We start from the raw sequence: 57,671 nt of genomic DNA, 5'->3' as shown, positions 1-57,671 counted from the left end.
AAAGGCTTCTTCCGCGACACGCATCCGAAAGTAACGACCGGAAGCTCGTTCTCGAGCATATCCGACTATATTAATGAATATTGCAATTTCGGCTGTGCATATTTCGTGCTGCAGAAGCAGACCGGCGCCAAGCGCGAAGGCGAGAGCGAAGGCGACATCTATCTCGATGAGATCGATATGTCAGAGCGGCTGTCGGGATCTGGCGATAATGCGGAGTCGGCTTATCGCCAAGCGGTGCCGGCAGCGGCCGCGCAGACGGCAGCAGGATCTGAGGGCGGGGAAGCACCAGCCCCAGTTAGACGAGAGCATGTGAGAGGACCGCGCGGGCCAAGAAACGATCACCGCCGCGACGGGAACCGCTCGTATACGAATCGGCGCGACCACGATCGGGACCAAGATCGCGGCGGCGAACAAGGCTCGGCTGCAGAGTCCGGCAGCCGCCCTGAACGAGCGAATGAGGGGCGCAAACCGTACTATAAGGACCGGGAGCGTCCGCGGGGCGACCGCCAGCAGAGCGGGGGACATAGCTCGGGCGGCGACCGCAGCGGCGGTGGAGATCGTCCCAGGCAGAAGCGGCAGCATTTCCCTTCCAAGGCGCCGGTCGCAGCCACATCCGAGGGACAGCAACCGCGCAGCCGAGACAACGCGGGAGCACCGAAGCCTAATTCGAACGCGAATAAGAACGAAGCGTAGTTATTATCGCGAAGCTTAGTTACATCAAAAAAAGCCATTCGGCCCCATAGTGGGTGCGGATGGCTTTTTTGATGTATGGGACTGGTGACACAAAGACAAAGCCGTCTACTCATCAATCGAGATGCTGCACCCGATAGAGGCGGGCATAGGCGCCGTCCGCTTGCATCAGCTCATCATGAGTGCCCTGCTCAATGATGGTGCCATGCTCGAGCACTACGATCCGGTCGGCGTGCGTAATAGTGGACAGTCTGTGCGCGACGACGAGCGTCGTTCGGTTGTGGGCGAGTTCCCGGAGTGACTCCTGAATCGCGTGTTCGGATTCCAGATCCAGCGCGGACGTCGCTTCGTCGAGGACGAGGACGGCTGGATTCTTGAGGAACACCCGGGCGATGGCGATCCGCTGCTTCTGCCCGCCGGACAGCTTCACGCCGCGCTCGCCGATCTCGGTATCATAGCCGGCGGGCAGCGCCTCGATGAACGCATGCGCGCTCGCCTTGACGGCGGCGGCCATCAGCTCATCGTCCGATGCGTTCGGGCGCCCAAGCCGGATATTATCGCGGACGGTGCCGCTGAAGAGGATATTATCCTGCAGCACCATGCCGATCTGGCCGCGGAGACTGTCCTGCGTGACGGTCCGGATATCGCGTCCGTCGATGGAGACAGCCCCTTCCTGGACGTCGTAGAAACGAGCGAGCAAGCTGACGATCGAGGATTTGCCGCCTCCGCTCATACCGACAAGCGCGACCGTGTGCCCAGTGGGGATGTGCAGATTAATGTCTCGCAGCACCCATTCCCCTTCGTCCAGATAACGAAACGATACGCCACGGAATTCAATCTCTCCCCTTACGCGGGAGAGGGTGGAGGCGCCTTGCTGATCCTTGACTTCGGGCGCTTCTTCCAGGAGCTCGACGACCCGCTCAAGGGAAGCGGACGCTTGCGTCAGCTCGGTCGAAGCGTTCACGAGTCTGCGCAGCGGCGAGTAGAGGCGGTCGAGATAGCCGTAGAAGGCGACGAAGCCGCCGAGCGACAGGTCGTTCATGGCAACTAGATAACCGCCGTATGCGAGCACGAGCAGCGGCGCAAGCTCTGTCAGCGTGTTCACGATCGATTGCGTCAGCGCGTTCCATCTCGTCAAGGCGAGCGCGCGATCCAGGAACGAACGGTTGCGGCGGCGGAATTGCTCCTCTTCGTAAGTTTCCAGCGTGAAGCTCTTCACGACCGGGATGCCGTTCACATGCTCGCTCAGGTAACCTTGCATCTCCGCCAGCGCTTGGCTTCGGGCACGCGAATATTCCCGCAGCCGGCGATAGAGCTTCTTGACTGCAATGCCATAGAAGGGGAGCACCGCGATCGCGACCAACGTGAGGGTTGCGTCCATGTGGAACATGATGGCAAGCGCGAGCACGAGCGTGAAGATGTCGAGCCAGACGTTCATCAGGCCGGTTTCGACCAGCGACTTCGTCTGTTCGGCATCGTTGATCATCCGGGAGATGATTTCGCCGGATTTGCGATTCTGGTAGAAGCGCAGCGACAGACGCTGCAGGTGTCCGTACAGCCGGGCGCGCAGGTCGAACAAGATGCGGCTGGTCGTCATTTGGGCGAAATATTGGCGGTAATATTCGATCGGATAACGGAGCACGACGAAGACGAAGAAGGCGACTCCGATCGCCTTCATCAAGCGGGAGGCCTTGTCCTCCGGTGCTAGACCCGATAACAGAATATCGTCGATCACGTACTTCAGAAAAAGCGGAAACGCGATCGGAATCGCGAACTTCACGGCCCCTATAAGCAGTGTCAGGCCGATCAGCCACTTATAGGGCTTCACGACCTGTAGATAGACGGTAAATGGAGATGCTGGGCGTTGTTTCATTATTTCACGTCGTAGCCGAGGAACGCTTCGCGGACCCGGGTCCAGAACGGGAATGGACGGTAGCGGGCGAAGCTGATCTTATGCGCGGCCACGCTGCATCGGATGGAGCGGATATCAGAGCTCGTCATATTAATATGGTCGAACGAGAGCTGAAGTCGCTGCTGTTTGCGCGAGATGATATCGCAATGGTGATGCTGGGGCAGAATGGCGGACGAGCCTAGCGTCCGGTACACCCGGTTGTTGATGGAGGCGATCTCCGCGATCTGGATGGCTTCCAGCGACGGGTGAATGATGGCGCCGCCCAAGCTTTTGTTGTAGGCCGTGCTGCCAGACGGCGTGGAGACGACAATGCCGTCGCCGCGAAACATCTCGAACAGCTCGTCGTTGATATCGATCTGCGCGACGAGCGTGCCGTCCACGCCCTTGATCGTGAATTCGTTCAGTACAAGGCGATTCAACATTCCGTCTGCCGTGTCGAGCTCGATCTGCGCAAGCGGATAGCGAATGATGCGAGGGGCGGACTCCGTCATCATGCGTACGAGCTCTTCCAGCTCGTCAGCTTTCCAATCGGCAAAAAAACCGAGATGGCCGGTATGTACGCCGACGAAGGCGACCTCCGAAATACGGTCGCTGTAGGAATGGAACGCCTGAAGCAGCGTGCCGTCGCCGCCGATGGAGATAACCATCTCCGGCGCTTCTTCGTTCAGGGTCATCCCGCTTGCGCCTGCCAGCTCATGAAAACGCGCCGCCAGCTGCTTCGACAGCTGATCGCCTCTGTCCACTACGACGTAATTCAAAACCAATAGCCCCTTCCGGTCGGATAATACCTCGATCATAGCGGAAAATGCCGGCAAACACAACGTTAGCCGGCTGGTCCGAGATACCCCCACAGCGCATAGACCAAGAGGACGGCCAGGCAGCCGTGCACGAATCTGGCGATCAGGAAGGGCTTGTAACGAAGGGCTGTACGGCTGAGCAGGCTCACGACCTGCGCATGGACCGACAGCCCTCCCCAGGAGAGGATGAAGGCCGCAATCGCCGTTTGATGAACGAGCCCGCTGCCGGAAGCCGCGCCTGCCGTTTTGGCACCCAGCGTGACCTCGAACAGGCCATTCACGACCGCTTCGGCCAGCGTCGCAGGCATACCGGCTGCATGCATGAACGTGCTGATCCCTGAAGCAATGGCATGCAGCAGGCCGACACTGGTAGCGAGCTCCATCACGACGGAGAAGAACACGACGAGTCCGCCGACGACGACCATCAGCTTCAGTGCGGATTGAACGGCATCCTGGAGCAGCGTACCGATCGGCCGCCCGTCGAGCAGGCGAGCGCGGTGCATGGCGGAGAAGGCCTGGGTCAGACGGGGGCGTCTTCGCGCATCGGAAGCGGTCTCGCGGATGGGAGTACCGGTCTCCTGGCGGTCGTGAAACCGCATCAGAAGACCGATGATCATCGCGCCTCCATAGTGCGCCGCGGCTAACACAGGCGCCAGTGCGGCATTGTGGAAGAAACCGACCGATACTGCGCCGATCAGGAAAATCGGGTCAGAAGTCGTCGTAATCGCGACGAGGCGTTCTCCTTCCGCACGAGAGATGAGCTGCTGATCCCACAGCTGCGAGGTAAGTCTCGCGCCGACCGGATAACCGGATGCGAACCCCATGGCGAATACGAACGCGCCGCTGCCCGGAATCCGAAAGAGCGGACGCATGAGCGGATCGAGCAGGGTGCCGAAGAAGTGGACGATGCCAAAGCCGATCAGCACCTCGGATATGACGAAGAACGGGAACAGCGCCGGGAACAGCACCTCCCACCAAATCGACAGACCCCGTATGGCGGCTTCCAGCGATGCGGAAGGGAAGGCGGCCAGCAAGAGCGTCAAGAGGATGGCGCACCAGGCGGGGATGACCTGAGGACGAAACAAAAATCGGACATGCTGCACGGAAAGTCCCTCCACATCGGGCCCTGGTATACAAGCAGGGGCTAGTCTCTTATCGTTATATGCGGGGAGCGGGACAATCCATGACAAATGTGAAGTCGGACAGGCATAAAATTCAAGAAAATTGGGTAAAATGAAAGTAGTAAACGCTTGCAAAAAGTGCTGTTATTTCACCATGTTTGTGGTAAAATATTGATACATCCAAACGTTGGGGTGATGAATGATGAGTTTTGTTGCAGGCATCCTCGTTTGCGCTTTCGTTTATGTCATCCGCGAGTCGCTGTTAGCGCCGGGCGAAGAGGACTATGAGAGCTAGCTGATTAAGACCGAAGTACCATATAGTCGCAGAATGCCCTTCGTCGGAGGGCATTTTTTTTGTGCGGTAAATTGTGCAAGCCCTCACAGGAAAGCTTTTTTATGTTATACTACAAAAGACCTAAGAAATGAGGTTGTATCTACCGATGAACAACTATAGAACTATTTACGAAGCCGTTGGCGGACACGAGGGAATAGGTCGGATTGTCGGGTTATTTTATCCTAAAGTCCAGCGGCATCCACTGCTGGGGCCTTTGTTTCCAGAAGATATTGTACCGGTTATGGAGAAACAGCAGATGTTTCTCAGCCAGTTTTTCGGCGGACCCACCCTATACTCCGATGCTTACGGGCATCCGATGATGCGGGCGCGCCATCTGCCGTTCCCGATTACGCCGGAACGGGCGGAAGCTTGGCTCTCGTGCATGCGCGAGGCGCTGGCGGAGACGGGAATGCCGGAGGAATTGCAGGAGATCGTGATCGAACGGCTGTCCGGGCCGGCTCATCACTTTGTGAACACTACGAACGAACAGGAGACGTGACCCTCATGGAACCGCTTTACCAGTCCGCGATTACATGCATATGCTGCCAAGCCGAATTTCAAACGTCGCGCGTACGTCCAAGCTTTAAGCGGGTCGTCTCACGGGATACGGACTTTTGTGCGTACTACAAGGACGGGATCAATCCGGACTTCTACGTCGTCCGGGTATGCCCTTCCTGCGGATTCGCCACGACTGAGAACGGGACGCAGCAGCTGACTGACGTAAAGCGGAGATATTACTACGAGCGGTTCGGCTCTTCTTGGGTGAATCGGGATTACGGCGGAGAGCGCACGTTGGAGCAGGCGCTCGATACGTACAAGCTGGCGCTTCTTTGCGCCCAGGTAGCCGGGACGAGCGAACGCGTCATGGCTGGTCTGCTTCACCATATTGCCTGGTTGTACCGCTATATGGGCAATAAGGCGCAAGAGGAGCGTTTCCTGCAGTTCGCGCTGCAATCGTATACCACGGTGTATGAGACAGAAGGCGGCTCCGTCAATGACGCGAAGCTGATGTTTCTAATCGGGGAATTGAATCGCCTCCTGGGCGATCGCAACGCGGCCGTGCGCTGGTTCGCCCGCGTCGTGAACGACAAGCGCATTGTGGACGCGACGATGATTCGTGCGAGCCGCGACCAGTGGCAGCTGCTGCGCGAAGAGATGAAGCAGGAAGGCCTGTATATAGAGGAAGAACGGCTGAACGCGTAAGGCGGAGGCCTAGATGACCGTGCGGTTCGTTGCGAGCCGCGCGGTTTTATTTTGATGACAGAGAGCCATCGTGCCTACCGCCAAGCCAAGGGTGGCGAGGCGATCTCATGAACAAAACTCCGGTGCCGAGAAGGACCGGAGTTTTGTCGTGTTAGGCTGTGAATTATTTGATATAAATGCTGCCAAACGGTAAAACCTCGCGCAGAATGCGCTTGATGACGCTATCTCCGCGGAGCTGGTCTTCCAGCTGCGAATCGCGGGATCCGGTCTGGATCAGCACAGGACCTCTTCCGGTTAGCTCCCACTGTATCTGCATATGCTGGCTGGCGAGCGGGTTCCCGTACACGGATAGCTTGATGTTGGCTTTCTCCGGATAGGCCACGAGCGAGCTCTTCTCCACGTAAAGCGGTCGGCTCTCGTCCAGCTGCAGCACGGTCAGATCACCGGCGACGAGGATACCGAGCGTTCCCGGACCGCTGAAGCGCATCCGTACCCACTCATGGGTAATCCACGCGGTTTTGAATTTCTGGATGCGGCTCTTCATGCCCATGCCTTCGGAGTAGAAGAGCACGTGCCGGAAATCGAACATCAGGTCGCTGTCCGAGGGAATGTCGATCGGCTCGAGGGTGCAGCCCGCGGGCAGGCCGAGCACGAATTGGGACGGGCCTTGCATGCGGGACCGGATCCATTTCTTCTTGCGGTACATCCCGGCCAAATCCATGAATTTATCCTCGCGCAGCATCGGCGCGCCTTGGAACGCGATTATCGATCGGGGATGCAGCACATGGACGGCATCTTCCTCCGTTAGCTCGACCTTGGCATGCCCGACGGGAGTAGGGGCGTTCACTATCATTCTGCGCCACCTCCGGCGGAACGGTTGCTGCGCCAAGCCCGGTAGCGCCATATGCGTACCGAAAGGATATATAGCAGCCCGGCACCGGCGAATATAAGGACGGAAGCAGCGATTTTGCGGTAGAAGCGCTTGCGCTCCGATTGATCCTTCTCCAGCTGCTCCATTCGCGTCAGCAGCGCCTGGTTCTGTTCCAGCAGCGCTTCATTCTGCTTGCGGTACGTCTCGTTCTCCTCGAGCAGCTTCAGCTGCTGCTGCGCGTATTCGTCCGCCTTGCGGCGGGCGTCGTCGAGCTCTTCTTGCGTCTTCGCGAATTGCTGCTGCAGCTCGTCAAGCTTCTCGGGCGCGTTGTAAATATCTTTGAACCGGTCGATGACGCTGCCGTCGGCCGAAGGAGCCGCGCTTGCGAGCAGCCCGGCCGCAAGCGCGACAGCCATCCCGATTCGCGCGTAACGTTTCATCGTCATCACCTCGGTTGTCTTGCGGAAAGTTGGTTTCATTTTACCCTTGGGCTACCGGTTTGAACAGCTGGGACGGGCATCCGGCAGCAATTGGCATGCCGTGCTCGTCCGCCGCGTGCGGCCGTTCACCCTTTGCGCAGCTTCGTATCGGTCAGCAAGTAATCGGCATCCGCGTCGACCACCGTCACCCGGCCGTGGCAGCAGGGGAACACGAGCAGCCGCTTCTTGCCGGATTGAATCTCTTTCAACTCGGCGGGCTTCAGCGGAAGCAGTACGTTGTCCGCGCCGCAGAACGGGCAAGAAGGGACGTAGACGTCCTTCATCTGAATATCGTAGGGCCATGCCCGTTCGAACGGGATCAAGGCTTGTCCTCTCCTTTGGCGTCTTCGCTCCCGGATGCTTCGGCTGCGCTCGACTTCGCGGCTAGTTCAGCCATTTTCTGCATCAGAATGTGTTTGGGCATATGCATCAGATGCTCGATTGGCACGTTAAGTTCCTTCGACAGCCGAATGGCGGTCTCCGGCGAAATTTGAAGTGGTCTGGACATGTCGGGTACAACTCCTTTGATGGGCGCCAGTCTGGTCCCGGATATCGGGAAATAGGTGAAAAGGTTGGCAAAGCGGCGCTCCGTTTCAGTATAATTCAGTTATACACCGCATCGCGGGAGCGCGCAATGGAAGCGGCCGCTCCGGCGACAAGGCGTGTGTACATACATAGGGTTCACCAAAACAAAAGCGTGCGCTTCCGTAGCGAGTTTCGCTGCGACGCAGAATCGAAGGAGTGACGCTCCTCAAAAAAAGCGTATGCTTCCGAAGCGATCTTTTTGTTACGCAACAATTACGAAGAAGTTACGCTACACAAAAAAAGTGTATGCTTCCGAAGCGAGTTTTGCTGCACAGCAAAATCGAAGGAGTAACGCTCCACAAAAACTTTTAGGAGGTTCGCAATCATGACCTTTCCCCAAGTTTGGGATTTGAACGTTATTTACGAGGGCGGTTCGCAATCGACTTCTTTCGCCCGCGAGCTCGATGGCATGGAGCAGGATATCCGCAACCTGGAACAGGAGCTGCAAGCGGCCAAAGGCGCTTCGCCGACCGCAGATCAATTGGCGGGGTGGACGGCTACGGTGCAGTCCGTGCTAGCACGGATCCATCAAGCCGATTCGTTCGTCGGCTGTCTATTGGCCGAACGTATGAAGGATACGGCAGCCGTCGCGCTGAACGATCGCGTCCGCACGATCGCGGCGCGGTTCAATACGGCGCTGACCAGCTTCGATGAGCAGTTGAGCGCGTCCGCCGACGCGGAGTGGGCGCGTTTCCTGGAGCTGGAAGCGATTGCGCCGGTCGCCTTCCGCTTACAAGAGAGACGCGACAGCGCGAAGGAGAAGCTAGCGCCTGCGCTGGAGGCGCTGGCCGGCGAGCTGGCCGTCGACGGATATCACGGCTGGGGCGAGTTTTACAACACGGTCGTCTCGCGCACGCAGTTCGACACCGTGGACAAGGACGGCCAAGCGAAGACGCTGTCCGTCGGCCAGATGGCGAATAAGCTGTCCGATGGCGACCGCGCTGTTCGCGACGAGGCGTTCGATCATTGGGAGCGCGTCTGGGGCGAGCAGTCCGAGCTGTGCGCCGAGGCGCTGAACCGGCTCGCGGGCTTCCGGTTGAAGCTGTACGAGAAGCGCGGCTGGGCATCGGTGCTGAAGGAGCCGCTGGCGATTAACCGGATGAGCGAGGCGACGTTGAACGCGATGTGGTCGGCCGTTAACGAAGGCAAGCCGGCGCTCGTGCAATATCTGAACCGCAAGGCGAAGCTGCTCGGCCTGGAGAAGCTCGACTGGCACGATGTCGACGCGCCGATCGGCTCGGCTTCGCGCACCGTCTCGTACGATGAGGGGGCGGGGCTTATCCTGGATTCCTTCCGCAACTTCAGCAGCGACCTCGCTGACTTCTCGGAGATGGCGTTCAAGGACGGCTGGATCGAGGCGGAGGACCGCGCCGGCAAGCGCCCGGGCGGCTTCTGCACGTCGTTCCCGCTCAGCGGACAAACCCGTATTTTCATGACGTATTCCGGCACGATGAACAATATCTCGACGCTCGCGCACGAGCTCGGCCATGCTTATCACCAGCACGTGCTGAACGATCTGCCGCCGTTCGCGCACGAATACGCGATGAACGTCGCGGAGACGGCCTCGACGTTCGCGGAGCTGATCCTCTCGGATGCGACGATGGCGATGGCCAAAGACGCCGACGAGAAGCTTGGCATGCTGGATGACAAGCTGCAGCGGTCGGTCGCCTTCTTCATGAACATCCATGCGCGGTTCCTGTTCGAGACGCGATTCTACGACAAGCGCCGCGACGGTATGGTAACTGTCGACGAGCTGAATGCCCTGATGGCGGAAGCGCAAAGCGAAGCATACAGCGGCGCGTTGGGCAAGCTCCATCCGCATTTCTGGGCTGCGAAGCTGCATTTCTATGCGACGGACGTGCCGTTCTATAACTTCCCGTATACGTTCGGTTACTTGTTCAGCTGCGGGTTGTACGCGATCGCGCAGAAGGAAGGCGCTTCGTTCGCGGACCGCTATGTCGCGCTGCTGCGCGATACGGGGCTGATGACGGTCGAGGAACTGGCGCAGAAGCATCTGGGCGTGCGACTTGACGAGCCGGAGTTCTGGCGCGGCGCGGTTGCGCTCACGACGGCCGACGTCGAAGCTTTCCTGGCGATGACCGGGGAATAGGGCTTCGTCCGCATCGTGTTCGCCCTCGAACTATTCGAACAAGCAGGGCGTTTCATGCCGGAAATTCGTTAACCCCATGAATGAAACGTGGGGATTATTGGAAAACTGGACAATGAGACTGCGGCGGCAGCATCTCCGTTTTGGGAGGGCGGCCGTTCGTATAGGAAACTCGAACTCTGCTTGATCGAAAGGGGACGACCGCATCATGGAACGCACGTTTGTCATGGTTAAGCCCGATGGCGTCAGAAGAGGATTGGTTGGGGACATCGTGTCCAGATTTGAGCAAAAGGGCTTCACGTTGAGAGGCATTAAGCTGATGCATATCGACCGTCCGCTTGCGGAGAGGCATTACGGCGAGCATCGGGAAAAGCCGTTTTTCGGCGAGCTTGTCGATTATTTGACGTCGGGCGAAGTGTGCGCGATGATCTGGGAGGGGCAGCACGCGGTTGCGAACGCCAGAAGTCTCATCGGCAAAACCAATCCGGTCGAGGCGGTGCCTGGCACGATCCGCGGCGATTTCGCGATGGACGTGGCGAGTAACGTCGTGCACGGCTCGGATTCGCCGGAGAGCGCGGAGCGCGAAATATCGCTGTTCTTCGGCGAGAGCGCGGCGGCCGTCTATGTATTCCCGAACCCGCCGATTACGCATTCCGCGAACGCGGCTTCGCATTAGCCGTTGAAACAAGAAAGCCGGGTTATCCGCACCGTCCACGCCGAACGCAAGGTTCAAGCGGGATCGGCTGGTAGTCCGGCTTTTTGCATGCCATCGTCCGTTGTTAGAGCCGCGTGATTGCAGCACGTTGTTGCATCGACCAAAGTCCGAGTACGGCAAAAAGCCGCCTCCGGAGCGGAAGACGGCTGACAAGCGGCAGAAGCCGCAGGCGGATTAGAACGATTCGTTGATGACAAGCTCGTTAAGCGGCAGACGGCCGGACGGACGAGCAGGTTTGGCCGCTTCGCCGATCGGAACGAGCATGACCGGGAAGTAACGGTCTGGAATGTTCAGTTCTTTCACAAGCGCTTCGGCGTTGAATCCGCCCATTGGCACGGTGTCGTAGCCTTTCGCCTTAGCGGCGAGCATCAGCTGCATGGAAGCCAGACCGGCATTCTTGTTCGCTTCGTCGCGAGCGACCTGCGCGGATGTATAAGCGCCGTCAATTTGGCCGACGAGCGTGTCGCGAACTTGCTGCGGCACTGCGCCAGCTGCAACCGCAGCGTCGTAAATTTGGTGGCCCGTCAGGTTAGCTTGCAGGTCGCCGAGGATAACGACGACGACGGAAGCATCGGACACTTGCTTCTGGCCGTATGCGATCGGGAGAAGACGGTCTTTGTTCGCTTGCTCCTTCACGACGAGGAAGCGCCATTGCTGCAGGTTCCAAGAGGATGGCGCGCTTGCGGCGAGCGTAAGGATCTCGTTCAGCGTTTCTTCCGGAATCACGACGTCGCGTTTGTATTCGCGCACGGAATGGCGTTCCAGGATGACTTGCTCGGCGGATAGCGCCGTGTTAGATTGGGACATGATTATCTCTCCTTTTATCTTCTGTAGGTTGTAAGCTAACGCTAGTATAATCAACTATATTATTTTTAGCAACTGATTTATTACGTAGCGCTTACATGACTAAATTGTAAATAAGGGTTGACCGGTTCGGCCGGAACATGGTAAAGTATGGACAAATTTAACAGTTTGGCTGGGGGCCGCTAAGGTCCCCGGTTATTACGGAAGCACCGTAAATTACGCGAACCGCGCGTAGTTTATGGTGCTTTTTTGCGTTTTGATTCATACATCAGACACGGAAAGGGATGGACGCGCATGCATAAGCAGCAGCTCGTCGTTGCCGCCAAGGAAGCGGATTATCTCGAGCGGCTGGCCGACTATATTCGGCATTCCGCATTCGGCGAGCGGTGGCAATTAACGGCGTTTACGAACCCGCAGGCGCTTCGCCAATATTTGAAATCCGGTTATCCGGTGGATCTGCTCATTACGCAGGCCGCATTCTCGGCGCAGATTGAAGAGTCGGGCGTCTCGTGCTGCAAGGGGCAATTCGTCACGCGTCATCCAGCGGGGGGCGAACGGGAGATCGCGCAGTATCAACCGCTGCCCGCGCTGCTCCAATCGTTCGAAGCGCTGTATGCATCGGGCGCGTCCGGAGGAAAGGGGGCGATACGTGGCGCGAAGGGGACTACGGTCGTTGCGGTGTGCAGCGGGGCAAGCGGCATCGGGAAGACGACGCTGGCGCTCCGGCTCGCTCAAGCTGTGGGGGCGCGCGGCGGGGGCGCGTTCTATTTGAATCTCGAACAATGGAATGCTTCCGGTTCGTGGCTCGGCCGCGAAGGGAGAGCGGATGCGCTGTCTCAGCTGCTCTATGCGCTGCAGTCGGAGCCGGAACACGCGGCCGGGCGATTGAACGAACTAAAGTGCAGGCATGCAGAATTGAAAGTCGACTACCTTCCGCCTTGCCCCAATCCGGATGAACGGGCATCGATGTCTGCCGAGATGGCGGAGCAGCTCATTCGAACGATACGGGAGAGCGGCTTCTACGACGTGCTCGTCATCGATACGGACGGGCGGTTCGATGCTGTCGCGACGCGCGCGCTGCAAGCGTCGGATACGATTCTGTGGATGACGGAGCCCAATGCTGCTTCCCGGATCAAGACCGAGCTAGTGCGGACGTATCTTCAATCTCAGTGGGGAGAACGGGCGGCCGAACTGACGCAGCGCACCAAATGGATTACGGTCCGTCCCGGCGGCATGAGCGAGGAGACCGGTCTGGAGTCGGGCGTTCGCATCGATCACGTCGTACCCGAGGCCAAGGAAGGTGGCGCGGGATCGGGTCAAAGCGCTTCGCCTGCTTATCGAGCCGCCGTTGAGCACATATTGGAACGCCAACTCATGCACGCAAGGGGGAGGTAACGTGGAGGATATCGTGCAGCGGTTGAAATCGGATATCCGCGGCGGTCTCGATATGGAGCATGCGATGAGCGATCACGACTTTCATCTGCTGATCGAGCAGCACGTGTTCAAATGGAGCCAGACCCACCCGCTGACGGCAGTACAGAAAGTACAGCTCGTTCGCAGGCTATACCACGCCTTTCGCGGGTTGGACATTCTACAGCCGCTGATGGACGATCCGGATATCACGGAAGTGATGATTAACGACTACGACGAGATTTTCGTCGAGCGGCGAGGACAGCTCGTGAAGCTTCCCCTGTCGTTCGAGAGCCGAGGGAAGCTCGAGGATTTGATCCAGCATATCGTGGCAGGCGTGAACCGGGTCGTGAATGAGTCATCGCCGATCGTGGATGCCCGGCTCAAAGATGGGTCCCGGGTTCATATCGTCCTGCCGCCGGCTGCCCTTAAGGGGCCTTGCGTGACGATCCGGAAGTTCCCCGAGCGTCCGCTGCGGATGGACTCGCTGATCGAACTCGGCGCTCTGACGCTGGAAGCTGCGGAGTTCCTGCAGCGGGTGGTGAAGGCGAAATACAATATTTTCATCAGCGGCGGTACCGGCTCGGGCAAAACGACGTTCCTGAATGCGCTGTCCGCTTTCATCCCGCCGGACGAGAGGATCATTACCGTGGAAGATGCCGCTGAGCTGCAGATTCGCACGATCCCTAACCTGGTGTCGCTGGAGACGCGCAACGCGAATACGGAAGGCAGAGGGGCGATCTCGATGCGTGAACTGATTCGCGCCTCGCTGCGGATGAGGCCAAACCGCATTATCGTCGGCGAGGTGCGGGGCGGGGAAGCGATCGATATGCTGCAGGCGATGAATACCGGGCATGACGGCTCGCTCAGTACGGGCCATGCGAACTCGGCCCGCGACATGCTGACCCGACTGGAGACGATGGCGCTGGGCGGAGCAGATCTGCCGGTGCCGGTCATTCGCCAGCAGATCGGATCGGCTATCGACATTGTCGTGCATCTGTCGCGGCTGCGCGACCGAAGCAGAAGAGTGACGGAGATTTGCGAGATCACCGGCGTAAACGACGGGGAAGTGCAGCTGTCGCCGCTGTTTCGATTCGAGGAGGAGGGCGAGCGGGAGGGGCGCGTGCTGGGGAGCCTTCGCCCGACGGGGACGACGCTTGCGCGAACGTGGAAGTTGCGAATGGCCGGGATCGAGGGGGAGATGCCTTGAGTGGGCTGATTCGGCGCAAGTCTGAGCTGGCGGCACGGCTGGCTTGGCCTGGACGGGAGGAAGAGGCGTCTGCCGGCGCCTTGCCGGATTACCGGAAGCTGGAGCTGACGAGAAGACAATTCTACGCTTCCGCATCGATCGGCGCGCTGATCGTTTTTGCGGCCGCTTACTTGTTCTATCATGCGGCGGTGTTGTCGATCGTCCTATCGGCGGCAGGCATTGTCGCGCCGCGGTTCTATCGGCGATCGCTCATGGAGAGGCGGCGGCTTAGGCTGACGCTTCAATTCAAGGAAGCGTTGTATTCGTTGACGGCATCGCTCGCGGCGGGCAGGTCGGTGGAGAATGCGTTCGCGGCCGCGCTGGACGACCTGAAGCTGCTTTATCCGAATCCCGATGCCGAGATCCGGGTCGAATTCGATATCATACGGACTCGGCTCGCTTATGGCGAACCGATGGAGGAAGCGCTGCTGGACTTCAAGCAGCGGGCGGATATCGAAGATATCTCGCAGTTCGTCGACGTGTTCGTCATTTGCAAGAGGACGGGCGGCGACTTGGTGGAGGTCATCCGCCGAACGTCGCAGACGATCGGGGAGAAGCTGGATGTGCAGCAGGAAATCGCGGTCATGGTCGCCCAGAAGAAATTCGAATCGCGCATCATGATGAGCATTCCGTTCGTATTCATGGCGTTTCTCAGTTTTGCGGCGCCGGACTATATGGAGCCGCTATACGGCGGCCTCGGTTATGTGCTGCTCACGGCCGCGCTCATGATGCTTGGCGGTTGTTACTGGCTAATGTCCAAACTGATGAATATTCAAGTTTAATTAGACGCTTCGGGAGGCGGGGCTTCATGAGAGCGGCCGCTAGGACCGGTCTTTCGAGAGCGGAAGAAGGAGGAGATAACGGGATGGTCATGATTTGGGCGTGCTTGCTCACCGCAGGGTGGGGAGTATTCGCCTTGATGGCAAGACGGCTTCCGGCATCGTCTCGCGAAGCGGTCCGGCGGCTGGACGGCGGCGAGGCACAGCGGCAGCTGCTGATGCTTCCCTTCCGATACGTGCTCGGTGTCACGGGGATGTACGATAAGCTTCAACTTCAGCTTGGCGAGCTGCACGGCAAACTACTGATCGTCAAAGGGAGCGCGTGGACCTTGGAGTCCACAAGGCTGCATGCCGCTTCGGCGGCCGGAGTCGGATATGCCGCAGCGTGCATCGGAGCATGGATTGGCGCGGCCGGGGACGAGCTAGCGATCTGTCTTCTGGGACTGCTGCTTGGGGTGCTGCTGCCAGTCATCAAATGGCGGGAACCCGCGAGGTTAGTGGGGCGGCGCAAACAAGACATGCTCATCGCCCTGCCGGACGTGCTAAGCAAATTGACGCTGCTGCTTGCCGCGGGCGAGACGATGCAGCGCGCACTTACCCGCTGCATCGTCCGGGAGCCTGGCAAGCCCGTCCATCCGCTGCACGATGAGCTGGCGAAAGCATGCGAGGCGGTGCGCAACGGGGAATCGTTCGCCGCCGCCATGGAAAGCTTCAGCAGACGATGCGCACTGCAGGAGGTGTCGTTGTTTACGACGACGCTGCTGTTGAACTACCGGCGTGGCGGCGACAAACTCGTGCTGTCTTTGAAGGAGCTGACGTACTCGCTCTGGGAGCGGCGCAAAGCTATTGCCCGGTCGCGAGGAGAGGAAGCCTCCTCCAAGCTGGTTTTTCCGCTGGTCGGTATTTTCGTGGTGTTAATGATTCTCGTTGCTTCGCCTGCCGTCCTGTTGATGGGCTGGTAGCGCGGCGATGCATTGAATTTAATAGAAGAAGGGGAGCGTGTCCGGATATGTGGTCGGTCATGAAGAAGAAGGCAGGCGCGTTTTGGCGCGAAGACGAAGGGTTAGGAACGCTGGAAATCATTCTTATTATCGCGGTGGTCATTATCATCGCGCTGTTGTTCAAGGATTGGATCCTTCAATTACTGGAGAATTTGATGGGCAAAGCCGATGATCAAGCGAACGAAATTTTCGCCGATTAGGCGTCTAGGGGCGATAATCCGGGGCGACGAGGGCAGTTACACGCTGGAAGCTTCCTTCGTCTTCCCGGCTCTATTCACGGTAATGACGGCGCTGTTGCTATTCGGTCTTTACGTTTATCAGCAGGTCGCGGTCTATTATGTTGCTTCCGTGTCGGCGGAGCGGGCCGCATTCGTCTGGGGCAACAGTCATCGCGATCCGGACATCGGCATTGCGCCGGCCGGGGCGTACGACGGCTTATACTGGCGCGTAGGCGACGACGCCGCGCTGCAATCGGTATTCAAGCTGGCGGGTGCGTCGGGCGCGAGCATTACGGTGCCAATCGGAGAAGAGGTCGATGAAGGAGATGAGGCGGAGCAATCGCTCGCGGGCCGCAAGCTGCTGCGGGTTACAGCGCGCGTGCCGGCTTTTCGTCAAGGGGCGCTTGCTTATACGAACCGGCTGTTGACGAAAGAAGTGGAAGCAGATTTGTCGCCGCCAATGAACATTCCCCTGCTTGGCCGGCTCGGCCATCAAGTCTCGCTGCAGACGGCAAGCCTCGCATCGATCGTGGATCCTGTCGAGCTTATACGCAATGTCGATTTAGCCCGCTATTACACGGCCAAATGGAACAATCGCGCAGATGCCGTCCTTACGCGCGCGAATGCGGCGGCGGTTATCCAGCAGAAGGCCGCTCCTTAGCGGGAGGTCGGGAAAGGGGGAACGGGGTTGAAACGTTTAAGCAGCCGCTATCCGGCGCGGTGTAGGTTCATCGTGCGTTCCGACGGATCGGTATCCATCTACATGATCGCCGCTACGGCTGCGCTTGTACTGGTCATGAGCGTGCTGATCGATTTCGCGCGAATTGCCGCATTCCGCAAACAGACGGAGCTCGCTGCGCATGCCGGCATCCGCTCGGCGCTCTCTGCTTATGACGGGGAGCTGTATATGCGCTACGGCTTGTTCGGGGCGGGAGGGAGCGACCGGAACGAGCTGTTCGCGCAGGCGGCGAAGGGGCAGTGGACCGCGGCAAATACGGGTGGCTCGTTTCGCCTCGTGAACGGGCGGTACGAAACGTCACGGATCAATTTGCACGAGACGCTGGGGCGTCATGATATTCTGAAACGTCAGATTTTGGAGGAGATGAAATACAAAGCGCCGGTCGACTTCACGTTGGAGGTCGCATCGCTATTCGCGCCTGCCGCATCTGCGATGAAGGAAGCCCATGCCGCGGTGACGATGCTGGAGAACGTGCGCAAGCTGTACGACAAGCGCGAAGCCCATTTGCAGGCGGCGTTGGATTTGCAGAAAGCGATGCGGGATGCGGCCGCCGATGCGGGGGCGATCATCCCTTTCCGGAATCGGGATGTCGCGCAATCGCAGACCGTGCTGAACGTCGTCGCCCGCTACCCGTATTATGTGGCGATAATGGAGGCTGATGCCTATTTGGAAAAAGACGAGCTGCCCGCTTATACCGACCAGATTGCTTCGTACCGAGATGAGGCAAGAACGGTAGCGGGCGATTTGTTCCGTCAGAGCATGCTTGCTCTTCGCCGTCATCAGAGCTTGAAGCGCAGGGCGCTGGAAGAGCTGGGAAAGGCAGAGCGGCTCAACGAAGAGATGCGCGCGGTCATCGCGCAGAACGAGAAGAACGTTAATTCGGGATACGACCGGGTGCAGAAGACGAAGGTGCCCGGCACGGCTGCAGGCTCACCATCGGCGTTGGAAGTGTCGCAGCTGGAGCAGGCCGGACAGTCCGCGTCTTCGCTGCTGCTGAACTCGGAGTGGTTTGTCCGTTACAGGGAAGAGCTTTCGGCCCAAACGGCGATTTACGCTTCCTTCGATGCCGAGGCGGCCGGATTCCAATCGTCCATGAACGCCGCGCTTGCCGGTTCGGGATCGGCGGCGCTGCTGACGGACAATGCGGCGCAGCTGCGGATGGCCTATGAGCAGTATGACGCGAAATACGGCATAACCGGCACGGTCATTGTGGCTCGGACGCAAGAGCTGGAGACGCGTCAGGCATCGGACCGGGAACGCAAGAAGCAGGAAGCGAAGGCGGAAGCCAAGTGGAACGATATCCGGCGGATGCTGCACAATTTAACAGCCGTCCCGCAAGTAGCGGAACATCAAGAGCTGTTCGATCGCGTCAAGCAGCGCGCCGAAGCGAATCTGGCTTTTAATGAGCTGGGCGGCGAAGCGGGCGCGGGACCGATCGAGCAGCTTCAGGAGGAGCCCGGCGCCGCGGCCGAGGATGCGATGCGGCAATCCGGCGGTATATTCGACGGCCTGGCCGATATGCTCGAAGGGACGCGCGACACTGTCTATATGAACGAATTCGTTATTAACCGGTTCTCCATGTTCGATCCGCAGAAGATGCAGGCGGCGCTGCTGAACGGGGATTCGAGCGAGTACGCGCACGCGCTGAGCTTGAATAACCAGGAGACCGAGTATATTTTGTATGGCTTTCACAGCCCTGCGGCCAACGTCGCGGCTGCCGCGGGCGAGCTATTCGCGATGCGGCTGGCGGTCCGGACTATGGAAGGGCTTATCGAGTGCAGGACGATGATGCACCCTCTTCTGATTTTGGCGGGAGCGGTACTGTACGGGCTCGAACAAGCGGCGGCGGATATGGTCCGTCTCGTGCAGACCGGTACGGCGCCTTTGTCCAAATACGCGCCTGTAGAAGTCGCATACCGGGACTACATGCGCCTGTTCCTATTGCTGCATGATAATGGGCCGGGGCGAATGGCGCGGATCGCCGCTGTGATGGAACAGAATACGGGATTGCAGCTGGCGCAGGTCGGGACAGGGCTGACAGGGGAGCTGCGCGCATCGGTCAATGTTTGGTTCTTGCCGGGCGTCATGAACCGGTTGGCCAAGTGGGGGCTGTTGAACGGGAAGGTGGCGGACGGACGTTATGAGATGGATCAGACGGTCGGCATGTCCTACAGCTAACCACGTGCCGTTACCGGAAGGTCATGGCCGAGCAAGGCGACAAAAGCAAAATCAGTGCGGTATGGGCAGCGAAGCGGGGGGAATCGTCGTAGAGGCCTCCTTGATCGCCCCGATCGTTATGATGGCAGTCGTCCTCTTCATCTGTCTCGTTCGGCTGGCCGCCGTTCAAATGGCTGTCCACGGCGCTGCCTCGCAGGTAGCGAGGCAGACGGCCGCCGGCATGTACCCGGTGTCGCTCGCTTCGGCTCAGGCCGCGCAGGCGCTCCCGGCGCTGCCTGGCGGCGTGCAGCTGCCGGGCATGGAGCAGGCCGGCGAGGCGTTAAAGGAATGGCTGCCGGCCCCGGTGGGCCCGATGTTGGGCGCGATGCTTCAAGGCGATTGGCAGGAGGCGGGTAATGCTGCAGGCTCGGAGATGGCCAAGTCTGCTCTCTTGCCGCTGCTGCGACAATTTGCGGACAAGCGCGTGCTTGATCCCGAGCGGCTGACGATATCGCATGTCGCGCTTCCGGATTTCTCGGGCGGTTCCGGCGCGAGCGTCATCATTGAGGCCGAGTACCGCTTCCCGCTCCATATGCCCTTTACCCGGAAGAATATCATTCTTAAGGAACGCGCGGTCGAACGCGGCTGGATCAGCGACTCGACGCCCGCTGTGCGAGAAGGCGACCCGAATGCCGAAGAGCAGTCCAAGCTTCAGATCGTCTCTATCGAACCAGATCCGCTACGGCCGGGGCGGAAAGCAACCGTCACCGCTATTGCAGCCCCAGGGACGGCCGTCTCCGTATCGGTTCGTTACAAAAGCGGTACCAGCACGGCCAAGCATCTTGGCGACGCGACCGTGGGAGCAGACGGTACGGTATCTTGGACATGGCATGTGTCGGGCAACACGACGCCCGGAGTGTGGGAATTGGTCGTGACGGCGACGGACGGCTCGCGGGTCGCGCGGCATTTCGTCGTGGAGAGAAAGTCTGCGAACAACGACTAATGAAAGGGGAGTTTCGATGATCGTGACAATAACCGGATCAGGCGCGGCTGTGCTATTAGCGTGCGCGTTCGCGACCGATGTGCGCGCCATGCGCATTCCCAACCTATTGACCGTCATCGCGCTTGCGGCAGGCTTCTGCTGCCAATTGCTAATGGCGGGCTGGCAAGGCGGGCAATTGGCATTTCTTGGCGCATTAGCCGGCTTCCTGCCGTTCTTCGCATTGTATTTGTTCAAGGGAATCGGGGCGGGCGACGTGAAGCTGTTCGCTGCCTTGGGCGCATGGCTAGGACCGGCGGCCGTCCTGGACATCGCGATGTACGCCATCTTGTATGCCGGCGCGATCGGTGTGCTGTACATGATCGTCTCGCGTCCGTTCAGCCGGCGGATGTGGAACGTCGCCGCTGATCTGCTCGGCAAGGTATTTCAGGGCAAACGGACGCTGCTCCAATTCACAGGGAAGGAAGCGAGGCGATTTCCGTTCATGATCGCCGTGCTCCCGGCCGCGATCTCCGTTTGGGCGATGGGAAGTTAACAAGGGAGGAGTATGACGATGAACGCGGACGAACTACGCATCGATTTTGCGATGAACCACGAGCATGAGATGGTCATTGACCGCGCGGGAGGCATCGCCCGAGAGGAATTGGACGAAGTCGAAATCGCCATGCTGCAGGGCGGGCAGGCGATCCCGCGCTTGCTCCGCATGGAATGGAACGATATGGACGGGAACGTCGCGTTCTGCTATCCCTTGACGGGCCGCAAACTGCTCGCGCACCGGATGCAGACGCAGCCGGCCGGCATGATGGATTATTACGCAATACTGTTGGCGCTGGTGGAGACGATCGACGATTGCAAGGATTATATGCTGCGTCCGGAAGGCTTTTTGCTGCAGGAACAGACGATTTTCACCGGTGACCGGCTCGACGATCTGGTGCTCTGCTACGTGCCACTCCGCCAGACGAGAGCGGGCGCGCAGGGCGTTTCCGAAACGGTGCTTGCCCTTGCGGTCAAGTGGCTGGGGTATGTCGGCCAGCCGGATGGGGAGGGCATGAAGCAGATTTTCCGGCATCTTCGCGAGGAACACGTGTCCTGGCGTGCGCTTCGCCAGACGCTGCTGCGCTTAATCGGCGGTATCCAAGCAACGTCTGCGGAGGACGACAAGCCGTCCGTGCAGCTTGCGGAAGCACCGGAACCGGAACCGCATTCGGATTGGGGACGATCGGATTCGTATGGGAGAATGCCTGACGTTGCGGGTGGAAGAGGGTCTTCCGGCCGCTTATCCGACCAGCCGGTGCAGATCCCGCCTCCGTTCGCCACGGGTTGGCAATCCGCCCAAAGTGACTATCCCGAACCGCAGCAAGTGGCGGGAGATTCGCCAAGTACTAGTGGAACGACTGCTTCACGCAAGCTGTGGATGCTCGGCGCGTGTATAACGATCGGGCTCGCCTGCGTGTGGCGATTCGTTTATTTTGGCGATCCTTCCGGCGCTTCCATGAAAATTTCACTCGGCCTTACCGCGATTGCCGCGGCAGCGGGCATCATCGCCGGCAGGAGAATGCTAGGTGGCTCGCAAGCGGGACCTACTGAAGAACATGAGGATGCAGACGCGCAAGTTGGCGAAGCCGACACTCCTGCTTGGTCTTGGAGAGCCGGTCAGAACGCGGCTTCGGACGCTTCCCCGTTCAAACAGCAAGATAAGCAGCTGGGAGCTTCGGAATTGAGGCTAGAGGGTGCATGGAGCAACGAAGAGCGGGCGCGTAATACCCCTAACTATGGGGAGCGATTGCGCGATAAGGGAGAACAATACGACCAACAAGCTGCTTCGCGAGGAATTCCGCTGCCGAGCGCGCCTCCGGAGGCGACCGTTTGGCTTGGCAAGTCCGGTGACCTCGATGCCGCCGCCGGCGATGCAAACGCGGGGCAATGGCTGGAGCGGCAAACGGACGGTAAGGCGGAACGAATCGAAGTTGCGGGGAGTCTCTTGATCGGTCGATCAGGCGACGGGGTGCAGTATGTGGATGCGGCACCCGGCATTTCACGCGTCCATCTGGAAATACGGAATAGCGGGGAGAGCTGGACTGCAAAGGACGTTGGATCGCGGAACGGGAGCACGCTAAACGGCGTCATGATGATCCCCTACAAAACCTATTCGCTGCATGCGGGCGACGTGATGCAGCTTGCCGGCGATAAAGGGCCGAAATACATATGCAAAACAGGGTAGAGGGGGCCGCGCTTCGGCAGTTGGACGTTTCTATGCTGCAGAACGAGGAAGACGCGCTTAACTTTATGCCTTAGCGGCATGTAATTAAGCGCGTCTTCTTTTAATCGTAGCGTGATCGCGTGCCTAATGCTCTTCGGGCGGGCGTTAAGCAGCGCCGACTTCGCGGAGGCTCCTCATCTGCGCTCTGCACAACTCCCTTAAAGGTGCTGGTCTCGCGTCAAGGGTCAAACCTTGTGTTATACACTCGGCTTGCTGCTTTTGCCGACCAAATTCTCCATGGCGCTCTCGATCGTCGGGTAGCGAAAATCAAAACCGCCCTGCTGAAGCTTGGCAGGCAGGACGCGTTGACCTTGAAGGAGCAGGGACGACATCTCGCCCAGCAGCGTTCGCAGCAGGAAGGCGGGGACCGGGAACCAATGCGGTCTTCGCATCGCTTTGCCGATGGCGCGGCCGAACTGGTCGGTCGTGACGGGCTGGGGCGCGCATGCATTCACCGGGCCTGCGATATCGCGGTTGTCAATGCAAAACAGAAGCACACGGGTCATGTCCTCGATGTGGATCCACGGCATCCACTGCCGACCGCTTCCGACTCTGCCTCCACCGAATAGCCGGTAGGGAAGCGACATAAGCGGGAAGGCGCCACCCCGGTTACCCAGCACGAGGCTGACGCGCACGAGCACGAGCCGTTCTGCGGGGATGGTCCGCGCCGATTCTTCCCACTGTTCGACCACGCTGCCGAGGAAGTCGTTGATGTGCGCGGGACTGCTCTCGTCGAACGTCTTCGTGTCGGACGTGCCGTAGATCGAGATGCCAGAGGCGTTCACGACCGTGGCCGGCTTCTGCCGGAGCGCGCCGACGAGCTTCGCGATACGCGCGGCCGCGTCCGTGCGGGAATTCAAGATTCTTGCCTTGGCCTTGGCGCTCCAACGCTGATTGATCGACTCGCCCGCTAAATTTACGATGCAGTCGGTCCCCTCAAGCAGCGCGGGATTCTGTTCCAATTGCTGCCAAGTCGCGTAATGCAACCGCTCTTGCCCGGTGCGATCCTGCGCGGTCTTGCGGGAGATAATCCACACTTCGTCTCCTCGGGCGAGCAGCGCCGAGACGAGTGCTTGCCCGACGAAGCCGGTTCCCCCGGTTACGGCAATTCTCATGCTATGACTCCTTCCGGCCATCGACCTCGGGCTTGAACGCCCGGGTTAACGTTCTTGTATGCCGGTTAACCAGCGTTCTACGTATTTCTCCCCGCCGGCCTCGATTTCCTTCCTCGTGTAAGTGAACCGCACGGGCGTGCCGTCCGCATGGTCGGAAATCTTGTTTAGTTTCTTTTCGATCGTCTCGTCAATTTGGAACACCGTCGGCACGCCGTTAATATTAATTTCGACCGAATGGGTATCGATTTGTCCCATATAAAGGCCGTTTCCTTTCAACTGACCGGCTGGGAGTGCAACCGTGCTTTTAACTGCAACGCGGGTCGTTGTGTCTGCGTAAGGTTTCTGCTTGGATGCCGAGGCCGAGACCGCCGTCTTCGTGGTCTTGGCCGTGAAGCTCTGGACCTCTTCTGCTACGCCTGAGGCTGGATTTGGCTTGTCCGCAGAGTTGGTGTCCGCAGAGGCGGTTGCCCGCTGCTCAGGTGTTTCTGCTGCAGTCTCGGACTTAGCTCCTGCGGGCGTTGGTTTGAGCGTCGGCTTGAGCATGGCACGATCGGCTGGATCGCCGTATCTGGCACTGGCTGTCAATCCGGAAGCGGGAGGCGCCTCTTCTATTTCCGCTTCTCCGGACTCGGAGCCTAGCACGCTTGCCATCGTGCCTACTGGCGCCAGCGTGGAGGATTGTCCTTCTTCGTTGGAGGTTAATCTAGCGCCGCAGCCAACCGTTGCGACAAGCATGAGGCAGAGCAGAGCGAATATGCCCGCGCGTACTGTTTTTGGTTTTCGTATCCGTTTCATCGTCATCGTCTCCTCCTGATGTACTTATCCTATGTATACCCATTGCGATATCAGTACAACCCTGCCGCTATCGAAGCAAACGGGAGATACGCAGGGAAAACGGGAGGGAAGAGGAGGAAGAGGAGGAAGAGGAGGAAACGGAACCGGTATCGGTATCGGAATCGGGGGAGACCGACGATCAGGGAAGGGTTCAGCCGTTCATGGCTTGAGGCGTTGGGGCGAGCGGAGAATGAACTTATCTTGCAGCAAACCGAGCGGCTTAGCGAAATAACCAGCGGTCGGCCAAGACATATGAGGACAAGCAGGTCCTAGAATCGAGAGATCTAAGCAGCGTATCTAAGCGGCCTATCTGGGGCAGCCCGAGTAATTTCGGCAACAAAAAAATCGCCGCCGGGAAGCCGGAGGCGATTCATGCGTATCGTCACGCTATCGGTTGAACAGATGCTGGTAGGGCTGATAATCGATGCCCCGCTTGTCCAGGAACGAGACTAGACTGCGGTAGTCGCGTTTGGGCGTCGCTTTAATATAGCCAGCGATGCAGTGGCTGCGCGTTACTTCTTGCGCCCCGCTCTCGATGGCGTATTGCGCGATGCTGGCGGCAATGGAGTGCTTCGCGATATCGCGGAACGGTCCCGGGACTGGCTGCACCAGCTCGTCGAGGAACGCCTTGGACTCGTCCGGCCACATGTGGCGGCTGCGATCGACCCAGTAGTTCTGCCAGTCGAGCTTGGACTTGCCGTCTCGCTTCGGCAGCACCTTCAGAAACTTGCGGAACATGAAATATCCGCCGATCGCCATGGCGCCGAGCATGACGAACGCCCAAAATACGATGAAAAACATAAACCAATCCGGAGCATTGCCCATTCGAGTCGTTCACCTCATTAACAATATGTTACGTTAGCCGCTTCGCACGGCGCGGGACTTTGCGTTCGATGATTCTTTGACGGCGCGGGTTCTCCGATCGAAAGCCGCGTACGCTGCTGCGTCGACCTTGTTAGGTTGGGAGAGCATGTCCGAGGCCGCGCGCCCATTTTGCATGCATCCATTATAAGCCACCTTCGAAGTCAGCCGCAACCGCAAACAGCTGACATTACCAGCGCCCGGACGCCTAGATTTATTTATCCGTTCCCTGTAAAATAAGTGGATACGCGTTCTACTATGAAAGGGGCGAATATCATTGCTCAAAATCGGATCTCATGTATCGTTTTCGGACAAGGGCTTGCTCACGGCGACCAAGGAAGCTGTTTCTTACGGTTCCAGCTCGTTCATGATTTACACGGGCGCTCCGCAGAACACGCGGCGCAAGCCGATTGAAGATTTATATATCGAAGAAGGCAAAGCCGCCATGGCGAAAGCCGGCATCGACGAGATCGTCGTCCATGCGCCGTACATTATCAACCTCGGCTCCTACAAGGAAGATACGTTCGACCTCGCGGTCAACTTCCTGCAGGAAGAGATTCGCCGCACCGAGAAGATCGGCGTGCGTAACATCGTGCTTCACCCGGGGGCGTATACGGACAAGGACGCGGAATACGGCATTGCCCGTATCGCCGAGGGCTTGAACCTCGTCCTTGAAGGAACGAAGGAAACGAGCGTCAACATCGCGCTCGAGACGATGGCGGGCAAAGGGACGGAGATCGGCCGCAGCTTCGAGGAGATCGCGGCGATTATTGACAAGGTGCAGGCTAACGAACGACTGACCGTCTGCATGGATACCTGTCACATGCACGACGCGGGCTATGATTTGAACGATGACCTGGACGGCGTGCTGGAGCAGTTCGACAAGATCGTCGGCTTGAACCGCGTCGCCGTCGTGCACGTCAATGACAGCAAAAATCCGCGCGGCGCCGGCAAAGACCGCCATGCTCCGGTCGGCGCGGGCTGGCTTGGATTCGATACGATCCGCAGCATCGTTCATCACGACGCGCTCAAGGGCCGCCCGTTCATTCTCGAGACGCCTTGGATCGGACAGAACGACAAGACGGTTCGTCCCATGTACGAAGCGGAGATCGCGCTGCTTCGCGGCGATGCGGAGAATCGTTTCGGGGGCGAATTTTTCGAGGACGTGGAGCGCCTGGCGTTCTTCTTCAATAAGCAGGACATCGATCGGCGCGCGTTCGTGCTGTCGACGTGGGACGTGCTCAAGTCGGACGCGAAAGCGCGCAAGGCCGATCCGCGCGAGCCGATGGACAGGCTGTTCGATCTGGTCCAGGAGCACCGGGTGCTGCCCGAGCTTTCCGAAGAAGCGGTCAACCACCGCATTACGGCATGGTTTGCAGGCAAAGCGCTGCTCGTGAACGTCTAAGGCGTTTCGGGAGACGAGCCGCAGCCTGACGGCATTAACGTTTTATACAGCGAATCAATCGTTCAATGGGGAAGGAAGAAGTTGTTTTTATGTCAAACACGAATCAAGCCAAACATCCTTCGCAGCGGCCGGTCAACGCGAACCGCGCGCGCATGCTGATCTCCTGTCCGGACCGTCCGGGCATCGTGGCGGCCGTCTCGCAGTTTCTGTACGAGCATGGCGCCAATATCGTGCAATCCGATCAATATTCGATGGATCCGGGGGGCGGCATGTTCTTCATCCGCTTCGAATTCGATCTGGCGGATTTGGAGAAACAGCTGCCGGTGCTTCAGGAGGATTTCACCCGCGTCGCCGACCGTTTCGAGATGAAATGGCACACGTTCCGCGCAAGCCGCCGGAAGCGCCTGGCGATTTTCGTCTCCAAGGAAGACCATTGCCTGCTCGAGCTGCTGTGGCAGTGGCAGGCGGGCGATCTGGACGCGGATATCTCGATGGTCATCAGCAATCATCCGGACATGCGCGAGCTGGTCGAATCGTTCGGCATTCCGTATTTGCACATTCCGGTGACGGCGGACACGAAGGTGGAAGCGGAGAAGCAGCAGCTTGAAGCGGTCGCCGGCAAAGCCGATCTGATCGTGCTGGCTCGCTACATGCAGATCATCACGCCGAAGTTCATCGAACAGTTCCCGAACCGGATCATCAACATTCACCACTCCTTCCTGCCGGCGTTCGTCGGCGGCAAGCCGTATCAGCAGGCGTATCAGCGGGGCGTCAAGATCATCGGCGCGACTGCGCACTACGTGACGGAGGAGCTGGACGGCGGGCCGATCATCGAGCAGGACGTGCAGCGCGTCAGCCACCGGGATAACGTCGAGGATCTCAAGCGGATCGGGCGGACGATCGAACGCGTCGTGCTCGCGCGCGGCGTGAAGTGGCACGTGGAAGACCGCATTCTCGTGCATCAGAACAAGACGGTTGTCTTTAACTAAATCGGCATATACTAGGGCGTCGGCGATAAGCCGGCGCTTTTGCTTTGTGCGGATATCCTCGGCGCGATGGTTGTGAAAGCAGGTGTGAAAGATTCATAAGGGCTTCATGCTCTCTTCATCAACTCTTCATGAAATCTGCCGGAGCAGGATGGTATCATTTAGGTACAAAATCGTACGATATTTGGCGTGAATGCGGGAATCCTTCGGTTTTTATGGGGGAATCTTGCAATCGGCTGCTTGCGTGCGAGCATTTTGTCGCTTTACGGTTTAAAAGATGGAAATAGCCGGGGCGTAGTGGTACAATATTTCAAAGCCAGTGCGCGAAAAGCGCTATAGAGAAGAGAGAACAATTAACGGAAGCAAGGAATAGGAGGAGTTTTCTGTCATGACAGTCACGCAAAAATCGATCGACCAGCTTTCTATCGACACGATCCGCACCCTCGCGATCGATGCCATCGAGAAAGCGAATTCCGGACATCCGGGTATGCCGATGGGCGCAGCGCCTATGGGCTATCAGCTGTTCGCAAAAAGCATGAGACATAATCCCGCTAACCCAAGCTGGATCAACCGCGATCGCTTCGTGCTCTCCGCGGGCCATGGCTCGATGCTGCTGTACAGCCTGCTTCACCTGAGCGGCTACGATCTTCCGATCGAAGAGCTTCACAATTTCCGCCAATGGGGATCGAAGACGCCGGGCCATCCGGAGTTCGGTCACACAGCGGGTGTAGACGCAACGACAGGTCCGCTCGGCCAAGGCGTAGCCATGGCGGTCGGTATGGCTATGGCAGAGACGCAGCTCGGCGCGACATATAACAAAGACAACTTCAACGTTATCGACCACTTCACATATGCAATCTGTGGCGACGGCGATCTGATGGAAGGCGTGGCAAGCGAAGCGGCTTCGCTCGCGGCACACCTGAAGCTCGGCAAGCTGGTCGTTCTGTATGATTCCAATGATATTACACTCGACGGCGAGGCAAACCTGTCGTTCTCCGAGAACGTGCAAGGCCGCTTCGAAGCTTACGGCTGGCAAGTCATCCGCGTCGAAGACGGCAACGATCTGGACGCGCTCGCCAAAGCGGTAGCAGTTGCGCAAGCAGACCTGTCCCGCCCAACGCTGATCGAGGTTAAGACGGTCATCGGCTACGGCAGCCCGAACAAAGGCGGTAAAGGCGGACATGCCGGTCCTCACGGTTCCCCGCTCGGCGCCGAAGAGACGAAGCTGACGAAGCAATTCTACGCGTGGGAGCACGAAGAAGCGTTCACGGTGCCTGCTCAAGTTCGCGAACATTTCGCCGCTGTCAAAGCTAATGGCGAACAAGCGAACGCAGCATGGGATGCGCTTTTCGCTTCCTACAAAGAAGCTCACCCAGCGCTTGCGGCTCAATTCGAAGCTGCTGTGAACAATCAGCTGCCTGAAGGCTGGGACCGCGATCTACCGGTCTACACGACGGAAGACAAACCGGTCTCGACGCGCGTCGCTTCCGGCAACGCGCTCAATGGCCTTGCGAAGAACGTGCCGAACCTCGTAGGCGGCTCCGCTGACCTCGAGAGCTCCACAATGACGCACCTGAAAGGCCTTCCGGTCTACAAACCGGGCAACTACGACGGCCGCAACATCTACTTCGGCGTACGCGAATTCGGCATGGCCGCAGCGATGAACGGCATCAGCCTGCACGGCGGTCTGCGCATCTACGGCGCGACGTTCTTCGTCTTCACGGATTACCTCCGTCCGGCGGTTCGTCTGTCCGCGCTGATGAAGCAACCTGTCGTGTACGTGCTGACGCATGACTCCATCGCGGTTGGCGAAGACGGCCCTACCCATGAGCCGATCGAGCAGCTGGCATCGCTTCGCATCATTCCGGATGTAACGGTTCTTCGTCCGGCCGACGCGAACGAGACTTCGGCGGCATGGGCATTCGCGCTCGAGAATCAATCGAAGCCGGTAGCGCTTGTCCTGACGCGTCAGAACCTGCCGATCCTCGAAGGTACGAACACGAACGCGCGCGAAGGCATCAAGAAAGGCGCTTACGTTGTATCCGAAGCAGCTGGCGACGTGCAAGCGCAAATTATCGCGACGGGTTCCGAGGTACAATTGGCGGTTGCCGCTCAGAAGGCGCTCGCTGCGGAAGGCATCCACGTTCGCGTTATCAGCATGCCAAGCTGGGATCTGTTCGAAGCGCAGCCGCAATCCTACAAGGATTCGGTTATCCTGCCTGAGGTTAAAGCCCGTCTCGCGGTTGAGATGGCTTCGCCGTTCGGCTGGGAGCGCTATGTAGGCGACAAAGGCGCAATCCTTGGCATCAACACGTTCGGCGCTTCGGCACCGGGCAACAAAGTCATCGCAGAGTACGGCTTTACGGTAGAGAACGTCGTCAGCAAAGTCAAAGGCTTGCTGTAATCGAATTTTCGCCTAACCCGCACCAGGTTGTTCATAGCGGGGCTGGCGCCGTCTTCGGGCGGTTTCCAGTCCCGTTTTTTAACATATAGGATCGTATAAGTTTCATGCTTACACTTCGGCCTCTATGTCTTCGGAACGTAACGCGCATCGCCGCCAGTAGACGGCGATAGCCGTTTCGCCTTGCAACTAGAATTCTTCCGCGCAGGAAAGCTTTAGATGATTAAAGCAATCATTCGATTCGACGTTATGAAGGAGCTGTCAACAGACCATGTCCCAATTCGAGAACGTTACCGCAGTGAAGAAAGCCAATATCTATTTCGACGGCAAAGTAACGAGCCGCACGGTCGTTTTCCCGGACGGCACGAAGAAAACGCTGGGCATCATGCTGCCGGGCGAATATGAGTTCGGTACGGACACGAAAGAAATCATGGAAATTCTCGCGGGCGAGCTGAAAGTGCTGCTGCCAGGCGACTCCGAGTGGATCACGATCTCCGGCGAAGGCGAATTCACCGTGCCGGCGAACGCGAAGTTCAAACTTCAAATCGAGACGGTTACCGACTACTGCTGCTCGTACATTCAAGAATAGGCCGTCACAAGGCGAAACGGCAAACGCCGTCTTTTGCGGCGAGGCGCGTTTCGTATGACAAAAGGCTGCTTCCCCCCTCGCGACCGGCAACGATGCGAGATGATGGAAACAGCCTTTTTGACAAGGATTTTGCGGCGAGAGGTTAATCCGCTGTTGTGCCTTGCTGGTTAATGTAGTCTTCCAGCTGAAGACGCTGGTAAGGTGCCAGTCCCGCGAGCAGGCAGCCGTAACGGAATTCGGCGCCGATCGGTTCGATGCGGATAATGCGGCCCGTAACCGGAGGCAGCTGAGAAGCTTGCGGGAAGTGGATCACGATGAACATGTCCCGCTCAAGCGGATGACTGCTCGCGATTTGGACGCCGCGGTCCGACAGATCGATCAGGGTGCCGTCGATCAATTGGCCGGAGAACGAACCTTCTTGCTCCCATTGGTAGACAGACAGCTTGAGCGGAATGTGAAGCGACAGCCGCTCGCTTCGTCGGCGATCCGACTTGTCCTCGAATTCAGGGGCGGAAGGTTGCGACGGAGCATTCGTCTCATCAGGAGCGGCGCCAGGGCCGCTGAACCGCTTGTTCGTCCACTCTTCGTAGCAGTTCACGAGCGCAGCCATATCCAGGTGGCCGAGTCCCATCGATTCGCCGACCTGGAACACGCTCTTGACCGCTTCAAGAACCGGCGTCGGCGTGCGTAGGCTGTCTGACAAAGCGGAAGAGAGACGCAGATCCTTTAGCATGAGCGCCAGCGAGAATTGCACGCTGAAGTCCCGGTCGAGCAGCTTCGGCGTCTTCAACTCCGCGAAACGGCTGTTCGCGGCGCCTGCTTGGACCAGGTCGAGGAAAGCCGCTGCGTCGATGCCGCCGTTGGAAGCAATGGCGAGTCCTTCCGCGAAGGCGGCAGCGTGAATGCCGACCATCGTGTTATGGGCTAGCTTGGCGGTTTGGCCGCTGCCGCTCGGACCCATATAAATGATTTTGCGAGCCATGGCCATGATGACGTCATAGGTCTGGGCGAGAATGCGCTCGTCGCCGCCGACCATGAACACGAGCGTGCCGCTCTCAGCCGCAGGTTTGCTGCCGGTAACGGGCGCATCGAGGAAGTCGCTGGATTTCGCGGCGATATCTGCGTACAGCTGCTTGGCGAGCGAAGGCGAAATCGTGCTGCTGTCCATGACGATGGTGCCCGGCATAAGGGAGGCGATAATGCCATCCGTGCCATAATAAACATCGCGGATCGAGTCGTCGTTGCTCACCATCGTAATGACGAGCTCGCTTCCATTGACGGCCTGAGCCGGTGTGTCTGCGACCTCGGCGCCAAGCGCGATCAGTTCGTCCGCTTTGCCCGGCGTGCGGTTATAGACCGTCACGACGTAACCTTTGCGAAGCAGGTTCGCCGCCATGGGCGCGCCCATGACGCCAAGGCCGATAAAGCCGATTTTGTTCATCGTATCTCATCTCCCAGAACGCGTTAGTCATACTTTCCCCATCTTACCACAAACGGTGTCGAAAACGGTAAGCAGGGCGGTGTTTGCTTGTTTTCGGCGGGGAAATCCATTATTCTTAGGTTGCTGTTTTCAGATGGGGACGAGCAGGTTGGTTCCGTCGTTATAAAGGAAAAAGCGGATCTCGCAAGTGAGGTTTTGCACTGATGTGCCGCGGCGCGAGTGCGTATACTTGCAGAACGAAGTCAGTTTTGTTACGAAGCGATCCAAGGGAGCTTATGCTCCACAAAACTAAGCTGATGCTTAGGAAGCGAGTTATTGCTCACTGCTTTCGCAGTAGGCAAAGCCTCGCAATAACTAAGCGGATGCTTCCGAAGCGAGTTTTTGTCGCGAAGAAGAATCGAGGGAGCTTATGCTCCACAAAACTAAGCCTATGCTTACGAAGCGAGTTATTGCTCCTGCTGGAACGCAGGGGCAAAGCCTCGCAATAACTAAGCGGATGCTTCCGAAGTCAGTTTTGTTACGAAGCAGATTCAAGGTTGTATCCCTCACAAAACATTTAGGAGGATTCATCATGTCCAAAGCCGTTAAATTCGACTATAGCAAAGCGCTGGCCTTCCTTGGCCAACACGAAGTGGATTATTTCGCTGAGCAGGTGCGCGTTGCGCATGAGCAATTACATAACGGTACAGGCGCCGGTTCCGATTACCTCGGCTGGATCGACCTGCCGCACAACTACGACAAAGAAGAGTTCGCGCGTATCCAACAATCGGCGAAGAAAATCCAATCCGACTCCGAAGTGCTTGTCGTCATCGGTATCGGCGGTTCGTACCTCGGCGCTCGCGCGGCGATTGAAGCGCTCTCGCACTCGTTCTACAACATTTTGCCGAACGGTCGACGCAAAACGCCTCAAGTGCTATTCGCCGGCAACAACATCAGCTCGACGTACGTAAATCACCTGCTGCAGGTGCTCGAAGGCCGCGACTGGTCGATCAACGTCATCTCCAAATCCGGCACGACGACCGAGCCGGCGCTGGCGTTCCGCGTGTTCCGCGAGGCGCTGGAAGCCAAATACGGCAAAGAAGAATCCCGCAAACGCATCTACGCGACGACGGACCAAGCGAAGGGCGCGCTCAAGAAGCTGGCAACCGAAGAAGGCTACGAGTCCTTCATCATTCCAGATGACGTAGGCGGCCGTTACTCCGTGCTGACCGCGGTAGGCCTGTTGCCGATCGCCGTAGCCGGGATCGACATCGAGTCGATGATGAAAGGCGCAGCCGACGCGGCAACGGAGTACAGCAACCCAAACCTGGCGGAGAACGAGGCGTACCAATACGCGGCGGCGCGTAACGCCCTGTACCGCAAAGGCAAAGTTACAGAGATCCTCGTCAACTACGAGCCGTCCCTGCACTTCGTCTCCGAGTGGTGGAAGCAGCTGTTCGGCGAGAGCGAAGGCAAAGACTACAAAGGCATCTACCCGGCTTCCGTAGACTTCTCGACGGACCTGCACTCGATGGGCCAATTCATCCAAGAGGGCAACCGGAATATTTTCGAGACGGTTATCCAAGTGGAGAACGTAGCCGAGCAAATCACGATCGGCCATGACGCCGACGATCTGGACGGCTTGAACTACCTGACGGGCAAGACGATGGACTTCGTCAATAAGAAAGCATTCGAAGGTACGCTGCTTGCGCACACGGACGGCCAAGTGCCGAACTTCATCGTGAACATCAAAGACCTGACGCCGTACACGTTCGGCTACCTCGTCTACTTCTTCGAGAAAGCATGCGGCATCAGCGGCTACCTGCTCGGCGTTAACCCGTTCGACCAACCGGGCGTCGAGGCGTACAAGCGCAACATGTTCGCGCTGCTCGGCAAACCGGGCTTCGAGAAGGAGAAAGCGGAGCTGGAAGCGCGTCTGTAGGCGAAGAGCGAAACGATTGGCGCATGCAGCAAGGAGCGTGAGAGCAGCATGTTGAACCGATACAAGACGCTGCGGAAGCAAGCGCAGAAGGAAATCGTCATCAAGAAATCCCGTTTTATCGGCTACGGCAAACCGGTCGAGACTGAAGAAGAAGCGATCGCGTTCATCGAGGAGATCAAGAAGCTCAACTGGAATGCGACGCATAACTGCTCCGCGTACATGATCGGCGAGCGCGACGAGATTCAGAAGCAATCCGACGACGGGGAACCGAGCGGCACGGCGGGCAAGCCGATTCTGGAAGTCATCAAGAACCAGGGGCTGAAGAACGTTGTCATCGTCGTGACCCGATATTTCGGCGGCATTATGCTCGGCGCGGGCGGCCTCATTCGGGCGTATACCGACGGGGCAGTGGCCGCGACGGAAGCAGCCGAAGCGATCACGCAGGTACTGCATCGCGAAGTAATCGTCGATGTCGACTACACGTGGTACGGGAAGCTGGAGAACGAGCTGCACGGGAGGGGCGTTCGCGTCGGAGGGACGGAATTTACCGACCGCGTCGTCGTGACATGCCTCCCCGAGGCGCCGGAGGCAGAGCGGTTCGCAGCGTGGATGACGGATTTGACGCAAGGGCAGGCGATCATTACGATCGGCGAAGAGCGGTATTTCATTGATGGCGAATAAGGATTCGGCTAACTATATTTCGTTAGCGATCGACCCTCGGCAAGGACGGAGACGTTCAAGCCGGGGGTTTTTCACATGCCGAATTTGCCTGTACGCCGGATAAAGGACTGGCTTAAGATGGAAGAATAAGTGACATTGTACGACGGGGAATTGGGCTGTTTTGCACTCACCTTGCACCAATTATCAGCAATCGCTATAAACTGCATCAGATTCGTTGATTTCAGGATTGACGGAACATCCTTTATTCGGCTAAAATAAATCAATACCTAGTAAGTTAATAGGAATTGAGAGATCGCATCCCGCCATTCCACGAGGAAAGCGTCAGGAGGTAAGCCGGTTTGAACATTAGGTTTCGCAGCCGATGGTGGAGCTTCGGATTCCGGTCCGCAATCATGCTCTACTTCATCCTGCTCATCGTTTTGCCGATTCTCGGCATCTATACCCAGTCGTTCAAGCTGGGCTGGACGCCATTCTGGGAAAGCATCAGCGACCCGCTTGCATGGAAAGCCGTGCTGCTTACCCTCAAGCTCGCCATTATTGCGACCGTTATTAATATATTTCTGGGCACGATGATCGGGTGGGTGCTGATTCGTTACCGGTTCCCAGGACGACGGCTGCTGAACAGCCTCGTCGATCTGCCATTCGCACTCCCGACCGCCGTCGGCGGTCTCATGATATTGCTATTGCTCGGCCCGAACAGTCTCGTAGGCGCCTTTACCTCGGGATTTGGCTTCGACATCGTATTCCACGAACCCGCGATCGTCGTCGCCATGGTGTTCGTGACCTTCCCGTTCGTCATCCGCGCGGTGCAGCCGCTGCTGGAAGAGATGGACAAGTCGGAGGAGGAAGCGGCGTATACGCTCGGCGCATCCAAGTCGCACACGTTTTTCAAGGTGATTTTCCCGTCGATGCTGCCTGGCATATCGAGCGGAGCGATGCTCGCCTTCTCCCGCGCGCTTGCGGAGTTCGGCGCGGTCGTGCTTGTCGCGGGCAACATTCCGGGCAAGACGCTGATCGCGTCGGTGTACATTTTCGGCGAAATCGAGAGCGACAATCCGCAAGGAGCGGCAGCCGTCTCGGTCATGCTGTTGACGCTGTCGTTCCTCATTCTCTGGGCCGTTAACCTTGTGCAGACAAGGAGGCTCGGCAAATGAAAAAGATTTGGATTCCGCTAACGTATCTTGTTTTTATCGTGCTGCTCATCATTCCGATTCTCAAAATTTTCACGGGCTCCTGGGCCGAAGGCTGGAGCGGGTTCGTGGAGGCGCTGACGCGTAAGCAATCGCTGCATGCGCTCATGATGACCGGCATTATCGTCGTCGTCGTCACCGTATTGAACACGGTTTTCGGCGTTATGCTGGCGCTCTATCTCGTCCGGGCGACTTGGCTTGGCCGAAGGATTAAGAACTTGCTCAACAGTTTGGTCGACCTGCCGTACGCGGTATCGCCGGTTATCGGGGGCCTAATGATCGTCCTGATCCTCGGGCCGAATACGGCGCTCGGCGCGTTCTTCGAGGATATCGGGTTCAAAATCGTATACGCGCTGCCGGGCATGATTCTGGCGACGCTGTTCGTCACCTTCCCGCTGATGGTGCGCGAAGTCATGCCGGTGCTGCAGGAGATCGGCGCGCAGCAGGAGGAAGCGGCTTCGACGCTCGGAGCTTACTCGTGGTACACCTTCTGGCACGTCACGTGGCCATCGATCCGCTGGGGCGTCATTTATGGCGTCGTGCTGACGGTCGCTCGTTCGCTGGGCGAATTCGGCGCGGTGCTGGTCGTATCGGGCAATATTATGAATAAGACGCAGACGGCGACAACGCTCGTCTATCAAGATGTAGAGAACTTCAACGTCGTGGCGGCCAACGGAGTAGCGCTCGTGCTGGCGGCATTCTCGGTCGGCTTGCTGCTGCTGATGGAATGGGCGAAGAAAAGAAAGGAAGTGCATTAGACGATGCATATCGAGGTGCGCGGGTTAAACAAGCAATTCGGCGATTTTCATGCGGTGCGCGATGTCAGCTTCGAGATCGCCAAAGGCCATCTTATCGGCTTGCTCGGTCCTTCCGGGGGCGGCAAGACGTCCATTCTTCGCATGCTGGCGGGGCTGGAGAGCCCGACGTCGGGCGATATCATTTTCCACGGCAAACGCGTGAACGATCTGCCGCCGCAGGAGCGCGGCATCGGGTTCGTCTTCCAGAACTACGCGCTGTTCAAGCATATGACGGTATTCGATAACGTCGCGTTCGGCCTGAAAGTCAAGAAGCAATCAAAGGATCAAATCCGCGAGCGCGTCATGCAGCTGATCGAGCTGACGGGGCTGAAGGGCTTCGAGCATCGTTACCCGCACCAGCTCTCCGGCGGCCAGCGTCAACGTGTCGCGTTCGCCCGCGCCCTCGCGCCTGAGCCGCAGCTGCTGCTGCTCGACGAGCCGTTCGCGGCGATCGACGCGAAGATTCGCACCGAGCTGCGCACGTGGCTGAAAGAGATGATCGAGCGCGTCGGCATCACGTCAATCTTCGTGACGCACGACCAGGACGAGGCGATCGAAGTCGCGGACGAAATCATGATCATCAATAAAGGGCGGCTGGAGCAGAAGGGGTCGCCTTGGGATATTTACAAGAGCCCGCAAACCCAGTTTGTCGCCAGCTTCATCGGCGAGTCGACGATGGTCGAACAGGTAGAGCGGCTGCGCGGCTTCGAGGATGCGGCGAACTGGCCGGGGACGCAGGCGCTTATCCGTCCGGAATATATCGAGATCGGCAAGCGTCATGAGTTCCGCATTCCGTCTGCGACCGTTGCGGGTAAAGTGAAGCATCTGCACTTCCGCGGCAGCGAATGGATGGTCGAAGTCGAGGTCGGCGACATCAAGCTGATCACATATCGTTCCTTGGAGAAGGACGTTCTGCAGCCGGGCGAAGAGGTCCATGTCCTCATTCATCGCGCTTATCTGTTCAACGACAACGACACGTGGATTATGGAGAACAAGCTGAAGGAAGATCCGATGCCGGTGCATATTTGATTCGAACCTTTTAATAGAAAGCGTTGTGTGCACGATGAGACCTACCCTGACCAAAGGATGGAGAATGCTCGGCATCGCGCTCGCGGCGGCGGCATTGCTCGTGTCGTCCGCCTGCAGCGGGGGGAACGAGCCGGCGGCCGAGGGCGACACCCAGCCGAAAGGCGACGTGACGCTTGTGATCGGCGCGTATTCGGTCGCGAAAGACGCCTTCGCGGAGCTGCTGCCGAAGTTTCAGGCGAAGTGGCAAGCGGAGACAGGGCAGAAGCTGGTGTTCCAAGAGTCGTACGAGGCGTCCGGTACGCAGGCGCGGGCGATCGCAGGCGGCTTCGAGGCGGACGTCGCGGTGCTCGCCATGGAGAGCGACATCGACAAGATTCAGAAAGCCGGCTTCATTACCCACGACTGGCGCCAAGCGCCGAACGCTGGCATGATTACGAACTCGATCGTCGTGATGGGCACGCGGGATGGCAATCCGAAGGGCATCCGCGACTGGGACGATTTAACGAAAGACGGGATCAAGGTGCTGTATCCGAATCCGAAGACGTCCGGCGGCGCGCAATGGGACATCAACGCGATATACGGCGCAGGACTGATAAAGTCGGAGGAGGAGACCGGAACGAAGGACCCGGAATACGCCAAGGCGTTCCTGGAGCAAATTCACGCGAATGTGGAATCGCTTGATAAGAGCGGACGCGCGTCGATGGCCGCTTTCGAATACGGCGTAGGCGACGTTATCGTCACGTACGAGAACGAGCTGCTGGCGCGGCTGAAGCAGGGCGTGAAATATTCGATTGTCGTGCCCGAATCGACGATTCTGATCGAGAATCCGGCTGCGGTGGTCGACGTCAATGTCGACAAGCACGGGACACGCGAGGTGGCGCAAGCTTTCGTCGATTACATGCACGGCGAGGAAGCGCAGCGCGTTTTCGCGGAATACGGGTTCCGGCCGGTGAACGAGACTGTCGCGAAGGAAATCGCGGGCAAGTTCGAGACGCCGCCGAAACTGTTCGATATTAGCTACCTCGGGGGCTGGCCGGAAGTGCGCGAGAAGCTGTATTCGCCCAAAGGCATCTGGTATCAGGTACTGGCGGGGCTGTAATGCAAGCGTGATGCGCTAAGGCCCAATCAAAGGACGTAACCCGGAGCGTGATTGCAAGGCTGTCAGGTTAAACGCGTCGGGACGGGTGAAAGAGCGGCCGTTGGCAGACAGCATGGACCGTGATTGCGGAAAGGAAGCCGAGTTTGCGCGGCAGTTATCAAGAACCGTTTATCCTGACCAAGGGGACAGGGTGAGCGGTTCTTTGTTCGTGTAGGCGTGCAGCTGCGCGGTGTCGAATCTTCGACAAGTCTGTCCGCTGTCCGGCGCGCTTGCATGCCCCAGCATTCACCGAATTCTCAACTTCCGATTCAACTAAGTGTGCCGTAAAATGGTAGACATGCCATACACAAGAAACGGAATCGGGGGAACCTGTGTTGAACGACGGTTACGGCAATCGCCTGCAGAAGGTGCTTACTTATATCGAGGCGAATTTGCAGTCGGCGATCAGTCTGGACGAGCTGGCCGACGTGTCTCATTTCTCCAAATATCACTTCGTGCGGCTGTTCTCCGCGCTGCAAGGTCAGGCGCCGATGGCTTATGTCACGGAGAGACGGCTGCTCCGCGCGCTCGAGTATTTGAGCACGACCGATAGAACGATGCTTGATATCGCCTCCTTATGCGGATTCGGCTCGCTCACGCGCTTCAACGCCGCGTTCAAGAAGCGGTATGAAGCGACGCCTAGCCAGATGCGGCAGAAGCTGAAGCAACCGAGCAATATACAGCCGGCCGCGAGCAACATCCGGGAAGAGTCGCCTCCAGCCGCAGGATATGATGGACATAGCAATAACCATCATAGTTTTCTGAGGAGAGTGTGGGGCATGAATATCGAAGTTGTGGAGCTGCCGAGCTATAGCGTGGCATACGTTACTCATGTGGGCAGTTACCTGGACACGTACAAAGCATGGGGGACGCTCGGCGTATGGGCGGAGCGGCACCGGATTTTTCCGCCGGAGCAGCAATTTATGGGAATATCGTTGGATGATCCAAGCGTAACCGACGAGTATGCGTGCCGATACTTGGCTTGCGTCACCGTACCGGATGCGATTCGGCTGGCAGGCTGCGGCGATCCCCAGGTGGCGTTCCAGACGCTGCCGGGCGGCTTGTATGCCCGGTACAAGTTCTACGATACGATCGACAAATTCGCGTTTGCCTATCAGAGCGTATACGGCGGATGGCTGCCGAATAGCGAATACGAGCCGGACGACCGGCATGCGCTCGAATTTTGCATGAACAATCCGGCCACCGATCCGGAAGGGAAGACGAAGGTCGATCTGTACGTGCCGATTCGGCGAATGGGCGGCTAAGCCGTACAGTTTAACTAAAGCGGATATTTACATACCGTGCGCCTCGGACATCGATTACACTGAGTCTAAATTCAATACGAGACGGAAGTGGTGCGCATGGATAAAAAATTAAAGCTGCTGTTCACTCCCGAGGTTCTGAGAGAAGCGGCGGGACGTTTCGGGATTCGCCCGGATTCGCTGCGCGATTTGAACGGTTTTCAAAATTTCGTGTATGCCGGCATGGCGGGTGACCGTGAAATCATTCTTCGCCTCGCGCCGCAGGCGCATCGGGATGAAGCGGCCGTGCGGGCTGAATTGGAGTTCGTCGCATATTTGTCGGAGGCGGGCTTGCCTGTGCCAAGGCCGATCCCGTCCGTAACGGGCGAAGAGGTTCATCTGGTTCAAGATGGTTTTGTCGTGACCGCTTTCGAGAAGGTGCCGGGCCGGCATGTCCGCATCGCCGAAGAATCCAACCTGTTCTACGAAAATTTAGGTCGATTGGTAGGACGAGTTCATCAGCTGTCGCGCCGCTATTCGCCTCGCCAGCCTCGGCGGTACGAGTGGCACGAGAACGCGTTTTTGACCACGTTTACTACCTACTGCCCGTCACCGCTGCACGATCCGCTCGACCGCATCCTAAAGGGAGTGAGCCGGCTTCCTCAAGAGCATGATGGGTATGGCCTTATTCACGGCGATGTTAGCAGCGGCAATTATTTGAATGACGGGGGTTCATCCTATCTGATCGATTTCGATCAGGCGGAATACAGCTGGTACGTGTCGGATATCGCGACGCCGCTCTTTTACGAGATTCCGATCCCGTGGGTCGTTGGCGACGAGCTGCGGAAGGAGATTACGAAGCGGTTTTTCGTCAACTATCTGAACGGCTACAGTGCCGTAAACGCCGTGCCCGATTCGTGGTTAAAGCTAATCCCGCTGTTCTTAGAACTTAAGCAAGCGATCGTGTTGTCCGCGCTCTATCGCAGCCGGGATTTCCAAGCTTCCGATTGGAGCGAATGGGACGAGCAAGCGCGGCGTTTCTTCTACAACAACATGTTGAATAACACGCCTTATATTGACTTGGATTTTGCGCGGCTATAGACGGACGTCGCTGGCGAGAATTGACTAGCATTGTGCCACAGATGGGTTTGGTATGTTCGCTGGCAGGGTGGTAATATAAAACCAGATAAGTCCTGCTAGACGTAGTACATTCCCATAGAGAAGAATGTGATCCCAGTGGCTCAAGCTCAGATACGGGCGCGAACGCAAGGACTGCTGAATAAGCATTTGACCGGTAACTCGATGGACTACCGGAAAGTCTTCGCCCTCTTTCTTCCGATATTGATCGATCAGGCTTTTATTATCGGCTTCAACGTGATGAACACCGCCATGATCAGCTCGGCGGGGGTGGCCGCGGTCAGTGCGGTGAGCACGGTGGATTCGCTTAATATATTCCTGATCAACGTGTTCGTCGCGGTCGCTACGGGCGGGACGGTCGTCGTCGCGCAGTATAAGGGCAGCCGCAATGATGCGATGGTGTCCAAAGCAGCAAGCGCCAGCATCGCCTCTGTCGCGATACTTGCCTTGGGCATCGGCATCGTCGTGATGGCGCTGCATGGTCCGCTGCTCATGCTGTTCCTTGGATCGGCGTCGCCTGATGTGCTGTCCCATTCGAAGGTGTACTTGGTCGGCAGCTGCGCCTCTTTCCTCGGCATCGGCGTCGTCCAGGCGGTCAGCGGCGTCATGCGCGGCATCGGGCGGTCGCGCGTATCGCTTGCCCTGTCGCTGATCATGAACGTGCTGTACGTGCTGCTCAATCTCGTATTCATTGCCCTGCTCGATATGGGGGTGCTTGGCATGACGATCGCGGTCAACATTGCCAGGTACGCGGCGGCCATCTGCGCGCTGTGGTACATCATCCGGATGGACGTGTCGCTCCATCTGCGACTGACGGCGCTGCTTCATGTCCCGTGGTCGATGCTGAAGAAGATTTTGACGATCGGCCTGCCTTTCGCGGCCGAGCAGATGTTCTTCAACGGCGGCAAAATGCTAACCCAGGTGTTCATCGTCAGCTTGGGCACGCACGCAATCGCCACGAATGCGATCGGCGGGACGATCGCCATGCTGTATCAAATTCCGGCGGTGGCGCTCTCCATCACGCTCGTAACGGTGGTCGGCCAGTGTATCGGCGCGCGGGACGTCGAGGATGCCCGCATGTTCATTCGCGCGTTCCTTTGGCTGGGGTCCTGGTCGTTCGTGCTCACGACGGCGATTCTGCTGCCGCTGTTCCATCCGCTCGTCGCGCTATTCCAACCGCCAGCCGACATTGTGGACGATCTGTTCTGGGTGCTGATGATTAACGCAATCGCGCAAATCCCGCTGTGGGCGATCAGCTTTATCCTGCCTGCAGGCTTGCGGGCGGCGGGCGATTCGCGCTTCACGTCGATCACGTCGATGCTGACGATGTGGCTGTTCCGCATCGTGCTAGGCTATGTGCTCGGCATTACGCTCGGCATGGGCATCATCGGCGTCTGGATCGCGATGAACTGCGAATGGGGCGTGCGAGGCGCGCTGTTCCTTTGGCGGTACCGGGGGAGCAAGTGGTATGCGCATAAATTGGTGTGACGGTGCTTTGCAGAAGGCCGCGGTATCGGTAGCGAGCAGCCAAAATGATCATAGGAATAACGAATCGCAAGCAGCCGGTCTGAAGCTGGCTGTTTTTTTGTTTCCCGATAGCCGGAAAACAAGCAGGAATTCGATTCCTTCGTTTTGAAAGGAATGGGGTGGAAGAAGCTGGTTAAGGGAAAGGGGACGCACGATTCACGTGGTCAACGATCATTTTCGCCGTCTAAACGATTATGCGCGTCAAGTACAAGCCGATATCGGCGCTACCGCCGCGGCCGTCTATATCATCCAGCGCGGCCGGGTCGTGAACGAATGGTATGCCGGCACGCACGACGAGTCGCCAAATTCGCGCCGGGTGGATGCCAAGTCTCAATTCAACGTCGCGTCCGTTCGCAAAACGTATCTGGCGCTGGCCATTAGCTTATTGATCGAGCACGGGGCCATTCGGGACATCGACGACGAAATCGGCGCCTACCTGCCGGAATATGCTTCTGCCGCCAAAGGGGTGACGCTTCGTCATCTGCTCACCCACTCCCATGGTCTGAACGAGGCAGAGGGGCGATTGATTCGCGAATTTCCCGCCGGAGAAGGCTGGGCTTACCGAAACATTGGCATTACGATGCTCATTCGGCTCGTCCATGCGTTGTCGGGCTTGCACCTTAGCGCTTTTATGCAAAAGCATGTCTTCGATCGTTACGGACTCCGCGAGACGGGATGGAGAACCGCGCCCGAGGCGGATTTGATTTACAATTACTATCGCGACCCCGATACATGGGTGGGGCCCAACGACCGCGACACCGGGGAGCAGAGCAATTTGTTCGTCAGCGCGCGGGATTTGGCCAAGTGGGGTTATTTGCACCTCAAAGCAGGATGGTTCAATGGCGAGCAGCAGATCCCTGGGGCTGTGTTCGAACGTGTCGTGATGCCCATTACGCCGTCATCCGTTCCCCCTGGCGAGCCGAGGCACGGGTTCATCTGGTGGCTGCCCAGCAATTCGCCGCTCGGACAAATCGGCAAGCTATTGCCCGCCAGCTCGTATCAAATGCTCGGCATTACGGGCTGTGCTTGCTTGGTGGTGCCGGACTATGACGCGATCGTCGTCCGGATGTATAACCAATTAAGCAATCCGCATGGGTATGATTATTTGCGCGATATTCGGGAATTCGGCAATTTGGCAGACGAAGGATTGAAGGCGTTAGCGGCTAACGGGATGAGTTGTTAAGCTGCGTAATGAACGCGGCCGCGATGAATTGAATGCGCGCAAAGGCGGTATGATTATCATCGAAAGAAGGCGGAGATCGCGAATGTTTGACGTGCTGGAACGAGCCATCGATGAAACGGCGGACGGATGGTTTCGAATTGAACGCGCCGTAACGGAAGGCGATAATATGGTGCTCACGATCGCGTTGTATCAAGATGTCTGGGGCAATCTTGTTCGAACGCAGAAGCATTGGGAGCTGGACTGCGTCGGCGTGCAAAAGATGAGGTTGTGCCTTATGGACGAATTTCGATATATCGAAATCCTGGATGACCATCCTGCCCTGTTCAACTATACGAAGCCGCTGTTCGATGTGTCGGTGCCGCGGTCGGTATATACGAACGCCGAGATGACCGGGAAGTTCATCGAGGGCATTCAAGGCCTGCTGGAGCCTTACTTCGCCGGCGATTTCATTGCCGACTTCGTTCCGGATTATCGGGAACCGCTGCAGCCTGGCGAAGAAGACGACTACATCCAGCTCATTCAGGGACCGCAAGAGATCGTCGATATCGTGAAGCGGGTGTATGCTCCGTATGCCGATCTGCTGCGCATCGTGAACGCCTGCCGTTACTACTCGGATACGGGTAAGGAGCGTCTGATGAAAATGGGCACGTGTCATGTGATCGCCGCGGATTTTACGTTGAGGACGACAGATTAGCCTTTACTTGGTAGGTGCTCTGGCGAAGAGCTTAGGGTTCATATCAGAGACGAGATTGTCAAAAAGCGCAGCAGGCTCATGCCTGCTGCGCTTTGTTATACCTTGCTGTCCGCTCCTAGACCTGCGCCGGATTCAGCACGAACTTCTCGATGACCTGCGCCACGCCGTCCTCGTTGTTGGAAGCGGTGACGTAGTCGGCGATCTCCTTCAGCTTCGGCAGCGCGTTGCCCATCGCCACGCCAAGGCCCGCGACTTCGATCATCTCGTGGTCGTTCCACGAGTCGCCGATTGCGATGACCTCGTCCAGCGTGCAGCCGATATGCTCGGCCATGAAAGTGATGGCGTGGCCTTTGGTGCCCTCTTTATGGGTGAACTCCAAGTAGTGCGGTTTGGATTTCGTAATGTGAACGCGGTCGCCGATGATCGGCGCGAGCTTGGCCGCGACTTCGTCGAGGTAGTCGGGATCGTCGATGATGAGCATTTTGGTCGAAGGCTGATCCAGCAGCTTGTCGTAATCCGGCTCGACGACGAACGGGATTTTGGAGAGCGCGGAATAGCGGCGAGCCTTCTCGTTGTCTTCCTGCACGATCAGCTCGTCGTTGATGTACAGCTGCAGGTGCAGGTTGTGCTCCTTGCAGAACGCGAACAGTTCCTTCGCTGCGTCCTTCGGCACGCTGCGCTCGTAGAGCACCTGCTCGTCGAACAGCGTCTTGACCAGCGACCCCTGATAGGTGATGATCGGCACGTTCAGCTCGACCTGAGCCGCGATTTTCTTCGCCGACGGGAACATGCGCCCGGTCGCGAGCGTAACGAACACGCCTTGCGCGGCCGCTGCTTTCAGCGCCGATTTGGTCGCTTCGGTGACGATCAGTTCGTCGGACAGCAGCGTATCATCAATGTCGATGGCGATCAGTTTGTAAGGCATGGTTGCTTCCGCTCCTTTGGTTGTCTATGTTTGCCTTTGATTGTAGCCCAAATCGAAGGGGGGAACAAGATTTATTCACCGTTTCGCCACGGTTGACGCGGGTCTCGCCGCTTGCTTGGCGCTGTCCATGTGCGATAAAGTGAGAGGATCAGCATGACTGTTGAGAACGGAGAGAGATGCGATGAACAGATTTGGCGAAGAAGCGATGACGCAGCGCAAACGCACGATCCAGGGGCTTCTGCTGCTCGTGGCGGTCGTGGCCGTTTTCTTGGCTGGCAGGTATTCGATGGTGCTGCAGCATCCGATTTTGAAGGCGGAGAACTTTGAAAATTTAAGCTATGCGTATAACGACATCATAAACGGTTACTTGGAAGGGGCAGATGACAAGAAGCTGGTCGATGGCGCGGTCGAAGGAATGGTCGCATCGCTCGACGATCCGTATTCGGTCTATTTGACGGGCGAAGCGGGCAAAGCCTACATGGAGTCGTACGAGGATCATTTCGTCGGCATCGGCGTCGAAGTGCGCCAGGAGGACGGCGCGTTCGTGATCGAGAAGGTGATCGAAGGCGCGCCGGCCAAGAAGGCCGGGGTGAAGGATCACGACACGATCGTGGCGGTCGACGGCCAAGCGGCCAAAGGCATGGCATCCGATAAGCTGCTCGGCATGGTGCGCGGCAAGGAAGGGACGACGGTCAAGCTGACGCTGGCGCGGGAGGGGGCCGAGCAGCCGATCGAGCTGTCGGTGAAGCGCGGCTCGGTGCCGGTCAAGACGGTCGAGTATGAGATGAAGGAAGGCGGCATCGGCCAAATTACGATCGAACGATTCGCGGACAAGACGGGCGACGAGTTCGATAAGGCGCTGGAGGCGCTGACCGCGAAGGGCATGAAGGGGCTGCTGCTCGATCTGCGCGGCAACCCGGGCGGTCTGCTGGACCCGACCATCCAGATCGCGAGCCGATTCATTCCGAAGGGCGAGAAGATTCTGCAGGTCGTCGGCAAGGGCGAGAAGCACGTCGTCACGCACAAGTCGGAGGAGGAGAAGCCGCTTAAGCTGCCGATCTCGATTCTTGTCGACGGGCACACGGCCAGCTCCGCGGAGGTGTTGACCGCCGCGCTCAAGGAACAGGCCGGAGCCACGGTCATCGGCGAGAAAACGTACGGCAAGGGCATCGTGCAGCAGTTCACTCAGCTGGACGACGGCTCGGTGCTCAAACTCACGAAGGCGCAGTGGATTACGCCGGATGGAAGCTGGATTCACAAGAAGGGCATCGAGCCGACGACCGTGGTCGAGCCGCCTGCGTATACGCAGCTTTCTTCGCTGCCGATCGGACTTGCGCTCAAGAACGGCGACTACGGCGATCAGGTGAAGACGGCCGAGCAAATGCTCAAGGTGCTCGGATACTTGCCGGGCGAAGTCGGAGGCGTGTTCGACGACGCGATGGAGCGGGCGGTCGAGCAGTTCCAACGCGGTCAAGCGCTGCCGGGGACAGGCGTGCTGAACGACAAGACGGCGTACCGGATGACGACGCTGCTGGCCGAGCGGTATAACCGCGAAGATCCGCAGCGGAAGAAGGCGGAGGATACGCTGAAGACGGCAATATCGGGTGCTTCGAAGTAGGCTTGATTGCCGCGTTGCGCCCGCTCGGACAACGGGGGGCGGCGCTCCTACGAAATGTATAACGCAAGCCGCGATTCGGCATGCCTTCCGGCAGCCGAGTCGCGGCTTTTTGTAGTTATGCGCTAGGGCAGAAATTCGAGGAACCGGCTGGCGGCCGACGACAGCGGAACCCCCTTCAACGTCGCGATCCCGATATGCCTCGCGGGGATGGGCGGATGCAGCGGAATCTCCACCAGTAGGCCGGAGGCGAGCTGGTCCGTCACGTATTCGCGCGCGATGATCGTTAATCCGAAGCCGCTCTGCGCGAACTGAGCGAGCAGGTCGAGACTGCCGAGCTCGAATTCGGGCGCGAGGTGCGCGCCGCAAGCCAGCGCGTAGTCGTCGAGGAAGCGTCTGGTGCTTCCGCCGGATTCGAGCAGCAGAAGCGGGTAGCGGCGAAGATCGTTGATCGGCAGCGGACTTCCGGCCAGCTCCGCATAGGCGGGGCCGCCGACGAGGCACTCCTGCAGCGAGGCGCTCGGACGGAAATCGACCTTCGGGTCGTCCGCTGGCAAGTTGACGAGACCGAAGTCGATGCGGCCCTCCTTCAGCAGCGCGAGCGTCTCTGGCGTCGTGCGGTTGGTCACCTTGATTCGGATGTCCGGATACCGCCGGTGGAACCGCTCCAGCTGCGGCAGGAGGAAATGCCGGCACAGCGTGTCGCTCGCCCCGATGCTGATCTCGCCGCATTCGAGATTGTGCATCTCGGCTAACTTACGCTCCCCGAGATCGATCAGCTGCATCCCTTGTTCGATGTAACGGAACAGCATCTCGCCTTCGCCGGTGAGCGTAACGCCTTTCGCTGTGCGGAAAAACAACGGTCCGCCAAGCCCCGCTTCCAGCTGCTTGAGCGTATGGCTGACGGCTGGCTGCGTAATGTGCAGCTGCTCCGCGGCCTTCGTCAGGCTGCCGAGCTTCGCGGTCCAATAGAAGACGCGGTACCACTCCAAACTGAATTCCATAGTCATTACCTCATTTTATGACTGGTATTAGTTATATCCATTTTATTAATGGCATCTCCCGAAATTATAATAAGGCTTGCAGAGGAAAACAAGATGCTCGGGAGGCGACGGGAATGACGGTTACAGCGATCGTAGGTGCCAATTGGGGCGACGAGGGCAAGGGGAAGATGACGGACGCGCTGGCGGCGAAGTCCGATTACGCGGTGCGTTTCCAAGGCGGGAGCAACGCGGGCCATACGATCATCAACGAGTACGGGAAGTTCGCGCTTCGGATGCTGCCCTCCGGCGTGTTCAACCCGGAGGTGACGAACGTGATCGGCCCGGGCGCGGCGCTGGACGCGGAGATTATGCTGAAGGAAATCGGCATGCTGGCCGAGCGAGGCGTGCCAGCTCCGCGAGTGCGCATCTCCGACCGGGCGCAGCTCGTTCTTCCCGTCCATAGGCTGTTCGACGAGCTCGAGGAACAACGGCTCGGCGCGCGCAGCTTCGGCTCGACGCGCATGGGCATCGCGCCGTTCTACGCGGACAAATACGCGAAGCTCGGCATCCAGCTTGCGGATCTGTTCGACGAGAGCAGGCTGCGGGAGCGGCTGGAACGTTTGCTGGAGGCGAAAAACGTGCTGCTTGTCCATCTCTACGGGCGCAAGCCGATGGCGGCGGACGACCTGCTGCCGGAGCTAATGGAGACGGGAGAGCGGCTGCGTCCTTATATGTGCGATGTCTCGCGGCTGCTGCTGGAAGCCTACGGCCGCGGCGAATCGATTCTGCTAGAAGGCCAGTTGGGCGCGCTTCGCGATCCGGATCATGGCATCTATCCGCATTCAACCTCGTCTTCAACATTGGCCGGATTCGCGCCGGTAGGCGCCGGGCTGCCTCCGCATGCCATATCGAGCGTGCTGGCCGTCACGAAGGCCTATTCCAGCTGCGTCGGCGCGGGACCGTTCGTCGCCGAGCTTGCCGGCGATGAAGCGGAGGAGCTGCGTCGGCGCGGCGGCGATGCCGGCGAATACGGCGTCAACACGGGCAGGCCGCGCCGGGTCGGCTGGTTCGACGCGGTGGCGACCCGTTACGGTTGCTCGGTCCAAGGGGCAACGTCGGTCGCGCTTACGAATCTCGACGTGCTCGGCTATCTGGACGAGATTCCGGTCTGCATCGCCTACGAGCTGACGGATGGCACGGTAACGGACCGGTTCCCGGCCAGCGCGCGGCTGGCGGGGGCGAAGCCGGTCTGGCAGAAGCTCGCGGGCTGGCGCGGGGATATTTCGGATACGCGCGCGTTCGAAGAGCTGCCGCCGGAAGCGCGGAATTACGTGGCGTTCATGGAAGCAGCCATCGGCGTGCGCATCTCGCACGTATCGGTCGGACCGCGGCGCGATCAGCTGATCGTCCGGGACGAATAGCTGGCGAGCGTAGTCGCTGGATAGTGGGGAGAGCAGAGCCTGATTCATTTCAGGCTCTTTTTGCCGTTCGAAGCGGCTGCGGCGCTCCACCCCATTGCGATGCCTACATATCGTAGCGGCCGCTTGCCTGTTCGATGTACGCGACGTGAGATATAATTTGGTTAATGTTTCATTTTATCGGTTTGTTGCATAGGCGGGCTCATGCTCCGAATAAGGCTGTGTTGCAAGAGGAGGCGAACAACAAATGCCATTCAGGTTTAGAATAGGTATTCTGACTGCTATGATGGCGCTGATCGTGCTGGCGTCACTGCAATGGCAGGTCGGGACGGTACACGCGGACTCTCCGCTTACGTCGACGGTTTTCCATGAGGCTTACGCGAACGTTACGAAGGTAGCCGAAGCGAAGCGCGGTGGATTAACGAAGGACGTGGCGGCGTTCCTTGCGTCAGAGAAGATCGTGCTCGCCGAGAAGGCGGCCGCCATTCATGCGATCTATTCGGGCGCTGGCGCATGGGAGGAGCGGGACCTCGCGGAACAATACGCCAAGCTGGCGTACGGCAAGGCGTTATCCTCGCTCGCGGTGAAGACGCTGCGGCCGGACGAGGTGTTCGTCCTCGGCTACCTGAAGGCGATGGATCATTACTCGGCGCCCGACACCGCATGGCTGGCGGCGGCCAGAGACGCGATGCAAGACAGCCTGACGGCTTCGCTCATCTACGCGCTCGCGCAGTCGCAGACGAATCCCGATTCAGCGTTGTATGGCTGGTGCGCGATCGAGCGCGTGTTGAACGACAAGTCGCTGAAGAAGGACATGCGTCAAGAAGCGATCGACCGTATTAAGAACTATATGATTTTGTACAAAAACGGCGAATGCAAAGACGAGCTCGCCATCCTGCTGGAGCAGTCGGTGATCTTGTCGGTCGAAGGGCCGGCCGTGCTGCTGTATGGCAAGCCGGGTACCGTCGATCCGGAGGATGCGGCCGTCATGCCGTATGTGCGGGATGGCGTGACGCTGGTGCCGCTGCGATTCGCCGCGAGCGCCTTCGTGGCGAAGGTCGACTATGACGCGAATAAGCGGGAAGTCGCGGTGTCGCATGCGGGCAAGCGGCTGGTCTTCGGCGAGGGTGAAGGCGGGGGAGGATCGCTTCGTGTCTTGAACGGCCGTACATTCGTGCCGATGCGGACGATTGCCGAGGCGCTGGGGAATCAGGTGTATTACGATCGAGGCTTGATCATTCTCTCGGCTGACATCCGGCTCAATCCGCAGAACGGGCATGATTTGGCGTTGACGGAGCAAGTACGCAAGCGGCTGCGCGACGCGGTCGGCTAAGGGATATGTACGATTGTTTCGTAAAGCACGTCCAAAGAGCAAAGGCGCCGCGGGTCTGTGACCCTGCGACGCCTTTTTGCATGCTGCATTTTATCCGCCGGGATTGTCGTGATCCTACCCTCGCTCCCGGCTTAACCTTCTTAGTGCGTATACGTGTAGTGAGGCGAGTCGTACTGCGGTCCGGACTTCTCGTACGTGAACCAGATATCCATGGCCTGACCAGCGCTCAGACCGCTGATCGTATGCTCCCACGTGCCGTTGTTGTTGATCATGCGCACGTTCTGCTGATTCGCGCCGTTCACGGTGTAGTGGATATCCACATAGAGGGCGGTTGTCGTCGGCTTGAACGTGATTTTCTCCGTCGAGGAGGTCGGCTTCGTCACCGTGGCGGTAAAGTCCGCCGTCACGTATTGGCCGCTGCTCGTGTTCGTCGTGACGTTGTGCGCCGCGCTCGCCGCGGATACGTTGCCAGCTGCATCCTTCGCGCGGACAGTGTAGCTGTACGCCGTGCCGGCCGCAAGGCCGTTGTCCGTATAGCTCGTCGTCTGCGAGGAGCCGATAAGCGCGCCGCCGCGATAGATGTCGTAGCCGGTGACGCCGACGTTGTCCGTCGACGCGTTCCACGTCAGCGTGACGCTGGTGCTTGTTTTGGTGGAAGCCAGATTCGTCGGCACGGAAGGCGCTTGCGTATCGCCGCCACCGCCGCCGCCGCCGTTGCCGGTGTTGAAGCTGTTCGCCGGGACGTTCACGACCGTGCCGTCGGAGAACGTGACCGTAATCGGCGAGCTGCTCATGTTGTAGGCGATATACGTCTTAACGCCGTTCTTGTTGAATACCGCGTAGAGCGGCGTATTCGCCGTAATCGTCGGGTCGGCGTTGCCCATCGCATCCAGGTTATAAATCCAGTGGTAGGCGTTCGCCTTGGAGTTGCCGGCTTCCGCGCCGAGCGCCGCGCCGCGGGCGTTCCAGAAGTTCTTCGCCTCGGTCGGGTTCGAGATGGCGCGGTACATGTAGATCAAATCTTCCCACGCGTCGAAATTGGTGCCGCCGTTCTCGCTGACGAGCGCGTTATAGTTCTTGTTCGTGTAGGTCGGATAGTGCGTCAAGTAGAGCGATGCCGACGTGAACGGAAGCCAGTTGATGCCGTGCACTTCCTCCGGATTGCCGGTCCACCACGTGCCGTCGCCGACCGTCTTGCCGCCCCATACCATGCTCGCGGTCGAACGGGTGAAGCTGGCCGGGCGGTTCGTGTTGGCCACGTCGAACCAATATTCGTTGATCGCGTTCATCTCCGTCGTGTAGAGCGCGATGCCGGCGTCGCGGACGGCCGTGTCGCCCGTCGCTTGGCCCCACAGCACCATGCCGGCCCACGCGTTCATCCCCTCGGAGGACGATTCGTTATTGTTGCCATCGCCGAAGCGGGCGTGCCCGGAAGCCCAGGAGTGGCCGGCATACGGATCGAAGTTGCGCAGGAACGGGAACATCGAGTCGCTGCGGTTCGTGCTGGCGATGTCGCGTATGAGCAGATTGACCATCGGGCCCCAGCTTTGCGCCCATGCCTTATCGACGCGTGCCACCTCGGCCGCCGCTTTGATGAAGTAGCCGTAGTGGAAATGATGGTCGTTCAGCTCCTCGCTCGAGCCGTAGCTGGCCGGGTAGCCGATGACCGTGCCCCAGTTGCTGTTGTAGTAGAAGACGCTTTGGCTTTTCAGATTGCCGGCTGCGTCGCTCGCTTTGAACCAGTTCTGGAGAATGGATTTGATCTCGTTGCGGAATTTCGTCGCGGCAACCGTATCGCCCACTTGATCGGCGATCGGCGCGAGCGTCGCGAGCTTGCCGAGCCGCTTGCCGACCCAGTACGTATCGGCCGTGCCGGTGTACGTCTCGGCTTCCGCCTCGTTGACGTACTGCTGCAGCGTCGCTTTGTTGTACGAGCCTTTATCCGGCAGCATCGGCAGCACGCCCGTGAAGTTCATCGTCGTCTGGAACGAGGTGCCCTCGGCAGCCTTCATCGTGCCGCGCACGGAATTGTACGTGTATGGCAGCAGCGCCTTCGTCGAATTCTTCCATTGATGCGGGTAGAGGGCGAAAATCGTGCCGGTCTGCGTGCCCTGCTTCGCCTGCGTCGTGTACGTGTACGTCGTCGTCACTTGGTTAGCCGCCGTGTTGTAAGCGTAGCTGACCTGCGTGCCTGTCACGTGCGAATAGGCGTATTGCGCGAATTTGTTCAGCGTCGCCTGCGTATTGTCCGGCAGGACGGCGATGGAGAAATACGAGCTGCCGTTGTTCGTCAGCGTCTTGGAGCCAATGCCGCTCCACGTGCTGCCGTTCGCGCCGAACAGGCCGTAATGCGCGCCTTCCATCGTAATGCCGAGCACCGGCGTGGACGCGCTGCCCGACCATACCGTCGGCGGCGTGTAGAAGGAGAGCTTCGGATTGCCGCCCGCGAAATTGAAGTAGACATAAGGAGAGCCGTGCCCGTACGAGACGTTCATGGCATTGGCGCCGCTTTGGTAGTTCGCCTTGACGAACCAGTCGCTGTAGCCGTCGACTTTGGCATCCGGGAAGGTGGCGACGGCGCTATGGCCGACCGTAAAATCGTGGATGTCGTTGATCCAGCCGCAGACGCAGGACGAGTTGGCCGTAATCCGGCTGCCCGGGTAGTAGATGCGGAAGCCGTCCGATTGATTTTTGACCGCCAGCGGGTGCGGGTATTGCGCTTCGGAATAGGTGTCCCAGGCGAGGTTGCTCCACCAGTCGTTGGTCGGCATCGGGCCGGAGACGTTGCCGGTCTTATAGATGGTGCCTTGCGTATTCGTGGCCCCCGGCGGCAGCACGGTCGAGTACGAGCCCGAGCCGAGCGGGACCTCGCCGCTGAATGCGCCGGCTTGAGCCGGGAGCAGCGTCGCGAGCAGCGTGACAAGCAGCAAATAGATGGATACTTTTTTCATTAGAACCTCCTATGATTTGATGATAACGCTTACAAAAAATGCGGCTCCTCCTTCCTTCGCTTACGTTCCGCGGCGGCTGAGAACGGGATGCGCGAGCAACGCGGGTGCGTGTATTCGCGACGCGAACCATTGATCGCATGAACGATTAGCCGCCCGAATAGTTCATCGCACGAATGCATGTCGCTTAGAAGTTATCGCCGTTGCCGTGTATCTATCGTATCAGCGCCGTGAAAGCCGCTAAATAGCCAAAATGTTGTGATTGATGCCAATTTTTTGTGGTTAGATGCGATAATTTGGAATTAACTGGAGAATAAACGGCGAATTGGGAAAATGCAAGGGGGATACAAGGCGTAGCGGAGGGCGAGCTGATAGGGGAGGGAAGCAGCCGGCACGTTATAAAAGCAGCCGGCACGTGAAGCGAGGGGAGCTGGCACATGAAGCAAGGGAGTTGGCACATGAAGCAAGGGAGTTGGAGCATGAAGGAAGGGCGTCTAGTACGTGAAACCCCGGACTCAGCCGTCGGGTATGGCTGCCAGCCCGGACGAAAATAGGCAGCCACATTTCAGAGTGTAGCGCGGTCTCCGAAAGCAACGCTGCCTTTCTTTGGTGATAGGGGATGATGAGACGCAAAATTACACGCTGCGGGTACGCCGCAAAATAATCTCCGCCGTGCGAAGCCGCAGCTCGGCATTCTCGTGCTTCAGCATTTGTTCGAGCACCAGGTACGCTTGGCTGACCAATGCCGCGCGTCTTCGCGAGCGCAGAAGTCTTCTCATCCATGGGGAGCGGCTGCCGGTAGGAGCAGAGCTCAGCATCCAAGCGCGACGACCGCGTTCTGCCAGAGTGGCTTGCTCGTAGTAGGCAAGTTGCTCGATCGTATACGGGTGAATGTCCTTCATATGCTTGCCTCCTTCCGAATGGGCTATGATAACGTCTCCCACTTCTCCCACATCTCGCGCGGATTGCGCTCGTAGATCTCCTTGTCCCGGAACAAATACGCGTGCATGATGAACTCGCGGCGGATCGTGGCGAAGTCGGGGTGGAATGCTTCGATGAAGACATTGATCTCCTTCTCGGTGTAGTTGCGTCCCGCCTCGAGCTTCTCGGCCAGAAATTCCAGCACGATGCGTTTCTTCTTCAGCTGGGAAGGGATGTGTTTCAACTTGCCGTCGGCGGTGAAGAAGTTTTTGATCACGGATTGCCTCAGACGTTCGTTCTTGTCGTCCATCGGTTCCTGCTCCTCCGAAGCGGGGCGCGCGCGGTCGGCGATAAGCTGCTGCATCGCTTTGGCGTACGCGTCCATGAAATAGTGGTCGAGCGTGAAATAAATCGAGTTCTTGTCGCGCCGTTCCTTCACGAGACTGACGGCACGCAGCTTGGCGGCGTGGTGCGTGACGGTGGCGGGGGAAATGCACAGCTTCTCGGCCAGCTCTTGCCCGGTCAGCTCGCCTTCGGTCAGCAGAATGACCATCCGCATGCGCGTCGGATCTCCGAGCGCCTTGTGGTAGCTGACGATTTTATCCAACTGCATCATCGTAAGTTCACTCCTTCTGCTGTTAGATTATCATCTAATTAGATGATCGTCAAATATAATGTAGTGCGGCGCGGATTGGATGGAACGCAGCGAGAGTAGGCCATATCGTCATTGCGAAGAAAGTAAGCCTTGTCCAGAGGGGACAAAAAAGCGTATCACGTTCGACAAATCCGCCAATCGCCAACCTAGCTGTCGGCAGGAAAAGGGCGTCCAGAGGGCAAAGCCTGAGCGTTATCCGAGGAAAACGCGCGTCGGAAGCATATCGCGTGGGGCCCAATTGGCGAAGGGTAGTACTGTCGGGATAAGGGAAAGCGCTCGGTGAAGCCCCCCATGGCCTATAGATGACAGGCTTATGTCTTAGGACAGATTGCAAAACCGACTGAACGAGAAAAGGGATTTCAATTGTCCGAAGACAACTGAAATCCCTGGCTGTGCATGATCGACCTATTCAATTGCCTTTGACACGCTCCGTTCGACAACTTGCGTTGCTAAAAATGGGTGGTGCTCATCCGGTTCAATGCCGGATACGATTGACCAAAGATACATCCGTCTCGACTTGGGTTCCCGCATGTCTTATGCCGTTCACAATGAAGGAGAATAGCTCCTTTCCGCATGATTGCAGGTAACCGCTGCGCTGGTTGGGTTACCTTATACGAAACCAATGCGCCTCAGATGGGAAGGGCGAACCGGTTAGATTCTAGACATGCTTCGCTTGCTTACTTCAATGGACTATCCCCTCTCGTTCGTATTCCATCCAGTCCGGCGGTTGTCCTTGGGAGAAGCTTGACGCCGGTGCAGCTTGTACCGGATGTTATGATGTTATTGTAAACGCGGATATTAATTTTGTAAATATTCAGAATATTGAATTAAGTGTCATCTGGGCGGTTTGGCGCACGGTTTTCTCGCCCATGCTTGCAATTAGATAAAGTTTCGCCGGATTTCGCCGATTTGTGACCGAGATGAAGAAGGAGGTAAGGTGGCTGTAGGGTGGAGAAAGCAAGTCTGGCTACTGGGGAACGGCCTGCCGGGCAACGGGGGGCGGTACTTTACGCAAAGAGACCGGCTTCTATTAGAAGCCGGCCGATCCGCAAACATACGCGGTTAGTCCCGTAACTGCTTAAATTTGCGAATCCACAGAGCGATGGAATAGACGAGCAGCAGGCTGGTCGCAATCAGCGCCGCCGTCACGATCTGATCATAAGAATGTTGTTTGTAGGCGATCGCGATATAGGCCCATACGAAGACGAGCACGTAGTATGGATCCGAATATTTGCCTCCGACCACGAAGGCCAAGACCGTCCCGAACGCCAGCACGACGATGGTCCAAGTCGCGTCGGAGATGCCGAATCCGTCCCAGCCCGACTTGTAGAGCGCAACCGAGATATTGACGATCGTCGCGACGCTTATCCAGCCCAAATAGAGGCTGAACGGGAGCCGGACAAGGAGGCTCTCGCCTACCGTAGGACGGTTCGTCGCGGCTTGAATATTCGCGTAGAGCGCGATGAGCGAAAAGGAGCAGCGCCAGCATGACCGCCACGCTTGCGTAGACATATTCGTAGTGCCAGACGAGGATCCAGCCGATGTTGAATAGGCAGCTAAGCATAAACCAGGGTCCGACCCGTTGGACCGTCGGTCGCTCGGCGGAGCGGGCGCGCCTGATAGATGACGAACCCGGCGAGCAGCGCATAGATAAGCGACCAGATCGAGAAAGCGTAACCGGCCGGGGTGACGAGCACTGGATACTTGGCGGATACCTCCCCGGTCGTCAAGCCGTTGATCGGCAGCCAATCGGCTAGCGCGTTCACGGCCACGACCGCGATCAGGCCGAACACGTTCAACCATTGGCGAAGACGGCGATTTTGCATAGCACAACTCCTTTGCAATGTGGGGGAGCGATGCTGGTTCCCCTATAATTGGTATATATTCACCAAAGGGGATTTGGTTAAAACCCGCTACTTGGCTTGCCCGCCCGATGGGGCGGGCAGCATGAAGCGGCCTAATTGGTTTGCGTATCCGATCGGATGGGCAGCATTTGGCGCCTAATTGGGTTGCGCATCGGATGTGCAGCATTTAGCGACCTATTTAATTTGCACGCCCGGTAGTGGGACAGCATGTAGCGCCCTACTTGGTTTGCCCACCCGATGGGGCGGTCAGCATGTAGCGAAGGATTGGTTTTTGGCGAGAAGTGAGGTTAGTGGCAGTGTAATAGCGACGTAGGTGTCGCTATTGGTGGGAGGACTGGCTGATGGTGGTGCGATAGCGACGCTGGTGTCGCTATTGGCGAGAAGTGAGGCTAGTGGCAGTGTAATAG

51 protein-coding genes and 1 pseudogene (1 of these 52 running past the window's edge) are annotated in these 57,671 nt (G+C 58.3%); 33 read left to right on the top strand and 19 right to left on the bottom strand.

From position 1 onward, the window contains the following. On the top strand, positions 1-693 hold the 3' portion of the coding sequence (locus ACFFSY_RS02690) for a YutD family protein (protein WP_377489486.1). It extends 147 nt beyond the left edge of the window; 693 of the gene's 840 nt are visible here — the last part of the coding sequence; its start codon lies beyond the left edge, outside the window; the stop codon is at positions 691-693. A gap of 112 nt (positions 694-805) precedes the next feature. Here the strand turns inward: ACFFSY_RS02690 and ACFFSY_RS02685 are convergent, their stop codons facing one another. From ACFFSY_RS02685 to spoVV, 3 genes are all read right to left on the bottom strand, one after another. Continuing rightward, complete coding sequence (locus tag ACFFSY_RS02685; RefSeq protein WP_377489483.1) at positions 806-2,563, bottom strand: ABC transporter ATP-binding protein; 1,758 nt, start codon at positions 2,561-2,563, stop codon at positions 806-808. Continuing rightward, the gene (locus ACFFSY_RS02680) at positions 2,563-3,360 is read right to left on the bottom strand and encodes an NAD kinase (RefSeq protein ID WP_377489480.1); all 798 of its coding nucleotides are present in this window, start codon (positions 3,358-3,360) and stop codon (positions 2,563-2,565) included. The genes ACFFSY_RS02685 and ACFFSY_RS02680 overlap by 1 nt, the downstream gene beginning before the upstream one ends. 65 nt (positions 3,361-3,425) lie before the next feature. Continuing rightward, entirely contained in the window at positions 3,426-4,502 is a 1,077-nt protein-coding gene (gene spoVV / locus ACFFSY_RS02675) for a dipicolinic acid transporter SpoVV (protein ID WP_377489477.1), read from the bottom strand. Positions 4,503-4,960: 458 nt separating this feature from the next. On the opposite strand from spoVV, the gene ACFFSY_RS02670 reads away from it, so the two are divergent. Both ACFFSY_RS02670 and ACFFSY_RS02665 read left to right on the top strand, forming a co-directional pair. Further along, complete coding sequence (locus tag ACFFSY_RS02670) at positions 4,961-5,353, top strand: globin domain-containing protein (RefSeq protein WP_377489474.1); 393 nt, start codon at positions 4,961-4,963, stop codon at positions 5,351-5,353. A 5-nt stretch (positions 5,354-5,358) separates the two neighbouring features. After that, positions 5,359-6,057 (top strand): DUF2225 domain-containing protein, encoded by a 699-nt coding sequence (locus ACFFSY_RS02665; protein WP_377489471.1) that lies wholly within the window; start codon positions 5,359-5,361, stop codon positions 6,055-6,057. A gap of 163 nt (positions 6,058-6,220) precedes the next feature. Here ACFFSY_RS02665 and ACFFSY_RS02660 read toward each other — a convergent pair whose 3' ends face one another. The 4 genes from ACFFSY_RS02660 to ACFFSY_RS02645 form a co-directional block, all read right to left on the bottom strand. Next, entirely contained in the window at positions 6,221-6,910 is a 690-nt protein-coding gene (locus ACFFSY_RS02660) for an AIM24 family protein (RefSeq protein ID WP_377489468.1), read from the bottom strand. Then, positions 6,907-7,368, bottom strand: coding sequence for a hypothetical protein (locus ACFFSY_RS02655; protein ID WP_377489465.1), 462 nt, complete (start codon positions 7,366-7,368; stop codon positions 6,907-6,909). Before ACFFSY_RS02655 ends, ACFFSY_RS02660 begins: the two co-directional genes overlap by 4 nt. A gap of 125 nt (positions 7,369-7,493) precedes the next feature. After that, positions 7,494-7,730 carry a hypothetical protein gene (locus ACFFSY_RS02650; RefSeq protein ID WP_377489462.1) on the bottom strand — a complete coding sequence of 79 codons (237 nt, stop codon included), beginning with the start codon at positions 7,728-7,730 and terminating at the stop codon, positions 7,494-7,496. Beyond that, on the bottom strand, positions 7,727-7,915 hold the full coding sequence (locus tag ACFFSY_RS02645) for a YycC family protein (RefSeq protein ID WP_377489459.1): 189 nt from the start codon (positions 7,913-7,915) through the stop codon (positions 7,727-7,729). Before ACFFSY_RS02645 ends, ACFFSY_RS02650 begins: the two co-directional genes overlap by 4 nt. Before the next feature lie 402 nt (positions 7,916-8,317). Here ACFFSY_RS02645 and ACFFSY_RS02640 point away from each other — a divergent pair, with 402 nt between their 5' ends. Continuing rightward, positions 8,318-10,102 (top strand): M3 family oligoendopeptidase, encoded by a 1,785-nt coding sequence (locus tag ACFFSY_RS02640; RefSeq protein WP_377489456.1) that lies wholly within the window; start codon positions 8,318-8,320, stop codon positions 10,100-10,102. Between the two features lie 205 nt (positions 10,103-10,307). Then, the gene (gene ndk / locus ACFFSY_RS02635) at positions 10,308-10,775 is read left to right on the top strand and encodes a nucleoside-diphosphate kinase (protein ID WP_377489453.1); all 468 of its coding nucleotides are present in this window, start codon (positions 10,308-10,310) and stop codon (positions 10,773-10,775) included. A gap of 213 nt (positions 10,776-10,988) precedes the next feature. Here ndk and ACFFSY_RS02630 read toward each other — a convergent pair whose 3' ends face one another. Continuing rightward, positions 10,989-11,621 carry a nitroreductase family protein gene (locus tag ACFFSY_RS02630; protein ID WP_377489450.1) on the bottom strand — a complete coding sequence of 211 codons (633 nt, stop codon included), beginning with the start codon at positions 11,619-11,621 and terminating at the stop codon, positions 10,989-10,991. A gap of 291 nt (positions 11,622-11,912) precedes the next feature. Here ACFFSY_RS02630 and ACFFSY_RS02625 point away from each other — a divergent pair, with 291 nt between their 5' ends. From ACFFSY_RS02625 to ACFFSY_RS02580, 10 genes are all read left to right on the top strand, one after another. After that, complete coding sequence (locus tag ACFFSY_RS02625) at positions 11,913-13,013, top strand: P-loop NTPase family protein (RefSeq protein WP_377489447.1); 1,101 nt, start codon at positions 11,913-11,915, stop codon at positions 13,011-13,013. Positions 13,014-13,065: 52 nt separating this feature from the next. After that, positions 13,066-14,238, top strand: coding sequence for a TadA family conjugal transfer-associated ATPase (locus tag ACFFSY_RS02620; protein ID WP_377489705.1), 1,173 nt, complete (start codon positions 13,066-13,068; stop codon positions 14,236-14,238). Then, positions 14,235-15,059: a type II secretion system F family protein gene (locus ACFFSY_RS02615; RefSeq protein WP_377489444.1), complete on the top strand. Its 825-nt coding sequence runs from the start codon at positions 14,235-14,237 to the stop codon at positions 15,057-15,059. Before ACFFSY_RS02620 ends, ACFFSY_RS02615 begins: the two co-directional genes overlap by 4 nt. An 83-nt stretch (positions 15,060-15,142) precedes the next feature. Further along, positions 15,143-16,018: a type II secretion system F family protein gene (locus ACFFSY_RS02610; protein WP_377489441.1), complete on the top strand. Its 876-nt coding sequence runs from the start codon at positions 15,143-15,145 to the stop codon at positions 16,016-16,018. A 47-nt stretch (positions 16,019-16,065) separates the two neighbouring features. Continuing rightward, complete coding sequence (locus tag ACFFSY_RS02605; RefSeq protein ID WP_377489438.1) at positions 16,066-16,257, top strand: Flp1 family type IVb pilin; 192 nt, start codon at positions 16,066-16,068, stop codon at positions 16,255-16,257. Continuing rightward, positions 16,226-16,936 carry a pilus assembly protein gene (locus ACFFSY_RS02600; RefSeq protein WP_377489435.1) on the top strand — a complete coding sequence of 237 codons (711 nt, stop codon included), beginning with the start codon at positions 16,226-16,228 and terminating at the stop codon, positions 16,934-16,936. The genes ACFFSY_RS02605 and ACFFSY_RS02600 overlap by 32 nt, the downstream gene beginning before the upstream one ends. A gap of 27 nt (positions 16,937-16,963) precedes the next feature. After that, positions 16,964-19,192 carry a hypothetical protein gene (locus ACFFSY_RS02595; RefSeq protein ID WP_377489432.1) on the top strand — a complete coding sequence of 743 codons (2,229 nt, stop codon included), beginning with the start codon at positions 16,964-16,966 and terminating at the stop codon, positions 19,190-19,192. A gap of 61 nt (positions 19,193-19,253) precedes the next feature. Beyond that, positions 19,254-20,174 (top strand): hypothetical protein, encoded by a 921-nt coding sequence (locus ACFFSY_RS02590; protein ID WP_377489429.1) that lies wholly within the window; start codon positions 19,254-19,256, stop codon positions 20,172-20,174. Between the two features lie 16 nt (positions 20,175-20,190). Next, complete coding sequence (locus ACFFSY_RS02585) at positions 20,191-20,706, top strand: A24 family peptidase (protein WP_377489426.1); 516 nt, start codon at positions 20,191-20,193, stop codon at positions 20,704-20,706. A gap of 18 nt (positions 20,707-20,724) precedes the next feature. Further along, positions 20,725-22,392, top strand: coding sequence for a DUF6382 domain-containing protein (locus tag ACFFSY_RS02580; RefSeq protein ID WP_377489423.1), 1,668 nt, complete (start codon positions 20,725-20,727; stop codon positions 22,390-22,392). A gap of 236 nt (positions 22,393-22,628) precedes the next feature. On the opposite strand, the gene ACFFSY_RS02575 is transcribed toward ACFFSY_RS02580, so the two are convergent. The 3 genes from ACFFSY_RS02575 to ACFFSY_RS02565 form a co-directional block, all read right to left on the bottom strand. Continuing rightward, entirely contained in the window at positions 22,629-23,546 is a 918-nt protein-coding gene (locus tag ACFFSY_RS02575; RefSeq protein WP_377489420.1) for a TIGR01777 family oxidoreductase, read from the bottom strand. A gap of 45 nt (positions 23,547-23,591) precedes the next feature. Further along, complete coding sequence (locus ACFFSY_RS02570) at positions 23,592-24,347, bottom strand: LytA/YqiH family protein (protein WP_377489417.1); 756 nt, start codon at positions 24,345-24,347, stop codon at positions 23,592-23,594. Positions 24,348-24,767: 420 nt separating this feature from the next. Next, a complete protein-coding gene (locus tag ACFFSY_RS02565) occupies positions 24,768-25,205 on the bottom strand; it encodes a DUF2621 domain-containing protein (RefSeq protein ID WP_377489414.1) in 438 nt (145 codons plus the stop codon). A 313-nt stretch (positions 25,206-25,518) separates the two neighbouring features. On the opposite strand from ACFFSY_RS02565, the gene ACFFSY_RS02560 reads away from it, so the two are divergent. The 4 genes from ACFFSY_RS02560 to ppnP all read left to right on the top strand — a co-directional run bounded on the left by ACFFSY_RS02560 (position 25,519) and on the right by ppnP (position 30,622). Next, positions 25,519-26,646 (top strand): deoxyribonuclease IV, encoded by a 1,128-nt coding sequence (locus ACFFSY_RS02560; protein WP_377489411.1) that lies wholly within the window; start codon positions 25,519-25,521, stop codon positions 26,644-26,646. A gap of 89 nt (positions 26,647-26,735) precedes the next feature. Beyond that, entirely contained in the window at positions 26,736-27,635 is a 900-nt protein-coding gene (gene purU / locus ACFFSY_RS02555; protein WP_377489408.1) for a formyltetrahydrofolate deformylase, read from the top strand. 385 nt (positions 27,636-28,020) lie between these two features. After that, positions 28,021-30,036 carry a transketolase gene (tkt, locus tag ACFFSY_RS02550; RefSeq protein WP_377489405.1) on the top strand — a complete coding sequence of 672 codons (2,016 nt, stop codon included), beginning with the start codon at positions 28,021-28,023 and terminating at the stop codon, positions 30,034-30,036. A 268-nt stretch (positions 30,037-30,304) separates the two neighbouring features. Then, the gene (ppnP, locus tag ACFFSY_RS02545; RefSeq protein ID WP_377489402.1) at positions 30,305-30,622 is read left to right on the top strand and encodes a pyrimidine/purine nucleoside phosphorylase; all 318 of its coding nucleotides are present in this window, start codon (positions 30,305-30,307) and stop codon (positions 30,620-30,622) included. 142 nt (positions 30,623-30,764) lie between these two features. Here the strand turns inward: ppnP and ACFFSY_RS02540 are convergent, their stop codons facing one another. After that, positions 30,765-32,063: an NAD(P)-binding domain-containing protein gene (locus ACFFSY_RS02540; RefSeq protein WP_377489399.1), complete on the bottom strand. Its 1,299-nt coding sequence runs from the start codon at positions 32,061-32,063 to the stop codon at positions 30,765-30,767. A gap of 571 nt (positions 32,064-32,634) precedes the next feature. On the opposite strand from ACFFSY_RS02540, the gene ACFFSY_RS02535 reads away from it, so the two are divergent. The 11 genes from ACFFSY_RS02535 to ACFFSY_RS02485 all read left to right on the top strand — a co-directional run bounded on the left by ACFFSY_RS02535 (position 32,635) and on the right by ACFFSY_RS02485 (position 44,601). Next, the gene (locus ACFFSY_RS02535; protein ID WP_377489396.1) at positions 32,635-33,984 is read left to right on the top strand and encodes a glucose-6-phosphate isomerase; all 1,350 of its coding nucleotides are present in this window, start codon (positions 32,635-32,637) and stop codon (positions 33,982-33,984) included. A gap of 48 nt (positions 33,985-34,032) precedes the next feature. Further along, positions 34,033-34,665, top strand: a complete 633-nt coding sequence (locus ACFFSY_RS02530) for a YigZ family protein (RefSeq protein WP_377489393.1) — start codon at positions 34,033-34,035, stop codon at positions 34,663-34,665. A 392-nt stretch (positions 34,666-35,057) separates the two neighbouring features. Beyond that, positions 35,058-35,819 (top strand): sulfate ABC transporter permease subunit CysT, encoded by a 762-nt coding sequence (cysT, locus tag ACFFSY_RS02525; protein ID WP_377489702.1) that lies wholly within the window; start codon positions 35,058-35,060, stop codon positions 35,817-35,819. Further along, complete coding sequence (locus ACFFSY_RS02520) at positions 35,816-36,613, top strand: sulfate ABC transporter permease subunit (protein ID WP_377489390.1); 798 nt, start codon at positions 35,816-35,818, stop codon at positions 36,611-36,613. Before cysT ends, ACFFSY_RS02520 begins: the two co-directional genes overlap by 4 nt. A 3-nt stretch (positions 36,614-36,616) precedes the next feature. Continuing rightward, positions 36,617-37,681: a sulfate/molybdate ABC transporter ATP-binding protein gene (locus ACFFSY_RS02515; protein ID WP_377489387.1), complete on the top strand. Its 1,065-nt coding sequence runs from the start codon at positions 36,617-36,619 to the stop codon at positions 37,679-37,681. Positions 37,682-37,715: 34 nt separating this feature from the next. After that, a complete protein-coding gene (locus ACFFSY_RS02510) occupies positions 37,716-38,780 on the top strand; it encodes a sulfate ABC transporter substrate-binding protein (RefSeq protein ID WP_377489384.1) in 1,065 nt (354 codons plus the stop codon). A 374-nt stretch (positions 38,781-39,154) separates the two neighbouring features. Beyond that, entirely contained in the window at positions 39,155-40,084 is a 930-nt protein-coding gene (locus ACFFSY_RS02505; RefSeq protein ID WP_377489381.1) for an AraC family transcriptional regulator, read from the top strand. A gap of 96 nt (positions 40,085-40,180) precedes the next feature. Further along, positions 40,181-41,161, top strand: coding sequence for a phosphotransferase enzyme family protein (locus tag ACFFSY_RS02500; protein WP_377489378.1), 981 nt, complete (start codon positions 40,181-40,183; stop codon positions 41,159-41,161). 135 nt (positions 41,162-41,296) lie between these two features. Beyond that, the gene (locus ACFFSY_RS02495) at positions 41,297-42,685 is read left to right on the top strand and encodes an MATE family efflux transporter (RefSeq protein ID WP_377489375.1); all 1,389 of its coding nucleotides are present in this window, start codon (positions 41,297-41,299) and stop codon (positions 42,683-42,685) included. A gap of 199 nt (positions 42,686-42,884) precedes the next feature. After that, a complete protein-coding gene (locus tag ACFFSY_RS02490) occupies positions 42,885-43,907 on the top strand; it encodes a serine hydrolase domain-containing protein (protein WP_377489372.1) in 1,023 nt (340 codons plus the stop codon). Between the two features lie 82 nt (positions 43,908-43,989). Then, positions 43,990-44,601, top strand: a complete 612-nt coding sequence (locus tag ACFFSY_RS02485) for a hypothetical protein (RefSeq protein ID WP_377489369.1) — start codon at positions 43,990-43,992, stop codon at positions 44,599-44,601. Between the two features lie 115 nt (positions 44,602-44,716). On the opposite strand, the gene ACFFSY_RS02480 is transcribed toward ACFFSY_RS02485, so the two are convergent. Beyond that, entirely contained in the window at positions 44,717-45,526 is an 810-nt protein-coding gene (locus tag ACFFSY_RS02480) for a Cof-type HAD-IIB family hydrolase (protein WP_377489366.1), read from the bottom strand. A 181-nt stretch (positions 45,527-45,707) separates the two neighbouring features. Between ACFFSY_RS02480 and ACFFSY_RS02475 the strand changes: the two genes are divergently transcribed. After that, a complete protein-coding gene (locus ACFFSY_RS02475) occupies positions 45,708-47,144 on the top strand; it encodes a S41 family peptidase (protein WP_377489363.1) in 1,437 nt (478 codons plus the stop codon). Between the two features lie 122 nt (positions 47,145-47,266). Here ACFFSY_RS02475 and ACFFSY_RS02470 read toward each other — a convergent pair whose 3' ends face one another. Then, complete coding sequence (locus ACFFSY_RS02470; RefSeq protein ID WP_377489360.1) at positions 47,267-48,145, bottom strand: LysR family transcriptional regulator; 879 nt, start codon at positions 48,143-48,145, stop codon at positions 47,267-47,269. 113 nt (positions 48,146-48,258) lie between these two features. On the opposite strand from ACFFSY_RS02470, the gene ACFFSY_RS02465 reads away from it, so the two are divergent. After that, the gene (locus tag ACFFSY_RS02465; protein ID WP_377489357.1) at positions 48,259-49,545 is read left to right on the top strand and encodes an adenylosuccinate synthase; all 1,287 of its coding nucleotides are present in this window, start codon (positions 48,259-48,261) and stop codon (positions 49,543-49,545) included. Positions 49,546-49,789: 244 nt separating this feature from the next. Beyond that, positions 49,790-50,875, top strand: a complete 1,086-nt coding sequence (locus ACFFSY_RS02460) for a stalk domain-containing protein (RefSeq protein ID WP_377489354.1) — start codon at positions 49,790-49,792, stop codon at positions 50,873-50,875. A 140-nt stretch (positions 50,876-51,015) separates the two neighbouring features. Here ACFFSY_RS02460 and ACFFSY_RS02455 read toward each other — a convergent pair whose 3' ends face one another. The 5 genes and pseudogenes from ACFFSY_RS02455 to ACFFSY_RS02435 form a co-directional block, all read right to left on the bottom strand. Continuing rightward, positions 51,016-53,826, bottom strand: coding sequence for a glycosyl hydrolase (locus tag ACFFSY_RS02455; protein WP_377489351.1), 2,811 nt, complete (start codon positions 53,824-53,826; stop codon positions 51,016-51,018). A gap of 632 nt (positions 53,827-54,458) precedes the next feature. After that, the gene (locus ACFFSY_RS02450) at positions 54,459-54,725 is read right to left on the bottom strand and encodes a hypothetical protein (RefSeq protein WP_377489349.1); all 267 of its coding nucleotides are present in this window, start codon (positions 54,723-54,725) and stop codon (positions 54,459-54,461) included. Positions 54,726-54,748: 23 nt separating this feature from the next. Beyond that, entirely contained in the window at positions 54,749-55,357 is a 609-nt protein-coding gene (locus ACFFSY_RS02445) for a DUF2087 domain-containing protein (RefSeq protein ID WP_377489699.1), read from the bottom strand. A gap of 1,104 nt (positions 55,358-56,461) precedes the next feature. Continuing rightward, the gene (locus ACFFSY_RS02440; protein ID WP_377489346.1) at positions 56,462-56,911 is read right to left on the bottom strand and encodes a TspO-related membrane protein; all 450 of its coding nucleotides are present in this window, start codon (positions 56,909-56,911) and stop codon (positions 56,462-56,464) included. A 22-nt stretch (positions 56,912-56,933) separates the two neighbouring features. Beyond that, a pseudogene (locus ACFFSY_RS02435) lies at positions 56,934-57,225 on the bottom strand (TspO-related membrane protein); the annotation flags it as partial. Between the last annotated feature and the right edge of the window lie 446 nt (positions 57,226-57,671).

The sequence above is a fragment of the Paenibacillus aurantiacus genome (assembly GCF_042431225.1).
GTDB classification, from domain to species: domain Bacteria; phylum Bacillota; class Bacilli; order Paenibacillales; family Paenibacillaceae; genus Paenibacillus_Z; species Paenibacillus_Z aurantiacus.
This window is presented reverse-complemented; position numbering and strand designations above follow the sequence as displayed.

Bases quoted from the DNA above. Each gene is read 5' to 3' on its own strand.
- ACFFSY_RS02465 (WP_377489357.1), top strand. From the start codon at position 48,259: ATGACGGTTACAGCGATCGTAGGTGCCAATTGGGGCGACGAGGGCAAG.
- ACFFSY_RS02570 (WP_377489417.1), bottom strand. From the start codon at position 24,347: ATGACGATGAAACGGATACGAAAACCAAAAACAGTACGCGCGGGCATA.
- ACFFSY_RS02670 (WP_377489474.1), top strand. From the start codon at position 4,961: ATGAACAACTATAGAACTATTTACGAAGCCGTTGGCGGACACGAGGGA.
- ACFFSY_RS02580 (WP_377489423.1), top strand. From the start codon at position 20,725: ATGAACGCGGACGAACTACGCATCGATTTTGCGATGAACCACGAGCAT.
- ACFFSY_RS02510 (WP_377489384.1), top strand. From the start codon at position 37,716: ATGAGACCTACCCTGACCAAAGGATGGAGAATGCTCGGCATCGCGCTC.
- ACFFSY_RS02460 (WP_377489354.1), top strand. From the start codon at position 49,790: ATGCCATTCAGGTTTAGAATAGGTATTCTGACTGCTATGATGGCGCTG.
- ACFFSY_RS02480 (WP_377489366.1), bottom strand. From the start codon at position 45,526: ATGCCTTACAAACTGATCGCCATCGACATTGATGATACGCTGCTGTCC.
- ACFFSY_RS02665 (WP_377489471.1), top strand. From the start codon at position 5,359: ATGGAACCGCTTTACCAGTCCGCGATTACATGCATATGCTGCCAAGCC.
- ACFFSY_RS02620 (WP_377489705.1), top strand. From the start codon at position 13,066: ATGGAGCATGCGATGAGCGATCACGACTTTCATCTGCTGATCGAGCAG.
- ACFFSY_RS02565 (WP_377489414.1), bottom strand. From the start codon at position 25,205: ATGGGCAATGCTCCGGATTGGTTTATGTTTTTCATCGTATTTTGGGCG.
- ACFFSY_RS02660 (WP_377489468.1), bottom strand. From the start codon at position 6,910: ATGATAGTGAACGCCCCTACTCCCGTCGGGCATGCCAAGGTCGAGCTA.
- tkt (WP_377489405.1), top strand. From the start codon at position 28,021: ATGACAGTCACGCAAAAATCGATCGACCAGCTTTCTATCGACACGATC.
- ACFFSY_RS02475 (WP_377489363.1), top strand. From the start codon at position 45,708: ATGAACAGATTTGGCGAAGAAGCGATGACGCAGCGCAAACGCACGATC.
- ACFFSY_RS02470 (WP_377489360.1), bottom strand. From the start codon at position 48,145: ATGGAATTCAGTTTGGAGTGGTACCGCGTCTTCTATTGGACCGCGAAG.
- cysT (WP_377489702.1), top strand. From the start codon at position 35,058: ATGCTCTACTTCATCCTGCTCATCGTTTTGCCGATTCTCGGCATCTAT.
- purU (WP_377489408.1), top strand. From the start codon at position 26,736: ATGTCAAACACGAATCAAGCCAAACATCCTTCGCAGCGGCCGGTCAAC.
- ACFFSY_RS02600 (WP_377489435.1), top strand. From the start codon at position 16,226: ATGATCAAGCGAACGAAATTTTCGCCGATTAGGCGTCTAGGGGCGATA.
- ACFFSY_RS02455 (WP_377489351.1), bottom strand. From the start codon at position 53,826: ATGAAAAAAGTATCCATCTATTTGCTGCTTGTCACGCTGCTCGCGACG.
- ACFFSY_RS02640 (WP_377489456.1), top strand. From the start codon at position 8,318: ATGACCTTTCCCCAAGTTTGGGATTTGAACGTTATTTACGAGGGCGGT.
- ACFFSY_RS02445 (WP_377489699.1), bottom strand. From the start codon at position 55,357: ATGCAGTTGGATAAAATCGTCAGCTACCACAAGGCGCTCGGAGATCCG.
- ACFFSY_RS02590 (WP_377489429.1), top strand. From the start codon at position 19,254: ATGGGCAGCGAAGCGGGGGGAATCGTCGTAGAGGCCTCCTTGATCGCC.
- ACFFSY_RS02530 (WP_377489393.1), top strand. From the start codon at position 34,033: ATGTTGAACCGATACAAGACGCTGCGGAAGCAAGCGCAGAAGGAAATC.
- ndk (WP_377489453.1), top strand. From the start codon at position 10,308: ATGGAACGCACGTTTGTCATGGTTAAGCCCGATGGCGTCAGAAGAGGA.
- ACFFSY_RS02515 (WP_377489387.1), top strand. From the start codon at position 36,617: ATGCATATCGAGGTGCGCGGGTTAAACAAGCAATTCGGCGATTTTCAT.
- ACFFSY_RS02535 (WP_377489396.1), top strand. From the start codon at position 32,635: ATGTCCAAAGCCGTTAAATTCGACTATAGCAAAGCGCTGGCCTTCCTT.
- ppnP (WP_377489402.1), top strand. From the start codon at position 30,305: ATGTCCCAATTCGAGAACGTTACCGCAGTGAAGAAAGCCAATATCTAT.
- ACFFSY_RS02575 (WP_377489420.1), bottom strand. From the start codon at position 23,546: ATGAGAATTGCCGTAACCGGGGGAACCGGCTTCGTCGGGCAAGCACTC.
- ACFFSY_RS02610 (WP_377489441.1), top strand. From the start codon at position 15,143: ATGGTCATGATTTGGGCGTGCTTGCTCACCGCAGGGTGGGGAGTATTC.
- ACFFSY_RS02540 (WP_377489399.1), bottom strand. From the start codon at position 32,063: ATGAACAAAATCGGCTTTATCGGCCTTGGCGTCATGGGCGCGCCCATG.
- ACFFSY_RS02440 (WP_377489346.1), bottom strand. From the start codon at position 56,911: ATGTCTACGCAAGCGTGGCGGTCATGCTGGCGCTGCTCCTTTTCGCTC.
- ACFFSY_RS02485 (WP_377489369.1), top strand. From the start codon at position 43,990: ATGTTTGACGTGCTGGAACGAGCCATCGATGAAACGGCGGACGGATGG.
- ACFFSY_RS02645 (WP_377489459.1), bottom strand. From the start codon at position 7,915: ATGTCCAGACCACTTCAAATTTCGCCGGAGACCGCCATTCGGCTGTCG.
- ACFFSY_RS02520 (WP_377489390.1), top strand. From the start codon at position 35,816: ATGAAAAAGATTTGGATTCCGCTAACGTATCTTGTTTTTATCGTGCTG.
- ACFFSY_RS02655 (WP_377489465.1), bottom strand. From the start codon at position 7,368: ATGAAACGTTACGCGCGAATCGGGATGGCTGTCGCGCTTGCGGCCGGG.
- ACFFSY_RS02685 (WP_377489483.1), bottom strand. From the start codon at position 2,563: ATGAAACAACGCCCAGCATCTCCATTTACCGTCTATCTACAGGTCGTG.
- ACFFSY_RS02605 (WP_377489438.1), top strand. From the start codon at position 16,066: ATGTGGTCGGTCATGAAGAAGAAGGCAGGCGCGTTTTGGCGCGAAGAC.
- ACFFSY_RS02585 (WP_377489426.1), top strand. From the start codon at position 20,191: ATGATCGTGACAATAACCGGATCAGGCGCGGCTGTGCTATTAGCGTGC.
- ACFFSY_RS02630 (WP_377489450.1), bottom strand. From the start codon at position 11,621: ATGTCCCAATCTAACACGGCGCTATCCGCCGAGCAAGTCATCCTGGAA.
- ACFFSY_RS02500 (WP_377489378.1), top strand. From the start codon at position 40,181: ATGGATAAAAAATTAAAGCTGCTGTTCACTCCCGAGGTTCTGAGAGAA.
- ACFFSY_RS02625 (WP_377489447.1), top strand. From the start codon at position 11,913: ATGCATAAGCAGCAGCTCGTCGTTGCCGCCAAGGAAGCGGATTATCTC.
- ACFFSY_RS02450 (WP_377489349.1), bottom strand. From the start codon at position 54,725: ATGAAGGACATTCACCCGTATACGATCGAGCAACTTGCCTACTACGAG.